General features: G+C 62.2%; 50 protein-coding genes and 1 rRNA gene (1 of these 51 running past the window's edge). 23 read left to right on the forward strand and 28 right to left on the reverse strand.

The annotated features are described in order from the left end of the window. A 16S ribosomal RNA gene (locus AC0Z42_RS20605) occupies positions 1-75 on the reverse strand; the annotation flags it as partial. A gap of 635 nt (positions 76-710) precedes the next feature. Here AC0Z42_RS20605 and AC0Z42_RS20610 point away from each other — a divergent pair. The 3 genes from AC0Z42_RS20610 (at position 711) to AC0Z42_RS20620 (ending at position 4,183) form a co-directional block, all read left to right on the forward strand. After that, complete coding sequence (locus tag AC0Z42_RS20610) at positions 711-2,033, forward strand: sensor histidine kinase (protein ID WP_485470056.1); 1,323 nt, start codon at positions 711-713, stop codon at positions 2,031-2,033. A gap of 71 nt (positions 2,034-2,104) precedes the next feature. Next, positions 2,105-2,863: a LytR/AlgR family response regulator transcription factor gene (locus tag AC0Z42_RS20615; RefSeq protein WP_065306774.1), complete on the forward strand. Its 759-nt coding sequence runs from the start codon at positions 2,105-2,107 to the stop codon at positions 2,861-2,863. A gap of 168 nt (positions 2,864-3,031) precedes the next feature. Continuing rightward, positions 3,032-4,183 carry a PAS domain-containing sensor histidine kinase gene (locus AC0Z42_RS20620; protein ID WP_485470057.1) on the forward strand — a complete coding sequence of 384 codons (1,152 nt, stop codon included), beginning with the start codon at positions 3,032-3,034 and terminating at the stop codon, positions 4,181-4,183. A gap of 50 nt (positions 4,184-4,233) precedes the next feature. On the opposite strand, the gene AC0Z42_RS20625 is transcribed toward AC0Z42_RS20620, so the two are convergent. The 3 genes from AC0Z42_RS20625 to AC0Z42_RS20635 all read right to left on the reverse strand — a co-directional run bounded on the left by AC0Z42_RS20625 (position 4,234) and on the right by AC0Z42_RS20635 (position 7,049). After that, entirely contained in the window at positions 4,234-5,226 is a 993-nt protein-coding gene (locus AC0Z42_RS20625) for a porin (RefSeq protein ID WP_485470058.1), read from the reverse strand. Positions 5,227-5,398: 172 nt separating this feature from the next. Beyond that, positions 5,399-6,049 (reverse strand): class I SAM-dependent methyltransferase, encoded by a 651-nt coding sequence (locus AC0Z42_RS20630; RefSeq protein ID WP_485470059.1) that lies wholly within the window; start codon positions 6,047-6,049, stop codon positions 5,399-5,401. Positions 6,050-6,107: 58 nt separating this feature from the next. Beyond that, positions 6,108-7,049, reverse strand: coding sequence for a CysB family HTH-type transcriptional regulator (locus tag AC0Z42_RS20635; RefSeq protein WP_485470060.1), 942 nt, complete (start codon positions 7,047-7,049; stop codon positions 6,108-6,110). Between the two features lie 153 nt (positions 7,050-7,202). On the opposite strand from AC0Z42_RS20635, the gene AC0Z42_RS20640 reads away from it, so the two are divergent. The 8 genes from AC0Z42_RS20640 (at position 7,203) to AC0Z42_RS20675 (ending at position 14,767) form a co-directional block, all read left to right on the forward strand. Further along, complete coding sequence (locus AC0Z42_RS20640; protein ID WP_485470061.1) at positions 7,203-7,976, forward strand: sulfite exporter TauE/SafE family protein; 774 nt, start codon at positions 7,203-7,205, stop codon at positions 7,974-7,976. Between the two features lie 54 nt (positions 7,977-8,030). Then, positions 8,031-9,719: a nitrite/sulfite reductase gene (locus AC0Z42_RS20645; protein ID WP_485470062.1), complete on the forward strand. Its 1,689-nt coding sequence runs from the start codon at positions 8,031-8,033 to the stop codon at positions 9,717-9,719. Further along, positions 9,712-10,272 carry a DUF934 domain-containing protein gene (locus AC0Z42_RS20650; RefSeq protein WP_485470063.1) on the forward strand — a complete coding sequence of 187 codons (561 nt, stop codon included), beginning with the start codon at positions 9,712-9,714 and terminating at the stop codon, positions 10,270-10,272. Before AC0Z42_RS20645 ends, AC0Z42_RS20650 begins: the two co-directional genes overlap by 8 nt. Before the next feature lie 10 nt (positions 10,273-10,282). Continuing rightward, the gene (locus tag AC0Z42_RS20655) at positions 10,283-10,999 is read left to right on the forward strand and encodes a phosphoadenylyl-sulfate reductase (RefSeq protein ID WP_485470064.1); all 717 of its coding nucleotides are present in this window, start codon (positions 10,283-10,285) and stop codon (positions 10,997-10,999) included. 31 nt (positions 11,000-11,030) lie between these two features. After that, on the forward strand, positions 11,031-11,942 hold the full coding sequence (gene cysD / locus AC0Z42_RS20660) for a sulfate adenylyltransferase subunit CysD (protein ID WP_485470065.1): 912 nt from the start codon (positions 11,031-11,033) through the stop codon (positions 11,940-11,942). Next, a complete protein-coding gene (locus AC0Z42_RS20665) occupies positions 11,942-13,261 on the forward strand; it encodes a sulfate adenylyltransferase subunit 1 (protein ID WP_485470066.1) in 1,320 nt (439 codons plus the stop codon). Before cysD ends, AC0Z42_RS20665 begins: the two co-directional genes overlap by 1 nt. 12 nt (positions 13,262-13,273) lie before the next feature. Then, positions 13,274-14,044, forward strand: coding sequence for a uroporphyrinogen-III C-methyltransferase (gene cobA, locus AC0Z42_RS20670; protein ID WP_485470067.1), 771 nt, complete (start codon positions 13,274-13,276; stop codon positions 14,042-14,044). Between the two features lie 75 nt (positions 14,045-14,119). Further along, positions 14,120-14,767, forward strand: coding sequence for a hypothetical protein (locus AC0Z42_RS20675; RefSeq protein WP_485470068.1), 648 nt, complete (start codon positions 14,120-14,122; stop codon positions 14,765-14,767). Here the strand turns inward: AC0Z42_RS20675 and AC0Z42_RS20680 are convergent. The 4 genes from AC0Z42_RS20680 to lptF are packed head-to-tail and all read right to left on the reverse strand — an operon-like array spanning position 14,739 to position 18,434. Beyond that, positions 14,739-15,749 (reverse strand): Stealth CR1 domain-containing protein, encoded by a 1,011-nt coding sequence (locus tag AC0Z42_RS20680; protein WP_485470069.1) that lies wholly within the window; start codon positions 15,747-15,749, stop codon positions 14,739-14,741. The two genes, AC0Z42_RS20675 and AC0Z42_RS20680, sit on opposite strands and share 29 nt — an antisense overlap. Next, entirely contained in the window at positions 15,722-16,123 is a 402-nt protein-coding gene (locus tag AC0Z42_RS20685) for a sirohydrochlorin chelatase (protein ID WP_485470070.1), read from the reverse strand. Before AC0Z42_RS20685 ends, AC0Z42_RS20680 begins: the two co-directional genes overlap by 28 nt. After that, positions 16,123-17,292: an LPS export ABC transporter permease LptG gene (lptG, locus tag AC0Z42_RS20690; RefSeq protein WP_485470071.1), complete on the reverse strand. Its 1,170-nt coding sequence runs from the start codon at positions 17,290-17,292 to the stop codon at positions 16,123-16,125. Before lptG ends, AC0Z42_RS20685 begins: the two co-directional genes overlap by 1 nt. Continuing rightward, complete coding sequence (gene lptF / locus AC0Z42_RS20695; RefSeq protein ID WP_485470072.1) at positions 17,289-18,434, reverse strand: LPS export ABC transporter permease LptF; 1,146 nt, start codon at positions 18,432-18,434, stop codon at positions 17,289-17,291. Before lptF ends, lptG begins: the two co-directional genes overlap by 4 nt. Before the next feature lie 67 nt (positions 18,435-18,501). On the opposite strand from lptF, the gene AC0Z42_RS20700 reads away from it, so the two are divergent. Continuing rightward, entirely contained in the window at positions 18,502-19,998 is a 1,497-nt protein-coding gene (locus AC0Z42_RS20700; protein ID WP_485470073.1) for a leucyl aminopeptidase, read from the forward strand. Positions 19,999-20,070: 72 nt separating this feature from the next. Here AC0Z42_RS20700 and AC0Z42_RS20705 read toward each other — a convergent pair whose 3' ends face one another. Genes AC0Z42_RS20705 through AC0Z42_RS20720 form a run of 4 tightly spaced genes read right to left on the reverse strand, consistent with a single transcriptional unit; the run spans position 20,071 to position 21,697 of the window. Then, positions 20,071-20,598 (reverse strand): hypothetical protein, encoded by a 528-nt coding sequence (locus tag AC0Z42_RS20705; protein WP_485470074.1) that lies wholly within the window; start codon positions 20,596-20,598, stop codon positions 20,071-20,073. Positions 20,599-20,609: 11 nt separating this feature from the next. Continuing rightward, positions 20,610-21,080 (reverse strand): CreA family protein, encoded by a 471-nt coding sequence (locus AC0Z42_RS20710; protein ID WP_485470075.1) that lies wholly within the window; start codon positions 21,078-21,080, stop codon positions 20,610-20,612. A 46-nt stretch (positions 21,081-21,126) separates the two neighbouring features. After that, positions 21,127-21,315 carry a DUF1653 domain-containing protein gene (locus tag AC0Z42_RS20715; RefSeq protein WP_065306721.1) on the reverse strand — a complete coding sequence of 63 codons (189 nt, stop codon included), beginning with the start codon at positions 21,313-21,315 and terminating at the stop codon, positions 21,127-21,129. 10 nt (positions 21,316-21,325) lie between these two features. Continuing rightward, the gene (locus AC0Z42_RS20720; protein WP_308922468.1) at positions 21,326-21,697 is read right to left on the reverse strand and encodes a phiTE_015 family protein; all 372 of its coding nucleotides are present in this window, start codon (positions 21,695-21,697) and stop codon (positions 21,326-21,328) included. Between the two features lie 548 nt (positions 21,698-22,245). Here AC0Z42_RS20720 and xth point away from each other — a divergent pair. Beyond that, entirely contained in the window at positions 22,246-23,010 is a 765-nt protein-coding gene (gene xth / locus AC0Z42_RS20725; RefSeq protein ID WP_485470076.1) for an exodeoxyribonuclease III, read from the forward strand. Here xth and AC0Z42_RS20730 read toward each other — a convergent pair. Continuing rightward, entirely contained in the window at positions 23,007-26,285 is a 3,279-nt protein-coding gene (locus AC0Z42_RS20730) for a bifunctional diguanylate cyclase/phosphodiesterase (protein ID WP_485470077.1), read from the reverse strand. The two genes, xth and AC0Z42_RS20730, sit on opposite strands and share 4 nt — an antisense overlap. Before the next feature lie 198 nt (positions 26,286-26,483). On the opposite strand from AC0Z42_RS20730, the gene prpR reads away from it, so the two are divergent. The 5 genes from prpR to AC0Z42_RS20755 all read left to right on the forward strand — a co-directional run bounded on the left by prpR (position 26,484) and on the right by AC0Z42_RS20755 (position 31,792). Next, positions 26,484-28,118, forward strand: coding sequence for a propionate catabolism operon regulatory protein PrpR (prpR, locus tag AC0Z42_RS20735; RefSeq protein ID WP_485470078.1), 1,635 nt, complete (start codon positions 26,484-26,486; stop codon positions 28,116-28,118). Further along, on the forward strand, positions 28,115-29,044 hold the full coding sequence (locus AC0Z42_RS20740) for a phytanoyl-CoA dioxygenase family protein (RefSeq protein WP_485470079.1): 930 nt from the start codon (positions 28,115-28,117) through the stop codon (positions 29,042-29,044). Before prpR ends, AC0Z42_RS20740 begins: the two co-directional genes overlap by 4 nt. A gap of 106 nt (positions 29,045-29,150) precedes the next feature. Then, entirely contained in the window at positions 29,151-30,038 is an 888-nt protein-coding gene (locus tag AC0Z42_RS20745; RefSeq protein WP_485470080.1) for an alpha/beta fold hydrolase, read from the forward strand. Positions 30,039-30,059: 21 nt separating this feature from the next. After that, on the forward strand, positions 30,060-31,094 hold the full coding sequence (locus AC0Z42_RS20750) for a sensor histidine kinase (protein WP_485470081.1): 1,035 nt from the start codon (positions 30,060-30,062) through the stop codon (positions 31,092-31,094). Beyond that, the gene (locus tag AC0Z42_RS20755) at positions 31,091-31,792 is read left to right on the forward strand and encodes a LytR/AlgR family response regulator transcription factor (protein WP_485470082.1); all 702 of its coding nucleotides are present in this window, start codon (positions 31,091-31,093) and stop codon (positions 31,790-31,792) included. The genes AC0Z42_RS20750 and AC0Z42_RS20755 overlap by 4 nt, the downstream gene beginning before the upstream one ends. Here AC0Z42_RS20755 and AC0Z42_RS20760 read toward each other — a convergent pair whose 3' ends face one another. The 3 genes from AC0Z42_RS20760 to clpS form a co-directional block, all read right to left on the reverse strand. Continuing rightward, entirely contained in the window at positions 31,793-35,158 is a 3,366-nt protein-coding gene (locus tag AC0Z42_RS20760; protein ID WP_485470083.1) for a S41 family peptidase, read from the reverse strand. Between the two features lie 162 nt (positions 35,159-35,320). Further along, a complete protein-coding gene (gene clpA, locus AC0Z42_RS20765; protein WP_485470084.1) occupies positions 35,321-37,621 on the reverse strand; it encodes an ATP-dependent Clp protease ATP-binding subunit ClpA in 2,301 nt (766 codons plus the stop codon). Next, positions 37,618-37,920, reverse strand: a complete 303-nt coding sequence (gene clpS, locus AC0Z42_RS20770) for an ATP-dependent Clp protease adapter ClpS (RefSeq protein WP_308922478.1) — start codon at positions 37,918-37,920, stop codon at positions 37,618-37,620. The genes clpA and clpS overlap by 4 nt, the downstream gene beginning before the upstream one ends. 323 nt (positions 37,921-38,243) lie before the next feature. Between clpS and cspE the strand changes: the two genes are divergently transcribed. Then, positions 38,244-38,447, forward strand: coding sequence for a transcription antiterminator/RNA stability regulator CspE (cspE, locus tag AC0Z42_RS20775; protein WP_008446468.1), 204 nt, complete (start codon positions 38,244-38,246; stop codon positions 38,445-38,447). 66 nt (positions 38,448-38,513) lie between these two features. Here the strand turns inward: cspE and icd are convergent, their stop codons facing one another. Next, positions 38,514-39,767 (reverse strand): NADP-dependent isocitrate dehydrogenase, encoded by a 1,254-nt coding sequence (gene icd / locus AC0Z42_RS20780; RefSeq protein ID WP_485470085.1) that lies wholly within the window; start codon positions 39,765-39,767, stop codon positions 38,514-38,516. A 168-nt stretch (positions 39,768-39,935) separates the two neighbouring features. On the opposite strand from icd, the gene AC0Z42_RS20785 reads away from it, so the two are divergent. After that, positions 39,936-40,499: a pseudouridine synthase gene (locus AC0Z42_RS20785; protein ID WP_485470086.1), complete on the forward strand. Its 564-nt coding sequence runs from the start codon at positions 39,936-39,938 to the stop codon at positions 40,497-40,499. 65 nt (positions 40,500-40,564) lie between these two features. Continuing rightward, complete coding sequence (locus AC0Z42_RS20790) at positions 40,565-41,014, forward strand: DUF192 domain-containing protein (RefSeq protein ID WP_485470087.1); 450 nt, start codon at positions 40,565-40,567, stop codon at positions 41,012-41,014. Between the two features lie 100 nt (positions 41,015-41,114). Here AC0Z42_RS20790 and rpsT read toward each other — a convergent pair whose 3' ends face one another. Continuing rightward, positions 41,115-41,381 (reverse strand): 30S ribosomal protein S20, encoded by a 267-nt coding sequence (rpsT, locus tag AC0Z42_RS20795; RefSeq protein ID WP_010395935.1) that lies wholly within the window; start codon positions 41,379-41,381, stop codon positions 41,115-41,117. Positions 41,382-41,678: 297 nt separating this feature from the next. On the opposite strand from rpsT, the gene murJ reads away from it, so the two are divergent. Then, positions 41,679-43,226, forward strand: coding sequence for a murein biosynthesis integral membrane protein MurJ (gene murJ, locus AC0Z42_RS20800; protein WP_485470088.1), 1,548 nt, complete (start codon positions 41,679-41,681; stop codon positions 43,224-43,226). 137 nt (positions 43,227-43,363) lie between these two features. On the opposite strand, the gene AC0Z42_RS20805 is transcribed toward murJ, so the two are convergent. After that, a complete protein-coding gene (locus AC0Z42_RS20805) occupies positions 43,364-43,885 on the reverse strand; it encodes an FxDxF family PEP-CTERM protein (protein WP_485470089.1) in 522 nt (173 codons plus the stop codon). Between the two features lie 508 nt (positions 43,886-44,393). Here AC0Z42_RS20805 and AC0Z42_RS20810 point away from each other — a divergent pair. Next, positions 44,394-45,146 (forward strand): PEPxxWA-CTERM sorting domain-containing protein, encoded by a 753-nt coding sequence (locus tag AC0Z42_RS20810; protein WP_485470090.1) that lies wholly within the window; start codon positions 44,394-44,396, stop codon positions 45,144-45,146. A gap of 54 nt (positions 45,147-45,200) precedes the next feature. Here the strand turns inward: AC0Z42_RS20810 and AC0Z42_RS20815 are convergent, their stop codons facing one another. The 9 genes from AC0Z42_RS20815 to AC0Z42_RS20855 all read right to left on the reverse strand — a co-directional run. Next, positions 45,201-46,235: a TIGR03790 family protein gene (locus AC0Z42_RS20815; RefSeq protein WP_485470091.1), complete on the reverse strand. Its 1,035-nt coding sequence runs from the start codon at positions 46,233-46,235 to the stop codon at positions 45,201-45,203. An 89-nt stretch (positions 46,236-46,324) separates the two neighbouring features. Further along, positions 46,325-47,761 carry a mannose-1-phosphate guanylyltransferase/mannose-6-phosphate isomerase gene (locus AC0Z42_RS20820; protein WP_485470092.1) on the reverse strand — a complete coding sequence of 479 codons (1,437 nt, stop codon included), beginning with the start codon at positions 47,759-47,761 and terminating at the stop codon, positions 46,325-46,327. Positions 47,762-47,777: 16 nt separating this feature from the next. Beyond that, positions 47,778-49,025, reverse strand: a complete 1,248-nt coding sequence (locus AC0Z42_RS20825) for a glycosyltransferase family 4 protein (protein ID WP_485470093.1) — start codon at positions 49,023-49,025, stop codon at positions 47,778-47,780. Then, complete coding sequence (locus tag AC0Z42_RS20830) at positions 49,006-50,316, reverse strand: nucleotide sugar dehydrogenase (protein ID WP_485470094.1); 1,311 nt, start codon at positions 50,314-50,316, stop codon at positions 49,006-49,008. Before AC0Z42_RS20830 ends, AC0Z42_RS20825 begins: the two co-directional genes overlap by 20 nt. A 19-nt stretch (positions 50,317-50,335) precedes the next feature. Beyond that, on the reverse strand, positions 50,336-52,324 hold the full coding sequence (locus tag AC0Z42_RS20835) for a heparinase II/III family protein (protein WP_485470095.1): 1,989 nt from the start codon (positions 52,322-52,324) through the stop codon (positions 50,336-50,338). A 9-nt stretch (positions 52,325-52,333) separates the two neighbouring features. After that, positions 52,334-54,202, reverse strand: coding sequence for an asparagine synthase (glutamine-hydrolyzing) (gene asnB, locus AC0Z42_RS20840; RefSeq protein WP_485470096.1), 1,869 nt, complete (start codon positions 54,200-54,202; stop codon positions 52,334-52,336). 29 nt (positions 54,203-54,231) lie between these two features. After that, the gene (locus AC0Z42_RS20845) at positions 54,232-55,314 is read right to left on the reverse strand and encodes a glycosyltransferase family 4 protein (RefSeq protein ID WP_485470097.1); all 1,083 of its coding nucleotides are present in this window, start codon (positions 55,312-55,314) and stop codon (positions 54,232-54,234) included. Between the two features lie 57 nt (positions 55,315-55,371). Beyond that, positions 55,372-56,598: a glycosyltransferase gene (locus AC0Z42_RS20850; protein WP_485470098.1), complete on the reverse strand. Its 1,227-nt coding sequence runs from the start codon at positions 56,596-56,598 to the stop codon at positions 55,372-55,374. 193 nt (positions 56,599-56,791) lie between these two features. Further along, positions 56,792-57,671: the final stretch of a heparinase II/III domain-containing protein gene (locus tag AC0Z42_RS20855; RefSeq protein ID WP_485470099.1), read on the reverse strand. Its footprint extends 1,376 nt past the window's final position; 880 of the gene's 2,256 nt are visible here — the last part of the coding sequence; the start codon falls outside the window, past its right edge; the stop codon is at positions 56,792-56,794.

Genomic DNA, 57,671 nt, shown 5'->3' on the forward strand with positions numbered 1-57,671 from the left:
GTGCTGCCGTTCGACTTGCATGTGTAAGGCATGCCGCCAGCGTTCAATCTGAGCCAGGATCAAACTCTTCAGTTTAATCTCTGTTACTTTGCCCTTTTACAGGCATGGTCGAACCTTTTAATCGGTTCAAACCCCTCGCATTGCGAGGTGTTTGCTCACTCAAAAAACTGACAGGCTACTTCTTGCGAAGTATCCTATTTCATTATTTCTTGTGAACATTTGATATTTTAAGTTTTACGTCAATCCGAAAATCAACGCTGCACTTCATCAAATGCCCACACTTATCGACTGTTAATTGTTAAAGAACGGTATTCGGTGCCACTTTCGCGCTATCGACAAAGCGTTGTGTTTGTCAGCTGCGAAGAAGGAAGAGTATGAAGCATTTCGCTAAATCCGTCAACACCTTCTTTTCTGCTACATCGCCGTTTCCGGTGATCCTCAACTGCCGCATTTGACTGCGTCTCATTGGGGAGGCGAACTATAGCAAAGCCTGCCGATGTCTGCAACATCTATTTTCCTGGATCAACAATACCTGCTTACTGCCCACCCGGCATCCTGCTCACTTCAAGCGCCCTTTTGTGCAGCCTGTCGCAAGCGGCTGGTGCGGACGTCTTCCTTCAGGCACAGTGGCAACATCAGATTTTGACGCGCATCAGCATCAGTTACACTTGCCCACCGCGTCGATTAATTCCTTGCCAAGAAAGCGTCCCATGTTTCCGATTTCCAGCCTGCCCCAATTGCTGAAAACCCTGCTCGCCTGGCTGCAAAAGGCATTCGACGCCACCACCACCTGGGTCACCCAATTATCCTGGTGGAAGTTTTTCCTGTTCGCCGCCCTGGCCCTGATCGCCGGCTCGATCCTGCAAGATGAACTGTTTTCGTCGAATCCCGACGAGGAAGTGGTGATCAAGTCGCACAAGCGCGCCAGCAAGAATACGGGCGAGACGAATATCCTGATCGACGACACGGGCATCCATTTCAATCCACGCAGCAGCAAGAGCCGGCGCAGCACGGACAGCGCCGATGCCACGCCGGCGGACGCCAGCCCGAAGGACGCAACCCCGGACAGCAGCGACGCCACGCCCGAAGAGCCGGCACAAGCTGTTCCGCCGGTACCACCCGCTCCACCGGCGGCGCCAGCCAAGCCCAGCTATCCCGTGACCACCAATGCCTCCGGCGAAGAAGTACATATCGAGCTGCCGCCGCAGATCGGCGAGGAATTGTCGAACGCCATCGAGGAAGCAGTCGACGACGCGGCCGAACAAAAGGTGTCGCGCTATCACCAGCAAGCCTCGACCTGGTTCAAGAGTTTTGTATCCTTGCTGGTACTGGCGCTGTTTGCGATGAAAGCCCTGGTAGGCGGCAAGAAGCGCGCCGAAGCGGAAACAGTGACCGCCAATGAGGCGGCCGAACGCGCTTCCATGCAGCGCCAGCTCAGCGAAGCAAAGATGCAAATGATGCAGGCGCAGGTGGAACCACACTTCCTGTTCAATACGCTCGCTTCGGTCGAGCACCTGATCCAGGTCGATCCGCCGCGCGCGGCCAAGATGCAGCGCAGCCTGATCCAGTACCTGCGCGCCGTGCTGCCGCAAATGCGCGACAACGCCCTGATTACCAACCTCGGCCGTGAAGCGGACATGGTGCAAGCCTATTTGAACCTGCTGAAAATGCGCATGGAAGAGCGGCTGACGGTCGACTTCCAGATTCCCGACGGCCTGCGCAGCGCGGCGTTTCCGCCGATGATGCTGCAGTCGATGGTGGAAAACGCCATCAAGCACGGCCTGGAAGTGAAACCGGAAGGCGGCACCTTGCGCATCGTGGCGGAAGTCGCGCACAGCAAACTGCGCGTAATCGTCACCGATGACGGCCTGGGCTTTGGCGCCGTACCCAGCGATGGCACCGGGCTTGGCTTGCCGACCATCCGCGAACGGCTGAAACTACTGCATGGCGACCAGGGCAGCCTGACGATCACGCCAAATCAGCCGAGCGGCGTGTGCGCGGTGATCGAGGTGCCGTATCAGCTGTCGAAATAAGAACACTCTGTAGTTGATAAAAACGCTAATTCATTGAATAATCAATCTTCGCCAGTTCACACTTGATGACCATGCCTACCGCTATTATTGCCGACGACGAAAGATTGATGCGCGACCAGCTGCGCTTGCGACTGGGCCAGGCCTGGCCCGAACTGGAAATCATCGGCGAAGCCAAGAATGGCGACGAAGCGATCGAACTGGTAGACCAGCTGAAGCCGGACTTTACTTTTCTCGATATCCGCATGCCGGGCAAGACTGGCATGGAAGCGGCGCAAGTGATCGGCAACAAGAGCCGTATCGTGTTCGTCACCGCCTATGACAGCCACGCCGTCGAAGCGTTCGAGCGCGGCGCCGTCGATTATGTCCTGAAGCCGCCCGAGCACGAACGCCTGTTGATCACGGTCGAGCGCCTGAAGACGCACCTGAGCAAACCGGCGCTGGACGTCAACAGCAGCGTGACGGCCATGCTGTCGCAACTGGCCGAGAAAATCACGGCCAAGCCGACCTACCTGCAATGGATACAGGCCAGCATCGGCCAGGACTTGCGGATGATCCCCGTCGAGGAAATACTGTTTTTCCGTTCGGACGAGAAATATACCTGCGTGCAAACGGCCAAGTATGAAGCACTGATCCGCAAACCCGTGCGCGACCTGGCCGAAGAGCTCGATCCATCGCTGTTCTGGCAGATCCACCGCGCCACCCTAGTCAATGTCAACGCCATCGAAGGCGTAACGCGCGATATTCGCGGCCGCCATCTGGTACTGATCAAAGGCAAGACCGACAAGCTGGAAGTGAGCCGCAGCTTCTTGCATCTGTTCAAGCAAATGTAACTACGCGTGCCGGGTCCGGCCTGCCTGGCCTGCGCAGCCCGGCCCGGCCCGGCCCGGCGCTACTATGCGCCAGATCAAGTCTTCCGGCGTCAATCAGCCTACGCTGCATGAAGTCTTTCCCGCTCTTCCCCAGCCGCCTTTCGTCGATACCTTCGCAAGGAGCGCCCCATGCCCGGCCGTTTAAAAACAGGATGGTGGCGCATGCTGCCGCTGCGCCTGGCGGCGACGGTCAGCTCTCGTCTGCGGCGGCCTTTCAAGGCCAGGCACCTGCAACCGCCAACTGCGCCAGCGAGCGAAGCCATGCTGGCCATCGACAGCGCGCAAGTGATCGTGCATGCGAACGCCGCTGCCGCTGCCCTGTTCGGCAGCACGCCGGACGCCATGCGCGGCATGCCGCTGGGCCATTTCATCTTGCGCGACTTGCGCAGCCTGGACATTGAGATGCCTTTCCTTGATATCGGCCAGCAACTGCGCCTGACAGGCAGGCGCGCCACCGATGCGGCCCTGATGGGCCGGCGTCTGGACGGCGCCATGTTTCAGGTGGAAGGATCGCTGGCGGCGCATACCGACCACGATGGCGCCACCGATACCGTGCTGATACGCGACATCAGTGCGCGCAAACAAGTTCATGCGCAACTGGCCCGCTCGTTTTCACAGTTGCGTGAACTGTCGAACGCACTGCAAACCATACGCGAAGAAGAGCGCAAGCATATCGCTCGCGAGTTGCACGACGACCTGGGCCAGTTGCTGGCGACCCTGCGCCTCGACCTGACGCTGGTACGCCAGCATGCCGGCATCACTACGCCTTTGCCGGGTCTGCTGCACGAGATGGATGGCTTGCTGGTCACGGCCATAGGCTCGCTGCGCCGCATCGCCAGCAACCTGCGTCCGCGCTCGCTCGATGAAGGAGGTTTGTACTTTGCGCTGCAAAAATTGCGCCATGATTTTTTACTGCGCCACGCCGTGCACTTCGAACTGCTGGCCGACGAAGGCGAGCTGGTGCTCGACGACGAGCACAGCACGGCCATCTACCGCATCGTGCAGGAAGCGCTGACCAATATCGCACGCCATGCGCAAGCCAGCCATATCACGATTGCCCTGCACCGCATCGATTCCATGATGTCCATCACGATACAGGATGACGGCAAGGGCATTACCGACCGCGACCTGGAAAAGACCATGTCATTGGGACTGGTGGGCATGCGTGAACGGGTATGGGGCTTGAACGGCAGCATACAGATAGGGGCCGACAGCGAACTGGGCGGCACCCGCATCGACATCATGCTGCCCATGCATGCCGACAACAAAGTCCCATATTGAAAAAGGCGCTCCACGGAGCGCCTTGCGTCACACCACGATGCCGGTGCTGCTTAGAACTTGTGGGTCATGCCCAGCTGGACCATCGACTTGTCGCTGAACTGGTCGCGGCCGGCGTAGCCGTACACGGCGGTACGTTTCGACAGCGGGTAGTCGTAGCCCAGGCCGAAGGCCTTGGCGGTTTCCTTGCCGCTGACCAGGCTGCTGTCCTGCTTCTGCTTCACATAGCTGGCCTTGATTGCGCCGCCGCCGATGTCATATGCCAGGCCGATCAGGAAGCTCTTGAATTCGCCGTTGACAGCAACGTCGGTGTCGGCCTTCGAGTAGTCGAAAGTGATCTTGGCAGGACCGAATTTGTAGCCGCCGCCCACCACCCACAAGGTTGGCTCGGCAGCGGCGTTGGCCACAGCCTGCACTTTTTTCTGGTAGCCGGCGTGTGCGCTGGCTGGGCCCATGTCATAGGTGGCGACCAGGCTGTAACCCGAATCAGCGTCCTTGATTTCGCTGGCGACGACCTGCCCGCTGATGACGAAACCGCTGAAAGTCGGGCTGTTGTAAGTAACGGCATTGCTGACGCGCGAAGCACCCACCACCGAGCCGCCGGCGGCAGGGCCGTTTGGCGACTGGCCGCCGCGCATCACTGGCTCATTGATCTTGCCGATTACGCCATAGGTGTTGAATGGGTCGACGCGGGCCAGGGTGCCATCGAGCAAATCCTTGGTGCGGCCCAGGTACACGGTACCGAAGTTGCCGGTCAGGCCGACCCATGCCTGGCGGTCAAACAGGGTGTTGGCCGTGGCTTGCGCGCCGGTGTCGGCCTTGAATTCGCTCTCCAGATTGAAAATGGCTTTCAGGCCGTTGCCCAGCTCTTCCGTGCCCTTGAAGCCGATGCGCGAAGCCTGGTTTTCACGTTCCACGATCGACGAGCCGCTGGTCTTGGCCAGGCCCAGATCGACCACGCCGTAGACAACGACGTTCGATTGCGCCTGCGCCGTAGCGGCGGCGAAAGAGGCGATGATCAATGCTGCCAGAGTAATTTTTTTCACTTGAGATTCTCTACATTAGGTTGGACAAGATTTGTTGCTGCTCAGCTGCTGAACCGAATCATGCCAAGCAAATGCTTCAACAATATGACATCGACAATCTGTTGTTTTTTGGCACAATTTTCCTCAAGACGAAAAAAAACCGCCCGCAGGCGGTACGGTGGCGTGTTGCCGCCTACTTCAGGCGGCAGCTCAGCAGCCAGTAGTATTCAAGGCGTTTCATGCGAATCTCGCGCGCCGAATGGGCAAACTTCTTGCGCAGGTGGCTGTCCGATGGGAAGTTTTTCAGTACTTCATAGCGCTCGCCCGCGTCCGTCGTGCGGAACTGGTGGGTGTTGCCCTGCAGGTCGGTACGGGCAATGACGGTGCTGCTGCCGTCAACATAGGAATTGTCGATCAGCACCAGCAAAATATCCTTGCCCAGCTTGCTGCGCAACTGCTTCAGGTATTTGTCCTGGTCTTCGCGCTTGACGTGCGACCACCAGAAACCAGCAAACACGGCGGTAAATTTGTCGGCCAGATCGTCCGGCAGATTGAACGCGTCGAGCTTGGCGAAGCTCACGTTGTCGGGCAAGCCACGCGCCTGGGACAGCGCCAGCATTTCATCGTTGATGTCGGTCGCCAGCACCGACTCGGCCGTTTCGGCAACCACTTCGGTCCAGTAGCCGGTGCCGCAAGCCAGTTCCAGCACGGTGTGGCCTTCGAGCACGTCGGCGACCTTGTCGCGCAACACTTCCAGGTCTTCCTGGCGTTCGGGCTTGTCATAGACGCGCTCGTACTGCTGCGCGATGGTGGCGTAATATTGGGCAAGCTGATCGGTAATCATGTGTTTCTTCTCTTATAGTGTCTGGGCCGGACACCTCGCCCGGCCGGGTGCTGCATGGTCATAGTTCGTAGTGCTCTTTATCGCCGCTCATCGCCTGTTCGATCAATTTACGGTTCAGGGTCGGGGTCAGCAACTCGATAAAAGTGTAAATATAGCTGCGCAGATAGGCGCCCTGCTTGACCGCCACGCGCGACACATTCATGCCGAACAGGTGACCAACCGGGATAGCGCGCAAACCTTTGTCGCGCTCGGCGTCGAAGGCCATGCCCGCTATGATACCAATGCCCATGCCCAATTCGACATAAGTCTTGATCACGTCGGCGTCGATGGCTTCGAGCAGGATGTCCGGTTTCAGGCCGCGCAGCACGAAAGCATGGTCGATCTTGTTGCGTCCGGCAAATGCGCTGTCATAAGTAATCAAGGGGAAAGCGGCGATCTCTTCCAGCGTGACCGACTTCGATTTGAGCAGCGGATGGTCGGCCGGCACCACCACCACATGTTCCCACTGATAGCAAGGCAAGGTGATCAGGCCGTCGATGGCAGCGATCGATTCGGTGGCAATTGCCAGGTCGGCCTGGTCTCGCTGCACCATCTCGGCGATCTGGCGGGGGTTTCCTTGCAATAAAGATAACCTGACTTTCGGGAACTTGATCATGAAGGCCTGTACCACCTTGGGCAAGGTGTAGCGAGCCTGGGTATGCGTGGTGGCAATCGTGAAACTGCCGCTGTCCTGCGCCGCGTATTCCTTGCCGATGCGCTTCATGCTGTCGATTTCCTGCATCACCAGCTCGACCGACTCAAGCACCAGGCGGCCCGGCTCCGTCAGTCCGCGGATGCGCTTGCCGTGGCGCGTGAAGATATCGACGCCCAGCTCTTCTTCCAGCTCGATGATGGCTTTCGACACGCCCGGTTGCGAAGTGAACAAGGCCTTGGCCGCGTCCGTCAGATTATAGTTCTGCCGGACCGCTTCGCGCACGAAGCGCAGTTGATGGAGATTCATTGCTGGTTTTGCCTTAAGATGTGCCGCGCCTCCGCCCTACCGATGATTTTACATTCATGCTTATACACATATCGCATATAAGCAAATGCATACTTAGTAGTTTGGAATAAACACTAAGTTTATTACTATTGCGGGTACTTTGGGGGTGCAAGCATGACTTTGTCTTATATAGTCTCAGGATTTGCCGTAGGTTTGCTGGTCGGCATGACCGGGGTCGGTGGCGGCTCGCTGATGACTCCGCTGTTAACCTTGCTGTTTGGCGTCTCGCCCTCGGTGGCGGTCGGCACCGACCTGGCGTTTGCCTCGATTACCAAGAGCGCCGGCACCCTGACGCACCGCCTGCGCGGCACCGTGCGCTGGGATATCGTCAAGCGCCTGTGCATCGGTGCCCTGCCCGCCGCCGTGGTGGCGACCCTGGCCTTGAAGTCCTTTGGCACCCTGTCGCCGGAAATCGGCCAGATCATCCGCTACTCGATTGCCGGCTCGGTGCTGCTGACGGTGGTGGCGCTGATCTTCAAGGGCCGCATGCTGAACTGGATCAATGCCCATCCTGAAAAACAACTGCAAGGCAACAAGCTTGCCGCGGCGACCATTATTTCCGGCGCCGTGCTGGGCGTGCTGGTGACCGTCTCGTCGATCGGCGCCGGCGCCATCGGCGCGACCTTGCTGGTGATGTTGTATCCACGCATGAGCTCGGCCGAAGTGGCCGGCACCGATATCGCTTATGCCGTACCCTTGACGGCAATTGCCGCGCTGGGGCATTGGTGGCTCGGTTCCATCCACTGGGAACTGCTGATCTCGCTGCTGATCGGCTCCCTGCCTGGCATCACCCTTGGTTCCTGGGTAGCGCGCTCGGTTCCGGAAAAGTTTTTGCGCGTGCTGCTGGCCATGACCTTGACCACCGTGGCAGTGAAGCTAATCTACTAATTAAAATACAATCCCAGGCAATCTTCCAGTACCCCGGCTTATTTAGGACTCGATATGTACCATTACGATCAGTACGACCACCTTATCGTCAAAGAACGCATCGCGCAGTACCGCGATCAGGTTGCGCGCCGCATTGCCAATGAATTGACGGAAGAAGAATTCATTCCGCTGCGCCTGCAAAATGGCCTGTACATGCAGCGCCACGCCTACATGCTGCGCATCGCCGTGCCGTACGGCCTGCTGTCGTCGAAGCAGATGCGCATGTTTGCCCATATAGCGCGCAAGTACGACCGCGGCTATGGCCACTTCACCACGCGCCAGAACATCCAGTTCAACTGGGTCGAACTGGAACAGACGCCCGATATCCTGACCGACCTGGCGTCGGTGGAAATGCACGCGATCCAGACATCCGGTAACTGTATCCGAAATACAACGTCGGACCCGTACGCCGGCGTCGCAGCCGATGAAATCATCGATCCGCGCCCGTACGCGGAAGTGTTGCGCCAGTGGAGCACTTTCCACCCCGAGTTCATTGCCCTGCCGCGCAAATTCAAGGTTGCCATCAATGGCGCCCTTCAGGACCGCGCCGCGATTGCCGTGCATGACATTGGCCTGACGGCCGTGCGCAACGAAGCGGGCGAAGTGGGCTTCAAGGTGATGGCCGGCGGCGGCATGGGCCGCACGCCGATCCTGGGCAGCGTGGTGCGCGAATTCCTGCCATGGCAGCACCTGCTGACCTACACGCAGGCCATCATGCGCGTGTACAACCTGCACGGGCGCCGTGACAACAAATACAAGGCGCGCATCAAGATTTTGCTGAAAGCCATCGGCGTGGAAGAATTCACGCGCCAGGTGGAAGCAGAATGGGTCGACCTGAAGGATGGTCCGGAAACCTTGACGGTCGAGGAAATGCAGCGCGTGGCGGACTTTTTCAAGCCGCCCGCCTACCTCGAACTGGCGGATGTCGATTACGCCGGCGAGCACGTCGACAACAAGGCCTACGCCAACTGGCTGCAGCGCAATGTGAAGCCGCACCAGCGCCCAGGTTACGTGGCGGTGGTGCTGTCGCTGAAGAAAACCGGCGTGCCGCCGGGCGACGCGACGGCCGAGCAGATCGACTTCGTCGCGGATCTTGCCGACCGCTACAGCTTTGGCGAACTGCGCGTCACGCACGAGCAGAACCTGGTGCTGGCCGACGTCGAGCAGTCGAAACTGTTCAAACTGTGGCAGGAAGCCAAGGCGCATGGCTTGGCCACGCCGAATATCGGCCTGCTGACCGACATGATCTGCTGCCCGGGCGGCGACTTCTGCTCGCTGGCCAACGCCAAGTCGCTGCCGATCGCCGCCGCGATTGCCGAGCGTTTCGACAATATCGACTTCCAGCACGATATCGGCGAAATCGAACTCAATATTTCCGGCTGCATCAACGCCTGCGGCCACCATCACGTGGGCAGCATCGGCGTGCTCGGCGTCGACAAGGATGGCAGCGAATGGTATCAAGTGTCGATCGGCGGCGCGCAGGGCAACCATGCGGCCATCGGCAAGATCATCGGACCATCGTTCTCCGCCCTGCAAATGCCGGAAGTGATCGCCCGCCTGCTGCACGTGTATGTGCGCGAACGCCATGAAGGCGAGCGCTTTGTCGACACGGCACAGCGCCTGGGCTTGCCGCCGTTCAAGGAACATGTGTATGCAACGCCGATCACCGTCGGCAACCTGGTCGGAGAAGACGAATATGTTTGAAGTACGCGAAGAAATCATCAAGAATGCGGCCGTGGTGACCAATGACTGGGGCCTGCTGCGCCTGGACGAGGGCGACACGCCGGAAACGGTAGTCGTTCCTGAAGGCAAGGTCATCGTGCCGCTGCTGGTGTGGCAAGCACAGCGCGAAGCACTCACCGCGCGCCTGCCCGAGATCGGCGTCTGGCTGGCCGGCGACGAGCGTCCGGAAGAGCTGGCCGACGTCATCGAACAGTTGCAAGTGATCGCCATCGATTTTCCGAAATTTACCGATGGCCGTGGCTATTCGATCGCTTTCAACCTGCGCGCCCGCCTCGGTTACAAAGGCGAACTGCGCGCGATTGGCGACGTGCTGCGCGATCAGCTGTTCTCGATGCACCGGGTCGGTTTCGATGCCTATGCGACGCGCCCGGACCGCAGCATCCATGACGCGCTGAAAGGTTTGTCGGTGTTTTCCGAAACCTATCAGGCCTCGTGGGACCAGAAGTCGCCGCTGTTCCGCCGCCACCACCGCGAAGGCCAGAACCCCGACCTCGACAACGCGGCCGGCATCTGAGGGCAACGACATGAGCGACCTTTCCAATTTAGTCACCGCCACCGAGCAAACGCTGGCACGCATCGCGGCCGATTTTTCGCCGGCCGTGTTCGCGTCCAGCCTGGCAGCCGAAGACATGGTGCTGACCGACATGATCCTCAAAGCGAAGCTGCCGATCGGCATCTTTTCGCTGGAAACGGGCCGGCTGCACCAGGAAACCCTGGCCGTGCTGGGCAAGGTCAAGGACCGTTACGCGCATGACATCACCCTGTACCGTCCACAGCCCGAAGCCGTGGCGCAGTATGTGGAACAGAACGGCCTGAACGCCTTCTACAACAGCGTCGAGATGCGCCGCGAATGCTGCCGCATCCGCAAGGTCGAACCTTTGGGCCGCGCCCTGGCCGGCAACAAGGCGTGGGTCACGGGACAGCGTCGCGCCCAATCGACCACGCGCGCCGAACTGCATGTGCAGGAAGACGATGCGGCGCACGCCATGACGAAATTCAATCCGCTGGCCGACTGGTCGGAAGACGATGTATGGGCGTATATCCGCGCCAACGACGTGCCCTACAATGCGCTGCACGACCAGGGTTATCCGTCGATCGGCTGCGAACCGTGCACCCGCGCAGTACAGCCCGGCGAAGGTGTGCGGGCCGGCCGCTGGTGGTGGGAAAACCCCGATTCCAAGGAGTGCGGCCTGCATATGGTGGACGGCAAGTTGATCCGCATTAAATCCGTGGCAGCGTGAATATCCAAGACAGAACAAGAAAGCATCCAATATGAGCAATATTTTGAACCAGCGTCACCTCGACAGCCTTGAGTCGGAAGCCATCCACATCATGCGCGAAGTGGCGGCCGAATCGGCCAATCCTGCGCTGCTGTTTTCGGGCGGCAAGGATTCCGTCGTCCTGCTGCGCCTGGCGGAAAAAGCTTTCCGCCCTGGCAAATTCCCGTTTCCCCTGGTGCATATCGACACCGGCCACAACTTCCCGGAAGTCATTACCTTCCGCGACAAGAAAGTGGCCGAACTGGGCGAGCGCCTGATCGTCGGCTCGGTGGAGGATTCCATCAAGCGCGGCACGGTGCGCCTGCGCAACCCGGCCACCGACTCGCGCAACGCGGCGCAAGCCGTGACCCTGCTGGAAACCATTGCCGAACACAAGTTTGACGCCTGCATCGGCGGCGCCCGCCGCGATGAAGAAAAAGCCCGCGCCAAGGAACGCATCTTCTCGTTCCGCGACGAATTCGGCGCCTGGGACCCGAAAGCCCAGCGTCCGGAACTGTGGGACCTGTATAACACCCGCGTGCACCCCGGTGAAAACATGCGCGTGTTCCCGATCTCGAACTGGACCGAACTGGACGTGTGGCAATATATCGCCCGCGAAAAACTGGAACTGCCGCCGATCTACTTTGCGCACGAACGCCAGGTGATCCCGCGCAATGGCCTCTTGGTACCGCTGACCGACCTGACGCCGCCGCGCGAAGGCGAAACGGTGGAAACGCAAGTGGTGCGCTTCCGTACTGTCGGCGATATCTCGTGCACCTGCCCGGTCTCGTCCGATGCGGCCACGGTCGACGCCATCATCGCCGAAACGGCAATCACGCAAATCACGGAGCGCGGCGCCACCCGCATGGACGACCAGACCTCCGAAGCCTCGATGGAAAAACGCAAGAAAGCAGGGTATTTCTAATGAACGCAGCAGTCTTGAACACCATTAACAACGACAGCGTCGAGCGCGGCATGCTGCGCTTTATCACGGCCGGTTCCGTCGATGACGGCAAGAGCACCCTGATCGGCCGCCTGCTGTTCGACAGCAAGGGCATCTTCGCCGACCAGCTCGACGCGATGTCGCGCTCCAAGCACAAGCGCACCGTTGGCGACACGGTCGACCTGTCGCTGCTGACGGACGGCCTGGAAGCCGAGCGCGAGCAAGGCATCACGATCGACGTGGCCTACCGCTATTTCGCCACGCCGAAACGCAAGTTCATCATCGCCGACACGCCGGGCCACGAGCAGTACACGCGCAATATGGTCACTGGCGCCTCGACCGCCGACGCCGTCATCATTCTGATCGACGTGTCGAAAGTCAAACTCGGCGACGATGGCAGCGTGGAACTGCTGATTCAGACCAAGCGCCATTCGACGATTGCCCACCTGCTGCAGATCGAACATGTGGTGGTGGCCGTCAACAAGATGGACCTGGTCGATTACGACGAAACCGTCTACAACCGCATCGTTGCCGCCTACCGCGAGTTCGCCCAGTCGCTGGGCCTGAAGGACATCACGCCGATTCCATTGTCGGCTTTGAGCGGCGACAACGTCGTCGAGCGCGGCGACAAGCTGGGCTGGTACAGCGGCCCGACCCTGATCGAGCTGCTCGAGTCCCTGTCGGTCTACGACGAATCGCACGACGCGCCGTTCCGCTTCCCGGTGCAGCTGGTAGCACGCCACAACGGCCACGAAGCGAACGACTTCCGCGGCTACATGGGCCGCATCGAGGCGGGCAAGGTCAGCGTCGGCGATACGCTGGTGGTGCAGCCTTCGGGCCAGAGCGCCACCGTCAAGGATATCGTTACCCTCGACGGCTCGCTGCCGTCGGCGGTGGTCGGCCAGTCGGTCACCCTGCTGCTCAATGAATACCTCGATATTTCGCGCGGCGACCTGCTGGCGAGCAGCGACCGTCCTGCCGCCTTGCTCAAGCAGGTAACGGCGGACGTGTGCTGGCTGTCCGAGGACGCGCTGGACCTGCGCCGCAAGTACTGGATCAAGCATGGCACGAAACAGACCGCCGCCAAGGTCACTGCGGTCGATTCCATCCTCGACATCAATACCCAGCAGCGCCACCCGGCCGAGGGCCTGAAGCTGAACGATATCGCCCGCATCAGCCTGAACGTGCAGCAGGCGCTGGCGGCCGACGCGTATCTTGACATTCGCGCCACCGGCGCCTTTATCCTGATCGATGAAGTGACCCACCAGACCGTTGCAGCGGGAATGATCCGCATCAACTAAAGGAAGGCAAGCATGAACCACTCCACATCTCTGCCAGGCAAGGTCTACTTGATCGGTGCCGGTCCCGGCGCGCAAGACCTGATGACCTTGCGCGGCGCGCGCCTGCTGGCGCAAGCCGACGTGGTGCTGCACGATGCACTGGTCACGGCGGAGATGCTGGAACTGTGCCCGCAGGCGAAAAAAATCCTGGTCGGCAAACGCTGCGGCCAGTTGTCGACGGCGCAGGCCTTCATCAACAAGCAATTGGTCGACCATGCGCAGAAATATGCGGTGGTGGTGCGACTGAAAGGTGGCGACCCGATGCTGTTCGGCCGCGCCGACGAAGAATTGCGCGCGCTGGAAGAAGCTGGCATCGCAGTCGAAGTGGTGCCCGGCATTACCACCGCGCTGGCCGCCGCCGCCACCACCCGGCAACCACTCACCAAGCGCGGCGTATCGCGCAGCGTGGCTTTTTTTACGTCCAGCACGGCGCCCGGGGAATCCGGGCAGACGGCGGTGCCGGACTGCGACACCCTGGTGCAATACATGGGCGGGCGCGAAGCGATCGCCACCGCCGGGCGCCTGCTGGCGCAAGGACGCAGTGTCGACACGCCGGTGGTGGTGATTGAAAACTGCAGCCGGCCCGAGCAGCGCATCGCGCGCCTGAATCTGGCGCAACTGGCGCAGGGCCTGGGCGACAAGCAGGGCCCCGTGCTGGTGATGCTGGGCGAGGCGATGGCCATGCGCGTCAGCCAGGCACAGGACACGCCAGCCTTTACCGACTTTAAAGTCAGTAACTATTGATCTGAGGTAAAACATGGTAGGATGCTCACGCCGCAATACCGCGTCATCCCCGCACTCTCTACCCTGTCATCACTCATGAATTTTTCTTCCCTGCGCGCAGCGCTGCAGACACTCAGCAGCAGCAACGGCGGCCTGTTCGCCACGATTTTGCTGGTCACCGTGGGCCAGATCGGCCTGTGGCTGGTGTTTCCCGCCATTGACAATGAAAACCATCTGCTCGAATGCCTGCAGGCGCTGTGTCTGGCGCTCGCTTGCGCGGTACACGGGCAAAAAGCGTGGATTGAGCCGGACCGCGATTCGCTGCGTTTCCTGATCCATGCCGGCCTGTCGGCGCTGATGTTCGGCTTTTTGCTGCGCGAGCTGGAAATTCGAGAGATGGGCGAGTCGTATGCCTGGAACGTGCTGGAAAAAACCCTGCGCGTGCTGGAACTGCTGGTGCTGCTGCGCCTGCTGGTATTTTTCGTGCCGCGCGCGCGCGCCGTGTTTGCGAACGTGCGCGCCATCTTCGGCATGCGCGTGACCATCATCACCCTGATCGGCGGCCTGTTCATGGTGGCCGGCTGGCCATTCGACAAGAAGGTGATCCATGCGCTGCCGGAGATGTACTCGGAGCTGCTGGAAGAAGTGTTCGAGCTGGACGGCTATCTGCTGCTGTTCCTGGCGGCCATGGCCGATACCAGTGCGGCTGCCCGCATCAAGCTGCGTCTGCCAAAGGCGCGCTGAGGTTCAACTCAAAGCGCGACGGCTGCGGCAGCAACAGCTGCAGCACCGCCGCCACCCGCGCCAGGCGCGGGTCATCGTCTTGCGCCTCGTCGCAGGTATCGTTAATGCAGAAAAACGGCAAGCTGCCGAATTGCGCGCGCAGCTGCGCCAGCAGTACGGGTGCATCCGCGTCGCCGCTGGCGATATGCAGCGGGTCGAGCACTTCGCTGCGCGCCAGGCCCTGCGTTACCATCCAGCGCGGCACCAGGTCGGGCAGCAGCGCCGGCGCGCGCCAGGAGCGGAACACGGTAGCGCGCACCTGCGCGAACAGTTCGGGGGCCTGCCGTTCCAGCGCCTGCATGGCGCTTTTCAGCATCGGGCGCGGCGCGTGCGCAAACAGGCGCGGCTCGTGGCGATAGTCGGGATTTCGCGCGCTCAGCCAGTCGCGCGACAGCACCGCGCAATTGACGGGTGCCGCCACATCGGCACGCAAGTGGGCTGGCAACTCGACCAGCGCCGCCTCCGTGCACACGCGCAGGCAGTCGCCAAACCAGTAGCCGGCGTCGAATCGCTGGCCCAGGAAGACATCGTCATTGAAATACAGGAAGCGCTCGGCCAGGCCAGGAATATGGTGCAGATACGATTCGATATGGGCCGAGTCGAATACCGGCAACGCGGTTGCCGGCATCAACTGGCGGTGGTCGATCACGCTCAGGCCGGCGCAGGCGCCCAGCCAGGCTGGCACCTGGCGGTCGGTCACCAGGTAAACATGTCCATGACCGGGAAAAAAGCGCTCGAGCGCGCGCAGGTTGTAGCGCAGCTCGCCGTTGTCGCGGTAACGCCCCGCCACATTGCCATGCAGGGCCAGCTGCCCAGGATGTTTTTGCGCCCACTGCGCATAGGCCGCGCGGTGGCGCGCGCGCCAGGCCGGGTCCTGCCCATCCACCCACAAGTAGACGATATCGACCGGCCCGGTCACGCCTGGCCGGGCGCGGCCACGCAATAGTCGGCAATCGCCGCCAGCACGCTGGCGTTTTCACCGACCGCTTCGACCACCTTCAGGCGCAGTTGCGGATGCGCCTGGCGCAATTCATCCACCAGCAGCGGCAGGTCGCGCAGCACATGGCCGCCCTGGCCCAGGAATACCGGCACCACGGTGGCGTCAAGTACCCCGCCGTCGGGCAGCGCCGCCAGCAAGCTGGCGATCAGTTCGGGCAAGCGCGGCGTCATCAGCTCAAGAAACGCCAGCTGCACCGAAACCTCGGGCATGCGCGCTTGCGTGATATCGCGCAGGCGCTCGAATGGTGCGGCCCAGGAAGCGGCGCGCGCGCCATGGGCGAACAGGATCAGCGCCTGCTGCGCAGGTAGATTCGTCATCAGTGTCGCTCCACCCACCACAGCATCCCCAGCGCCGCAAGCAGATACAGCACGCTGGGCGCCACCGCAGTGAGGAAGGCCGGCAAGTTGCCGAGCAGGCCCACATGCGAGAACAAGGTATTGACCAGCATGAAGCTCACGCCAATCATGATGCCGATGAAAATTTTCAGGCTGACGCCGCCACTGCGCGTATGCATGTAGGCGAACGGCAGCGCCAGTGCCATCAGCACGAAAATGGCCAGCGGATCGATCAGCTTTTTCCAGAAGGCGATGCGGAAGCGCTCGGTTTCCTGCTTGTTCTCGGCCAGGTGGCGCGTGTAGACGGCCAGTTCGCTGGCTGACATGCGCTCCGGGTCCGAGGCCGACACCGTCAGGATCTTCGGCGTCACTTCCGACACCATGTCCTTGGTGGTGCTTTTCACGGTGCGTACCAGGCTTGTTTCCTGGCCATAGTAATTCTGCAGCTTCGGCTCGTAACCGGGCTTGGTGGCGGCGCTGTTTGAAAACGAGGTCTCCGTCACGTCACTGAGGCGCCATACATTGTTGCCCTGGTAAACCGCGCTGGCGGCCACCGTCATGGTGCGCAGGCGCATGGTGGTGTCGAATTCGTACAGCTTGACGTTTTTCAGCTGGCCGTCAGGGCGCGCTTCGCCCACATTGAAAAAACGCGAGCCGGTGACGCTGCCCGTCAAACCTTCGCTCTTGATCATGTCCTTGGTCCACAGCCCGGAGCGGAACTCGCTCGACACCGAGGTGCCGCGCGAGGTCAGTTTCAAGCGCTCGGCCAGCGGCTCGGTATAGGGCGTGACGAATTCGCCGAACAAAAAGGTAATCACCACGAACACCACGCCGATGCGCAGCAAAAAGCCGGCCGCCATGGCGGTCGACATGCTCGAGGCGCGCATGATGGTAAATTCCGAGCTGGCCGCAAACTGCGCCATCGTGTAGATGGTGCCGATCAGCGCGGCGATCGGCATGACTTCATACACGTGGCCCGGCACCAGCACCAGTACATAGAAAAAAGCGTACTGGATGGTATAGCCATTGCGGCCGACCTTGGGCAGTTCGCCCGTCAGGTCGATGAACGCCTGCAGCGCCAGAAAGGCGAGCAGCACGAAGAACACCGCCTGGAATATCGAGACCGCAAAATAGCGCTGTAAGATCTTCATTTCGTGTCCGCTTTACTCTGTTTGCCGGCGCAGCGCGCGCGCTTGAAGGACGCCAGCAAAACCAGCGGATGATAGCGGTGATTCACATTCAGGCGCCAGGCGAACAGCGCCACCACGGCCAGCAGCGCCAGCAGGTGCAGCGGCCACCAGGCCATGCCAAAGCTCAGGCGGCCCTGCTTGACGCTCGCTTCAATGACCTTGGTCAGGTTGCTGTAGCTGAAAAAGATCAGCAGCGCCACGATCAGGTTGGCCGAACTGCCGGCGCGCGGATTGACGAAGCCCAACGGTATGGCCAGCAGGATCAGCAGCAGCGCGATCAGCGGCGCGCTGACCCGCCACATCAGTTCAGCCATGGTGAACTGGTTGTTGGCAGCGATCAGCGCCATGGTGCTCATGGCGCGCACGCCCAGGTCGGCGCCCAGTTCCTGCTGGCGGCTTTCGATGCGCATGATGTACTGCTCGAATTCCATGGTCTGGAAATCAGCCTGGGTCGGGATGCCCTGGTAGCGCCGCCCTTCCTTGAGCACCAGGAAGCGGCTGCCGGCGGCGTCGGTATTGATCACGCCTTCCTTGGCCACCACCACCACCGCGCTGCCCTTGGCGTCGACGGTGTTGACGAATACGTTCTGCACCACGTTTTTCTCGCCGCTGACGCCTTCGACAAAGAAGATGCGGTTGCTGCCGGCCGATTCGCGGAACTGGCCGGGCGTGACTTTCTGCAGGTCTTCGCGCTTTTCAAAGCGCGCCACATAGGCGTCGCTTTTCTGCTGCGCCCACGGCGTGGCGTACAGACTCAGGGCGGCAATCGCCAGCACCAGCGGCAGGCCAAAGCTGAGCACCGGCGCGATCCAGCGCGACAGGCTCAGGCCCGAGGCGAACCACACCACCATTTCGGATTCCTTGTAGCTGCGCGTGACGACCATCAGCACCGAGATGAAACCGGTCAGTATCAGGATGGTGGGCAGCTGCATCAGCGAGGAAAACAGCATCAGCGACATCACGTCGGCCGACGCGACCTTGCCGCCGGCGGCCTTGCCAAGGATACCGATAAGCATCCAGGTCAGCAGGATACTGAATAAAACAGTGAAGGTGGCCCCGGCGGCACTAGCCAATTCACGTCGAAGGGCACGTTGAAAGATCATTCGGAGTTTATAATTCGGGTCAGTTAGTTGAGTAACACGTTACTAGTAAATGAAAACGGAGAACCAAATGGACTTTAGCATAAAAGCATTCGATACCAAGAGCACCCTCGGCTCGGCCAAAAGCGGATGCATCGCGGTTGCGGTATTCGAAAACAAAAAACTGTCGCCAGCGGCACAAGCGCTGGACAGCAAGGGTGCCATTTCGGCTGCGCTGAAGTCCGGCGACATTACCGGCAAGCCTGGCAGCACCCTGCTGCTGCGCGCCGTGGACGGCGTCACCGCCGAGCGCGTGCTGCTGGTCGGCATGGGCAGCGACGATGCCATCAGCGAAAAAAGCTTTGCCACCGGCGTGCAAGCTGCCTTGAAGGCCTTCGGCACATTGGGCGCGGCGGACGCCATTATCGCATTACCGCTGGGTGATGTGAAAGAGCGCGATGTAAATTGGGCGATCCGCTGCGTGGTGCAGGCGGCGCATGACAGCCAATACCGCTGCGACTCGCAAAAAAGCAAGAAAGACCCGGCGCCGAGCGGCGTGCGCAAGGTCGTGCTGTCGGCGCCTGCCACGGCGGCCACGCGCGGCGCTCTGGCGCAAGCGGTGGCGATTGCCAACGGCTCGAACTTCACCCGCAACCTGGGCGACCTGCCGGCCAATATCGCCAACCCGACCTACCTGGCCAACACCGCCAAGCAGCTGGCCAAGGATTACAAGTTTGAAGTGGAAGTACTGGACCGCAAACAGCTCGAAGCGCTGAAAATGGGCAGCTTCCTGTCGGTCACCAACGGCAGCGAACAGCCGCCGAAATTCATCGTCCTGAAACACATGGGCGGCAAGGCCAAGGACGCACCGGTGGTACTGGTCGGCAAGGGCATCACCTTCGACACCGGCGGCATTTCGCTCAAGGCCGGTCCCGGCATGGATGAAATGAAGTACGACATGTGCGGCGCCGCCTCGGTGCTGGGCACCTTCCGCGCCATCGGCGAGATGAACCTGAAGCTGAACGTGATCGGCGTGATCGCCGCCTGCGAAAACATGCCATCGGGCCGCGCCACCAAGCCGGGCGACATCGTCACCTCGATGAACGGCCTGACGATCGAAGTTCTCAACACCGACGCCGAAGGCCGCCTGGTGCTGTGCGATGCACTGACCTACGCCGAGCGCTTCAAGCCGGCCGTGGTGGTCGATATCGCCACCCTGACGGGCGCCTGCGTGATCGCGCTGGGCCACCACAACACGGGCCTGTTCACGCGTTCGGACGCCGCCCACGACCAGCTGGCCAACGAGCTGCTGACCGCCGGCAAGCAAGCCTCCGACACCGCATGGCGCATGCCGATCGAAGAAGCGTACAACGAGCAGCTGAAATCGAACTTCGCTGACCTGGGCAATATCGGCTCGCCTGGCGGCGGCGCCGTCACCGCTGCCGCGTTCCTGGAAAACTTCACCAGGAAGTACACCTGGGCCCACCTCGATATCGCCGGCACGGCCTGGAAATCGGGCGCGGCAAAAGGCGCGACCGGCCGTCCGGTGCCACTGCTCAGCACTTTCCTGCTGAACCGCGTCCAATAAACGCTGCATGAAAATCAAAAGCCGCCACGGTCAATCGACCCTGGCGGCTTTTTTCATGCCTGTCGCGTTTGTTTAATACACGACGGGATCTGGGATCGGCGAAGGCGCAGGCTTGGGTGCAGGTGCGGCAGCCGGCTGCGCGGCGGGCGGCGTGGCCATCACCGGTGCAGCCACGGCTGCCGGTGCTGGCCGCGCAATACGCGCCGGGTCCTGCATGATGACGGTCAGGGTCGACGGATAGTCATAGGCGGCGCCGGTGTCGCGGTCGACGAAATAGCCCACGCCGAGGGTAAAGATGACGTTGCTCCAGGCGCTGCCGCCATTGACGCTGGCGTCAAATTGATTGTCCATCACCACGGCCGGCGAGCCGCTCTTCTTGCAGTCGACCTTGAGCGGCTCGCGGCTCTTGCGGATCATGATGCGCCCCGGCGTGGTGACGAACCACTTGCCCATGTCGTTGCTGAGAATGCAGCCGGCGCCCGCCAGCTGGCGGTTGTCGAAGATGGTTTGCACCAGCACCATCTGCTCGGTCGAACCGGTCATGGTGGCGCAGCCGGCCAGGCCGGAGAGCAGCATCATGGCAGCGAGAGAGCGGCGCATGGCGAATCCTGTTAACGCAAGGGAATCGGCAAGTTGGCGGGCACCGGCACGGCGGTCACGCTGTTTTTCGGACTGCCGTCGATCAGGCGGTCGGAATACACCAGGTAGATCAGCGCATTGCGCTTGGGATCGACCATGCGCACCACGCGCACATGCTTGAAGAAGATCGAGGCGCGCTCGCTGAACACTTCTTCCTGGCGCGGCAGCTTGCCGTTGAATTGCAGCGCGCCCACCTGGCGGCAAGCCACCGAGGCGTCGGCCTTGTCTTCGGCCAGGCCGACGGCGCCCTTGATGCCGCCCGTCTTGGCGCGCGACAAATAGCAGGAAACGCCGGTCACGCGCGGATCGTCATAGGCTTCGACGACGATCTTGTGATCGGGGCCGATCAACTTGAAAACGGTGTCGACCGAGCCGACGGTTTCAGCCTGCGCCGAAGCGCAGGCCAGGCCCAGCAGCGTGGCCGAGGCCAGCAATCTGTACATGAAGGTTTCCTGGGCACGCGCTGGCGCGGCCATCAGTGATCAGAGATCAATTAATCGGAGCAAAACGCTGCACCATGACGCCCTCGACCTCGATCAGCTGAAAGAACACGTCTTTCGGCCGGGTCCAGATCGAGCCGTCGGCGGCGCGGTAGACGATCATCGGGGTCAGGTCCGATTCCAGCGTGGCTTCGCACACCAGTTCATAGATCCCGCCCTTGTAGTGCCGGTAACGCATCGCCGTCTCCTCAGGCCGTCGAATCTTCGCTCTTGTCGCCGGCCAGCACTTTCTGCTTCTGTTTCAGGCCCTGGATGACTTTCAGGATGCCTTCCATGCCGGCGGCGCCGTCGGCGCTGCTGAAAGCGTCGAGCACCTCATTGAGCACCTTGTTGCGCACGGCCGCCTCGTCGGACGACATTTCCAGTGCACGCTGCGCTTTCGCGGCCTTTTCGGCTGCGCTCACGCGTGGCTTGGGCGTCGTCTTGCCATGAGTCAAGGCAGCCTGCCAGATCACCCAGCGCCGCTGGGTTTCGAAAATCAGATATTCGTCCGGTTTGTCTTCTCGTCGCCGAACAATGTGGCCGTCACGCTGCGCCCACGCTTCAAATGCAGTTCGCATTTTCTTCCTTTGCAAATGCTACGCGCAAGTCTCACTATTAAAACTGCAACATTTCCAGATGGTACCATTTCTTAATGAAAAAAAACAATGTCACCGAAACGTGCTGCAGTTATAGAGCAAGACCGGCGGCGCCGGAAACGGAACTTGCGATCCGCTACAGGCGCAATGGTCTGTAATTCAGAATCACACACGGTGAATTCCGATTATTTCATCTCACGGTTGCCACAGCCTGCATGACAAGGCTGTCACAATAAGCCATTTTAGTAGTGTTCAGCGCGTTTTAGCGAGAAACTTTACACCTTTATCGTGTTTGGCTGCCCTTAAATAACATCAACACAATCAAATTTGGCAAATCAACCATGTGGCTTGATCAATCATACACAAAAACCGAATATGCATGCGCCACGATTGGCTAAAACTATAGTCTTTTTTGAACCTTATCTTCCCACAGGGCAAATAAACCACACCCGCCAGCTGGCCACCGTGGCACACCGGATGACGGCATGCGGTAAGATGCGCCGCTATCGCCCTCTTAAGGAACTTCTGCCATGAAATTAGCCACCTGGAACGTCAACTCGCTGAAAGTGCGCCTGCCACAAGTGCTGCAGTGGCTGGCCGACAATCCGGTCGACATCTTGTGTTTGCAAGAAACCAAGCTGACGGATGACAAATTCCCTGCCGCCGAGATCGCGGCGGCCGGCTACCAGGTGGTGTTCAGCGGCCAGAAAACCTATAACGGCGTGGCCATCCTGTCGAAGCTGCCGATCGAGGATGTGGTGAAAAACAATCCCCGCTATGAAGACCCGCAGCAGCGCATCCTGGCCGCCACCATCGGTGGCGTGCGCGTGGTGTGCGCCTATGTGCCGAACGGCCAGAGCGTCGATTCGGACAAATATGAATACAAGCTGGGCTGGCTTGCCGCCCTGCATGACTGGCTGGCCGAAGAAGCGGCGCTGCATCCGCAACTGGCGGTGGTGGGCGACTACAATATCGCGCCGGACGACCGCGACGTGCATGACCCGGTGGCCTGGGCCGGCCAGGTGCTGGTATCAAGCAAGGAGCGCGATGCCCTGCAGCGCCTGTTCGACCTCGGCCTGGTCGATTCCTTCCGCCTGTTCGAGCAGGCCGACAAGTCGTTCAGCTGGTGGGATTACCGCCAGCTGGGCTTCCGCCTGAACAAGGGCCTGCGCATCGACCATATCCTGCTGTCGCCCGCGCTGGCAGGGCGCTGCAGCGCCTGCGTGATCGACCGCGTGCCCCGCAAGTGGGAACAGCCGTCCGATCATGCGCCGGTGGTGGCCACCATCGACTAGTCTGCCCGCCGCGCCAGCAACATCTGCGCATTCGCGGCCGGCATCGGCGCCGAAAACAGATAGCCCTGGGCGTAGCGGCAGCCCTTGCCTTGCAGCAGGGCGAACTGCTGCTCCGTCTCCACCCCTTCGGCCACGGTCGACAATTGCAGGCTGTCGGCCAGCGCAATGATGGCCGAGACGATGGCGCGGTCTTCCGCGCTGGTCTCCAGATCCTTGATGAAGGCGCGGTCGATCTTGATCTTCTTGACCGGAAAGCGCTTCAGGTAGGCCAGGCTGGAATAGCCGGTGCCAAAGTCGTCGATCGACAGGCGCAGTCCCATGGCGTTGATCTGGCGCAGGATCTCCAGGGTCTGCTCGCCCTGCTGCATCAGCGCTGTCTCGGTGATTTCAAACTCCAGCAAACCGGGCGCGATGCCGCTTTCCTCGACGATGGCGCCAATCGACGCCACCAGGCCGGCATGCATGAACTGGCGCGGCGACAGATTGACCGCCAGCGGCACCGGCTGCAAGCCCTGGCGCAGCCAGGCCACGCTCTGCTCGCAGGCCTTGCGCATGACCCAGGCGCCGACCGGCACGATCATGCCGTTTTCTTCCAGGATCGGGATGAAGCGGTCCGGCATCACCAGGCCATGGCCTGGCCGGCGCCAGCGCAGCAGCACTTCCATGCCGTGCAGGGTGCGCGTGGCGATATCGATCACCGGCTGGTAATACAGCTCGAACTGGTCCTGCGCCAGCGCCGTGCGCAAGCTGCTTTCCAGGTCGAAGTGGATCGCCGCCGCCTGGTTCATCTTCTGCGTGAAGAACTGGTAGTTGTTGCGGCCATTGGCTTTGGCGTGATACATGGCCGCGTCGGCATGGCGCATCAGCGCGTCGACATCGGCGCCGTCTTCCGGATACAGGCAGATGCCGATCGACGGCGTGATGTGCAGCACATGGCCTTCGAGCGGAAACGCCGGCGTCAGCGACTCGATGATCTTGGCGGCCACCGTGGCCGCTTCTTCGGCGCCGCGGATGCCCGGCACCAGCACCACGAATTCATCGCCGCCCAGGCGCGCCACCGTGTCGCTGGCGCGCACCGACCGGCACAGCCGCGCCGCCACTTCCTTGAGCAGGATGTCGCCCGTCATGTGGCCCAGTGAATCGTTGATGTTCTTGAAGCGGTCCAGGTCGATGAACATCACGGCCAGCTTGCGGCTGGAGCGCTGCGAGGCCAGCATGGCGCGCTCGAGGCGGTCGGCCAGCAGCGCACGGTTCGGCAGGCCGGTCAGGCTGTCGTGGTAAGCCATGTGGTGCACGCGCGCCTCGGCCTGGCGCCGCTCGGCGATCTCGCCTTGCAGCAGGGCGTTGGCGCCAGCCAGTTCGGCCGTGCGTTCCTGCACCCGCAGTTCCAGCTCGTCGCGCGCGCGCAGCACCGCTTCGGCCGCTTCGCGGCGCGCCGTCACGTCGTCGACCAGCCACACCGAACGGCCATGCGCATGCGCCAGGTCGAACGGCCGTCCGGACAGGCGCGCCCAGAAGCGGCTGCCGTCCTTGCGCACCAGCTGGTACTCCGACATGTGCACGCGGCCGGCCTCGAAGTCGCGCGCCGTCTCGCGCCGCGCTGCCTTCCACGACGCCAGGTCCGGATACAGCGCCTGCACCGACAGGCCGTTGACCTGGCCGGGACCATAGCCGAACAGCTCTTCCATCTTGCTGTTGGCATGCAGGTTGTAGCCGTTCTCGATCACTGAAATGCCCAGCACGGCGCTGTCGAGGATGGCCTGGTTTTCCAGCAGCGCATTGCGCAGGGATTCTTCGGCGCGCTTCGCTTCCGTGCGGTCTTCGATGATCCAGATGGTGCCGGCGGCCGCATCATCGGGATTGACGACATAGGCGATCAGCTGGCCCCACAAGGTGCTGCCGTCCTTGCGCTGCATTTCCACTTCGGTCTGGAACGGCTTGCCCACCGACAGGAAGGGGAAGGCGGCCGCGCCCAGCCTGTCATAGGCGTCCTGCGACAGGTACAGCGCGCGCCCCGGCAAGCCCAGCGCCTCGTCGCCCCGGTAGCCGAACATTTCGGCAAAGCCCAGGTTGTAGCGCGTGACCACGCGGTTCTTGGTAAACAGGATGCTGACCGAGGCATTGGTCATGATGGCCGCCACCTCCATCTGCGTCTGGCGGCTGGCGCTGACGTCTTCCAGGATCCAGATCGTGCCCTGCTCGCTGCGCTCCTGGTCGACCGCCTTGGCGCGGATGCGGCCCCAGAACAGGCTGCCGTCGCGGCGCCGGAACTGCGTCTCTTCCTGCTCGTACGGCAGGCCCTGGCCCAGCAACGGTGCGGCCAGCGCGCCAAATTCGGCGTAGGCTTCGGGCGACGGAAACAGGCTGGCGGCGGGCATGCCCGTCATCTCCTGCTGTGCATAGCCGAACATCTCGGCAAAGCGCGGATTGCAGCGCAGGACGTGGCGCGAACGCGAAAACAGGATGCCGACCGAGGCGTTGTCGAGGATGGCCTGCTGTTCCACCATGGCGCGGCGCAGCTGGTCTTCATCGCGCCGGTGGTCACTGATGTCCTCGACGATCCACACCGTGCCGTCCTGCGTATTGAGCGGATCGACGGCGCGCCCGTGCAGCCGGCTCCAGAACACGCTGCCATCGAGACGGCGCAGTTCCAGTTCCGTGCTGAACGAGCGGCCGATCGACAGCAGCGGGCTGGCCTCGCGGCCCAGCGCTTCATAGGCTTCCTGCGAGCGGTACAGCGCCGCGCCGGCCATGCCGGTCAGCTGGTGGCGCGCATAGCCAAGCATTTCGGCGGCGCGGATATTGCACTCCTCGATCACCCCGTCGCGTGAAAACAGGATGCCGACGGCGGCGCTTTCCAGGATCGCCTGCTGCTCCAGCAGCGACTTGCGCAGCGCCTGGCCGTCGCGCTGCTGCACGCTGATGTCGGCAAATACCAGGGTCGCGCCAGCCAGTGCGGCGCCGTCGGCCGGCAGCAAAGGCCTGGCCCAGACCTGTACCGCGATATGCGCATCGACGCCCTGCAGGCAGCTGTCCCAGTGGCGCTCGCGCCCGGCGGGTCCCAGCGCGGCGCGCAGCATGCTGGTGCTCGACGCGCGATATGCGTCGCTGAAACAGTCGGCCAGCAGCCGCCCCGACACATCCATGCCCAGCATGTGCGCCAGCGCGTCATTGGCGGCCACCACCATGCCGCAGGCGTCGCAGGCGCAGGCGGGCAAGGCAATCAGCTGCAAGGCGCCGGCAATGAAATCGGGGCTGGTCGGAACGCGGTTCATGGACACCACAAGGTTAAAGGAAAGGCAAAAGTGTGCATTCAAGCAACAAGATGCTGACAGATCATAAACCAGTTTCAGCGGTTTTTTTCATCTGTCGCCAGAGCGGCGAGTGTACGCGGTGGCGCGTGCACGCGATACAACAGACCACTTGCCTGTTTCACCATCTGGCGCGCAGGCAAATGCTTTACAATCGGCCCCATGCGCCGCCCTTCCCTGCCCATGATCGATCACCGCGACAAGCCCGTCATCTGGACCGTTTCTGTCTCGCGCCTGTTCGACCTGTTCCGCGACATCACCCTCGAATACGACGACCTGGCCACCATCGAACCGATCAACCTGGGTTTTGACGACGCCGTGCGCCATATCCGCGAACGCATGGCCGTTGAGCGCTGCGACGCCGTGATCGCGGCCGGCTCGAACGGCGCCTACCTGAAAGGCCGGCTGTCGGTGCCGGTAATTATCGCCAAGGCCAGCGGCTACGACGTGATGCAGGCGCTGGCGCGCGCGCGGCGCATCTCGCCGCAGATCGGCGTCGTCACTTACCAGGATACGATGCCGGAACTGGCCGAATTCGCGTCCACCTTCGGCTTTCGCATTGCCCAGCGCAGCTATGCCACCGAAGAAGATGCACGCGCGCAGATCAATGAACTCAAGGCGGCCGGCGTGAAAGCCATCGTCGGCGCCGGCCTGGTGACCGACCTGGCCGAAGAGGCGGGGCTGGCGGCGGTGTTCGTGTATTCGGCCACCGCAATCAGGCGCGCTTTCGACGACGCGCTGGAACTGGCGCGCCTGACCCAGCTTGAAGCGAACCGCGGCAAGCGCGCGCCGGCCGGCGAGGTGCAGCGCGCGCGCCACGGCCTGCACGACCTGCGCGGCGAGTCCGACGCGATGGAGGCGCTGCGCCAGTCGGTGGTCCTGTTCGGCAAATCGCCGGCGACGGTGCTAATCCAGGGCGACACGGGCACCGGCAAGGAGCTGGTGGCGCAGGCGATCCACCGCGAAAGCCCGCGCAGCCTGGGTGCCAACCGGCCGTTTGTCGCCATCAATTGCGGCGCCATCGCCGAATCCCTGCTCGAATCGGAACTGTTCGGCCACGAGGACGGCGCATTTACAGGCGCGCGCCGGGGCGGCCACGCGGGCCTGTTCGAGGCGGCCAACCACGGCACCCTGTTCCTGGACGAGATCGGCGAAATGCCCTTGCCGTTGCAAACGCGCCTGCTGCGCGTGCTCGAAGAACGCGAAGTGATGCGCGTCGGCGGCACGCGGCCGATTCCGATCCATGTACGCATCATCAGCGCCACCCATTGCGACCTGGAGCTACGTATCCGCGAAGGACGCTTCCGGGCCGACCTGTTCTATCGGCTGGCCGTGCTGCGCCTGCAGTTGCCGGCGCTGCGCGAGCGCAGCGAAGACATCGCCGGCCTGATGGAGTGGTCGCTGAAAAACGCGCTGGCCGCGCTGGCCGCGCGCCCGCAGCCGAACCTGCATGCCGAGCTGCTGGCCTGTGCGCCGCTGCTGCGCCGCTACGGCTGGCCCGGCAATGTGCGCGAACTGCGCAACCTGACCGAACGCCTGGCCCTGTTCCTGGCGGCCGAACCGCTGCAGGCGCTGACGCCGGCGTTCATGCTGGCGGTGGCGCCGGAATTGGGTGGCGACGCGGGCGGTGGCGACAGCGCGCCGCCGCCCCCCTCCTCCTTGCCAGCGGCCAGCCTGCCCGCGCGCGAGGAAAGCGCGGCCGAGGTACTGGCCCGCTTCGGCGGCCGGCGCGACGCCGCCGCGCAACACCTGGGCATCAGCCGCACCACCTTGTGGCGCCGGCTGCGCCAGCCATGATGGATGACCTGCCATTGCTGCGCAGCCTGTGGCAGCGTAGCGCCGCACCGGCCGCAGGCAAGAGCGAGGCTGCCACGCCAGCGCAGCATCAGCAGGAAATCAGGGCGCTGTACGCGCGCGGCATCTTCATGGACGACGCCCTGCAGTTCCTGTTCCACCAGCGGCCCTCGCTGGACGCCTTTTTGGCCTGGATCACGGCGCGCACGCGTGCACGGCCGGCCCACGCGTTTGACAGCGTCGACGATGTGCTGTCTGCAGATGCGCTGCAATTCTGGGAGCAAAACGGCTACGTGGTGCTGCGCGGCGCGGTACCCAAGGCCGAATGCGAGGCGGCGCAGGCGGCGATCTGGACCTACCTGGACGCCAGTCCGGACGAGCCTGCTTCCTGGTACCGGGCGCATCCAGGCAAGGTGGGCTTCATGCTGCAGTTTTCCGACCATCCGGCGCTGGAAACCATCCGCCACCAGCCGCGCATCCGGCGCGCCTGCCAGCAACTGTATCGCAGCGAAGCGATTTATCCGACCATCGACAAGGTCAGCTTCAATCCGCCGCAGCTGCCCGACACCTGTTTCACGGGCAGCCCGCTGCACTGGGATACCAGCCTGGCCCTGCCGATACCGTTCAAGCTGCAAGGCCTGCTGTACCTGGGCGACTGCGCCGCCAGCCATGGCGCTTTTCACTGCGTGCCGGGCTTTCAGCACCGCATCGGCGACTGGCTGGCGACGGTGCCGGCCGGCCAGAATCCGCGCGAGTGGGCAGTGCAGCAGCTGCAGCCGGTAGCGGTGCCAGGCCAGGCCGGCGACTTCATCATCTGGCACCAGGCCCTGCCCCATTGCGCCACGCCCAACCTTGGCGAGGTGCCGCGCATGGTGCAATACCTGACTTACCATGCCGACGACTGTGCAGACCAGGAGCAGTGGATCTGAGGGCAGCGCCGTTCATCCCGGGGTATCACCACTCATCACCTGACAGTAGCCAAGCGCAGCGCACTTCGCCAAGATCGGCTTGTCGATCACCCACACGGAGCTTGCCATGACCCTCTTTCCGCTACGCCGCTGCGGCGCTTTTTTCGCCACCCTGGCGATTGCCACCGCCGTTCACGCCGCCCCTGCCGCCTCCCACCCGGCCTTCCAGGTCGAGGTCACCGGCAAGGGCGCGCCCGTGATCCTGATCCCCGGCCTGGCGTCATCGGGCGAGGTCTGGCAAGGCACGGTGGCGCGCCTGTGCGGGCCAGGCCAGCAACGCCAGTGCCATGTCTTGAGCCTGGCCGGCTTTGCCGGCGTGGCGCCGGTTGCCGGCGACCTGCTGGCGCAAGCAGAGACACAACTGGCCGACTATATCCGCGACCATCAACTGGGCCAGCCGGCCATCATCGGCCACAGCCTGGGCGGCTTCCTGGCCCTGAAACTGGCGATCGACCATCCGCAACAAGCGGGCAAGCTGCTGATCGTCGACTCGCTGCCGGCGCTCGGCGCGGTGCAGCTGCCGAGCATCACGCCGGAGCAACTGCAAGGCATGGCGGCGCAGATGCGCAGCGCCATGCGCGCCCAGGATGGCGCCACGTTTGCGGCCAACCAGCAGCGTAGTGTCGCCAGCATGGCCGGCAAGCCGGAAGACGTGGCCCGCATCACGGGCTGGGGCATGCGCTCGGACAAGAACACGGTGATCGATACGATGGCCAGCCTTATCGGCACCGACCTGCGCCAGGATGTCGCCAGCATCAAGTCTCCAACCCTGGTGCTCGGTACCTGGATCGCCTACAAGGATTATGCGCCGCGCGCCGCCACCGAAGCGATATTTGGCAGCCAGTACCGGCAGCTGCCGGGCGTGCAGATCGTCATGGCCGAGACAGCGCGCCACTTCATCATGTACGATGATCCCGACTGGCTGCATGGCCAGATCGAACAATTCCTGAAATAAAAACGCGATCTTCACACCGCCATGAACCAGAAGCCGCCCCTGCTCGCCCGCTTGAACTGGTACTGGATCTTCCAGCTCACGGGCTGGAATATCGCCGCCCTGCTGGCGCTGCTGAGCCTGAGCTTTGCGCCCGTCAGCTGGGCCGTCATCGGCGTATCCTGGTGGAGCGCGGCCAGTGGCCTGCTGCTGTCGATTTTGTGGCGGCGCGTGCTGCGCCAGCGCGGCTGGATCAACGGCCGCTTCGCGTGGCAGGTCGTGCTGCCGTCCCTGCTGCTGCTGGCCCTGATGCAGTGCGTGCTGGCCGGATTGGCGTATGCCGTGCTGCAGCCGTTCGGTCCCGTCACCAGCCTGAACTGGCTGCCGTCGGCGCTGGTCTCGTGGTTCGGCATCTTCCTGGTCTGGACGGTGCTGTATTCGCTGATACAGTCGCTGCGCCGCGCCAGCCGCTTCGAGGCCGAAGCGCTGCGCCTGCAAGTGCTGGCCAAGGACGCCGAACTGCGCGCGCTGCAGGCGCAGGTCAATCCGCACTTCTTTTTCAACAGCCTCAACAGCGTGCGCGCGCTGGTGTTTGAAAACCAGGAAGCGGCCGCCAGCATGGTCGACCAGCTGGCCGCGCTGATGCGCTACACGCTGCAATCGAACCGGCACGACACCGTGCCGCTGGCCGACGAATGGCAGGCGGTGCAAGCCTACCTGGCGGTCGAAGCGATCCGCTTCGAGGAGCGGCTGCGCGTGAGCCTGGGAATCGACGCGGGACTGGAAGCCATACGCATCCCGCCGATGGCGCTGCAGACGCTGGTGGAAAACGCCGTCAAGCATGGCGTGGAGCCGAGCCTGGATGGCAGCGCGATCAGCATCACTGCCAGGCGCCACAATGGCTTTGTGCGCATTGCCGTCAGCAATACGGGAACGCTGCGTGCGCAGTCAGTCTCGACCCGGGTGGGACTGGCCAACGCACGCCAGCGCGTGGCGCTGGCGTTGGGCGCTGCGGCCACGCTGTCGCTCGATGAACGCGATGGCGCCGTGCATGCCGTGCTGATGTTGCCGCAGCCATGACCGGCTTGCGCGTACTGCTGGTTGACGACGAACGCCTGGCGCGCGCCGAATTGCGCCGCCTGTTGAAAATGCACCCTGAAGTGGACATCGTCGGCGAGGCGGCCAGCGCGGCCGAGGCGATGGCGCAGATCGCGCTGCTTGCGCCGGACTTGCTGCTGCTCGACGTGCAGATGCCGGGCGGTTCGGGCTTTGATTTGCTGGCCGCGCTGGACACGGCGCCCGAAGTGATCTTCTGTACCGCCTACGACCAGTACGCGCTGCAGGCGTTTGAAGTGAGCGCACTCGACTACCTGCAAAAGCCGGTGCAGGCGCATCGCCTGGCAACGGCCTTGCGGCGCGCCGGCGCGCGCGTGCAGGCCGCGCCGACGGCGCCAGGAAAAATCTTCATCAAGGACGGCGAGCGCTGCTGGTTCGTGGCGCTGGCCGACATCGCCCTGTTCGAATCGGAAGGCAATTACGCGCGCGTGCATTTCGGCGCCGGACAGCCCCTGATGCTGCGCTCGCTGAACCAGCTTGAAGAGCGGCTGGACCCGGCGCAGTTCTTTCGCGCTAACCGGCGCCAGCTGGTCAACCTGGCGCATGTGGCGGCGGTGGCGCCGGCCGCTGCCGATGGCCTGCAACTGCTGCTGGCCGACGGCACGCGGGTGGAGGTGTCGCGCCGCCGCGCGCAGCAGTTCCGCGCCGACGCCAGCCTGTAATCAACGTTTCAGCGCAGGTATAGGCTGGGCCTGGAACTGGCGCAGCGGCTGTTCCTTGAGCTTTTTGGCCAGCAGCGCCAAAGCCACTTCCAGCTGGCGGTCGCCGCCATTGAAGGTGGCGTGCGGCGGGTTTTCCACCTCGACGTCGGGCACCACGCCCACGCCCTCGATCAGCCACTGCCCGTCGGCGCCGAACTGGCCGTTTTCGGCCACGCGCGCCATGCCGTTGTCCAGCAGGCGGGTACTGTCGCTGAGCCAGACGCCGGCACCAGCCGTGCGCTTGCCCACCAGCGGCGCAAGCTTCAGTGCCTTGATGCCGGCGGCAAAGGTCTCGCCATCGGAATAGGTCAGCTCGTCGACCAGCACCACCAGGTGGCCACGGAAAGTGTTCTGCATGTTCGACGACGGCTGCACGCCGGGCGGCGCCCAGAAGGCCCAGGCCTTGCGCAGCAGCTTTTCAATGATCCAGCTGTCGATATTGCCGCCGTTATTGCGGCGCACGTCGATGATCAGGCCGTCGCGGTTGATATTGGCATAAAAATCGCGCGCGAACGAGGCGATATCGCGCGCGCCCATGGCGCGCAGGTGCAGGTAGCCGATGCGTCCCTGCGAGCTGGCCGCTACCTGTTCGGCGCGGCTCAGTTCCCAGTCGCCGTAGCGCAGCGCCGTCTGTTTCGCCATGTCGACCGGCGTGACGATCACGGCGCGCGGCGGCGCACTGCCGCGCCTGACCTGCAGCAGCACCTGCTTGCCGGCCTGGTTCAGCAGCAAGTCGCTGATATCGCGCGCACCGAGGGCGTCCTTGCCATTGACGGCCGTGATCACGTCGCCCTCCTTCACGTCGACTTCGGGGCGCGACAAGGGCGCGCGTTCGGCCGGCAGTTCCGGCTCGCTGCGGTAGATATGTTCGACCACATAGCCATCCTTCGCGCGCGCCAGCACCGCACCGAGGCCGGCCGGCGTGCCCTCCTGTTCCGTGCGGCGCAATTCGCCGGGGCGGATCTGCGAATGCAGGGCGCCCACTTCGGCCACCATCATGCCCAGCAGGTCATTGAGTTCGGCGCGGTCGGTCACGCGCTCGACCAGCGGCGCATATTTGCTGCGCGCGGCGTTCCAGTCGACGCCGCGCATCTTCGCGTCATACAAAAAATCGCGGTGCAAACGCCAGGCGTCGTTGAACATCTGCTTCCATTCCAGGCGCGGATTCGAGACAAAAGTCCAGTCGTCGATTTTCACCTTGGCTTTCGCCAGGTCGGTCGGCAGCTTGGCCCCCGCCTCGATCACCAGCATCTCGCCGGGACCGGGACCGGTGGCCGGCGCGGCCGCAATGGTGCGGTAGTACAGATGCTTTTTATCGAACGCCAGATCGAATTCGCGCACATTGGCCACCAATAGCTCGGGCTTGGAGCCGGTATTGCCAATCGCCAAAGTCTTCAGGCTGGCCTTGTCGCCGGCGCCGTCACGCTCCAGAAAGTACAGGCGCTTGTCGTCGAGCGCCAGCGCCGTGTAGTTGCCGGCGGCCAGCGGCACTTCATACAGGCGCTCGGCCAGGCCTTTCGTGACAATCGACGGCAAAGTGGCTGGCGGTTTCTTCAGGGCAGCCTTGCCGCTGCCGGTTTTTTCCAGCGCTTTTTCGGCCGCCAGTTCGGCCGCCTTTTCAGCATCCGTCTCGGCCGGCTTCACACCTGGGCGGCTCAGCTCGTCGTCGGGCTGGAATGGAAAACGGTTGCCCGGCTGCAGCGCCAGCGCATACACGCCGACCCGCTTGTCGAACACGGGGCCCATGTTGCGGTCGCCCCAGGGCGAGCCATTGGCCAGCTGGAAATTGCGCGCCGACAAAAAATACAGCCAGCGACCATCGGGCGAAAACATCGGCGAGCCCGAGGTATAGCGGTCGCTGGTAACGAAGTGCAATTCCTTGCTGGCCAGGTTGTACAGGCCGATCTGTTCGCGCTGCTCGTTGCTGGCCACGCGCACCAGCGTCAGGTTGCGGCTGTCGGGCGACCATTGCACCTCGTCGTGCTTGTCGACGCCGGCCTTGCCCGCATCGTCGATCAGCTCGTTGGCTTTTGTCGCCAGGTTGAGCAGCCAGAAGCGGCCTTTCTTGTCGCTGTGCGCCAGATAGCGCCCGTCCGGCGACGGGTACAGTTTCCAGCGATGGCTGTCGCCTTGGGTGGTCAAACGCTCGCCGGGACCGGAACCGTCGGCCGCATAGCGCCAGATCTCGTTTTCGCCGCTGGTGTCGACTATCGCGTAGACGAATTTTTCATCGCTGCTGAACACCGCATCGCGCGCGCGGGCGCCTTCGGGAATCGCGATATCGACCCGGCGCTGGCTGCCGGTGCCGGCGATGCTGACCCGTCCCCGCGCGGTGAGGATAATGCGCTCGTCCTTGCCAGACAGCTGCACGCTGGACAGAGTGTCGAGCGGCGAGCGTACCTGGCGCGCGCGCTGCTGGTCGAAATCGGACACCAGGCTGATCGGCAGTGGCGGCGAGTCCGTGCCCGTCGCCAGATCCAGCAGCTGCAGGTCGGCGCCCAGCTGGTACACGATCTTGCCGTCGCCCAGGGAAGCATTGCGCACATCCCACTGCGTATGGCTGGTGATCGCGCGGCGGTCGCTACCGTCGGGCAGCATGCTCCACAGATTGTCGCTGCCGCTTTCATCGCTGATGTAATACACGCGGCCCTGCCACCACATCGGGCGTTTGTTGTTGCCGGCGCGAACTGAAGAGTCGCCATGCAGAGGCACCGCTTCGCTCTTGCCATCGAGGTCATAGCGCCACAGCTGAGCGTGCGCGCCACCGCGGTAGTTGCGCACATTGTCATTCGTCATGGCCAGGCCGAAGCGCGTGAAGAACAGGGTCTTGCCGGCATCGTCGAGCACGGCGTCATTGGCGTCGGCCACCGGGAACACGCGCCGCGTGAGCTTGACTGGATCGATGGCGGCGACGATGCGCCGCGAAGCGGGACCATCGGTGTTTTGCGTGCTGATCAGCACTTCGCCCTGCGCCGTCCAGCCCAGCACCAGCACGCCGCCATTGTCATACGAAATGCGGCGCGGCAAGCCTCCCGCCAGCGGCATCACATAAGCGTCCTGCGCCCCTTCATACGAAGCGGAAAACGCCAGCCACTGGCCATCGCGCGAGATCGCCGCATTGGTTTCATAGCCGGGATGGGTGGTCAGGCGCTGGGCGGGACCGCCCTGCACGCTGCTTTTCCACAGATCGCCTTCGGCGGTAAAGACGACGGTATCGCCACGCACGGCAGGAAAGCGGAAATAACTGGTGGCAGCGGCGGGAGCAGTGGCGCTGCCCAGCAGGCCAGCCGACAACAGCAGCAGGGTGAGGCGATGGGAAATTTTCATGTAGGCATCCAGATAGCGGTCAGGTGGCATGGACATCATGTCGATACCGGACAGCAATTCTGGCACAAAGTGCCCCGAAGAAAACCTGCTTTATTACCCCTATGAACGTAAAAAAACCCGCGCCACTTGCGTGGGCGGGTTTTTTGAAGAAGCAGAGAAGTCTTATTCCACTTCCACCGTTTCAGGTGCGGCCGTCGGCGCCGCGTCAGGCGGTTCCGGGAATTCCAGCAAGACCTGGTCCTTGTCGTCGAGATCGACCGTGACTTTGCCGCCGGACACCAGGCGGCCGAACAGCAGTTCGTCGGCCAGTGCCTTGCGGATCATGTCCTGGATCAACCTTGACATCGGACGCGCGCCCATCAGCGGATCGAAACCTTTCTTGCCGAGGAAGGCACGCAGCTTCTCGGTAAACACGGCTTCGACTTTTTTCTCGTGCAACTGTTCTTCCAGTTGCATCAGGAACTTGTCGACCACGCGCAGGATGATTTCCTGGTCCAGCGCGCGGAAGCTGATGGTTGCATCGATACGGTTGCGGAACTCCGGCGTAAACATGCGCTTGATGTCGGCCATCTCGTCGCCTGCCTGCTTGGAGTTGGTGAAGCCGATCGAGGCCTTCTGCAAACTCTCCGCACCCGCATTGGTGGTCATGATGATGATCACGTTACGGAAATCGGCCTTGCGGCCATTGTTGTCCGTCAGGGTGCCATGGTCCATCACTTGCAGCAGGATATTGAAAATGTCCGGATGGGCTTTTTCAATTTCATCGAGCAGCAGCACCGCATGCGGCTTCTTGGTAATCGCTTCGGTCAGCAGGCCACCCTGGTCGAAACCAACGTAACCTGGTGGCGCGCCGATCAGGCGGCTCACCGCATGGCGCTCCATGTATTCCGACATGTCGAAACGGATCAGCTCGATACCGAGGATAAACGCCAGTTGCTTGGCCACCTCGGTCTTGCCGACGCCGGTCGGACCGGAAAACAGGAACGAGCCGATCGGCTTGTCCGTCTTGCCGAGGCCAGCGCGCGCCATCTTGATGGCCGAGGCCAGCGCTTCGATGGCCGGGTCTTGCCCGAACACCACGTTGCGCAGGTCGCGGTCGATGGTTTGCAGCTTGCTGCGGTCGTCCTGGTTGACCGTTTGCGGCGGAATGCGGGCGATCTTGGCAATGATGTCCTCGATCTCGCTCTTGCCGATGGTCTTTTTCTGCTTCGACTTCGGCAAGATGCGCTGCGCCGCGCCCGCTTCATCGATGACGTCGATCGCCTTGTCGGGCAGATGACGGTCGTTGATGAAGCGTGCTGCCAGTTCGGCCGCCGTCGACAGCGCCGACTGCGAGTATTTCACGCCATGATGCTCTTCGAAGCGTGACTTCAGGCCGCGCAAGATCTGCACGGTCTGTTCGACGGTCGGCTCGTTGACGTCCACTTTCTGGAAGCGGCGCGACAGTGCATGGTCTTTTTCGAACACGCCACGGAATTCCGTGTAGGTGGTCGCGCCGATGCATTTCAACTGGCCATTGGCCAGTGCCGGTTTCAGCAGGTTGGACGCGTCCAGCGTGCCGCCCGACGCCGAGCCCGCACCGATGATGGTGTGGATCTCGTCGATGAACAGGATGCCGTTCGGATTGTCCTTGAGCTGCTTCAGCACGGCTTTCAGGCGCTGCTCGAAGTCACCGCGGTATTTGGTACCGGCCAGCAAGGCGCCCATGTCGAGCGAATACACGACGGCGTTTTGCAGGATTTCGGGCACATCGCTTTGCGTGATGCGGTAGGCCAGGCCTTCGGCAATCGCCGTCTTGCCCACGCCAGCCTCGCCCACCAGCAGCGGGTTGTTCTTGCGGCGGCGGCACAGGATCTGGATCACGCGATCGACTTCGTCCTCGCGCCCGATCAGCGGGTCGATCTTGCCTTCGGCAGCGGCCTTGTTCAGGTTTTGCGTGAACTGGTCGAGCGGGCTTTCCTTCGGTTGCCCTTCGGCCGGCGCCTCTTCCACGCCTTCCGACGCTTTCGCGCTTTCGGTCGACTGGTCCTTGCGTACGCCGTGGGAAATGAAATTGACCACGTCCAGGCGGGTCACGCCCTGCTGGTGCAGGTAATAGACCGCATGCGAATCCTTTTCGCCGAAGATCGCCACCAGCACATTGGCGCCGGTCACTTCCTTCTTGCCATTCGATGCCGACTGAACGTGCATGATGGCGCGCTGGATCACGCGCTGGAAACCAAGCGTCGGCTGGGTATCGACCTCGCCCGTGCCAGGCACGGTCGGCGTGTTATCGCCGATGAAGTTGGTGAGGGTCTTGCGCAGGTCGTCAATATTGACCGCGCAAGCCCGCAACACCTCGGCCGCAGAGGGATTATCCAGCAGTGCCAGCAGCAGATGCTCCACCGTGATGAATTCATGCCGTGCCTGCCGAGCTTCGACAAACGCCATGTGCAAACTTACTTCCAATTCCTGCGCAATCATACTTCCTCCATCACGCACTGCAGGGGATGCCCCGCCTTGCGCGCATGCGTTAAAACGAACTCCACTTTGGTACAGGCTATATCTTTAGAGAACACGCCGCACACTCCTTTGCCGTAGCGGTGAACACTGAGCATGATTTGCGTCGCCGTTTCACGGTCCTTGTTGAAATACTCCTGAATGATGGCCACCACGAATTCCATCGGGGTATAGTCGTCATTGAGCAAGGCTACCTGATAGAGCGGCGGCGGCTTGAGGGCTTGCCGCTCCAGCAGGGCTTCTGTGTCGTGCTTGGTTGCCATACGCTTATTCTAATGCTTTCACAGTGGTTGTCATGCGCAATATCTGCGCGTTTCCAATTGTTTTCAATCTTACGCGTTTTCTCACTACAGCGCAGATGGCGTCCCTGTCGCCAAAATCAAGAGTTGCTTTTTTGGTGCCCGTGAAGAAATTGGCAAGATTGGTGGAAAAGCGCTTGACTTCAATATTTATTCCGCCAACAATGCGGTATCGACTGTTGCAGTAATATGTACAGCTTGATAAGAAGTGAGACGTCGAGGAGGGGGCAGGAAGCTTCTTGCTTTTATGGCTCGTGTGATTTGTTTTAATTTTGAAAGTTCTTTTTATGGCAACAGGTACAGTTAAGTGGTTCAATGATTCCAAAGGTTTTGGCTTCATCACTCCAGATGACGGCGGCGAAGATTTGTTTGCTCATTTCTCCGCAATCAACATGAACGGTTTCAAGACCCTCAAAGAAGGTCAAAAAGTTCAATTCGAAGTCACGCAAGGCCCTAAAGGCAAGCAAGCTTCCAACATCCAGTCCGCCTAAGCTTCTTTCGGCCCTCAGATGTGAAAAACCCCGTTTTCGAACGGGGTTTTTTTTCGTCTTACCTGTTTACATCTGCTCGACCATCACCTCGCCAAAGCCCGAGCACGACACTTGCGTCGCGTCTTCCATCAGGCGCGCGAAATCATAGGTCACGCGCTTGAGGGCGATCGACTTTTGCATCGCCGCAATGATCAGGTCCGCCGCTTCGACCCAGCCCATGTGGCGCAACATCATTTCGGCCGACAAGATCAGGGAACCGGGGTTCACATAGTCCTTGCCTGCATATTTCGGCGCCGTGCCGTGGGTTGCTTCGAACATCGCGACCGAATCGGACAGATTGCCGCCCGGCGCGATGCCGATGCCGCCCACCTGCGCCGCCAGCGCGTCGGAGATATAGTCGCCATTGAGGTTCAGGGTGGCAATCACGCTGTATTCCACCGGACGCATGAGGATCTGTTGCAGGAACGCGTCGGCGATCGAATCCTTGACCGTGATGTCGCGCCCCGTGCGCGGATTCTTGAACTTGCACCACGGGCCGCCATCGATCAGTTCGGCGCCAAATTCCTTTTGCGCCAGCGCATAGGCCCAGTCGCGGAAACCGCCTTCCGTGTATTTCATGATGTTACCTTTGTGAACGATCGTCACGGAAGGCTTGTCATTGTCGATCGCATATTGCAGCGCCTTGCGTACCAGGCGCTCGGTGCCTTCGACCGACACCGGCTTGATGCCGATGCCCGAGGTCTCGGGAAAGCGGATTTTCGTCACTTTCATTTCCCTGACCAGGAAATCGATCAGCTTCTTCGCCTCATCGGTGCCCTGCGCATATTCGATGCCGGCGTAGATATCTTCCGAATTTTCGCGGAAAATCACCATATCGGTTTTTTCCGGCGCTTTCAATGGCGACGGCACGCCCTTGAAATAGCGCACCGGACGCAGGCAGACATACAGGTCGAGCTGCTGGCGCAGCGCCACGTTGAGCGAACGCATGCCGCCACCGACCGGCGTTGTCAACGGCCCCTTGATCGACACCACATACTGTTTCAGCACGTCCAGCGTTTCCGGCGGCAGCCAGCTGTCGGCGCCATACACCCGGGTGGCTTTTTCACCAGCAAAAATTTCCATCCAGCTGATCTTGCGCGCGCCGCCATAGGCCTTGGCCACTGCCGCGTCGACCACCTTGATCATCACCGGCGTGATATCGCTGCCGGTGCCATCGCCTTCGATAAAGGGAATGATGGGCTGGTCGGGCACGTTCAGCGAAAAATCGGCATTGACGGTGATTTTTTGTCCGTCAGCAGGTACTGTAATATGTTGGTACATCAAAATCTCCGAAGGGGATTGCTTCACAAAACGAGTCAGGGGCAGAGAAAGGCATCAAAAGGTCTTCTATAAGATATAAGACGGCCGCGTTTCTCATTATGCACCACTATAGTACACGGCGCCACGCTTCACCGGCGGCGCCCTTCCCTTTTGCATCAAGATAACACCATGCCACTAATACTTTTCAACAAACCTTTCCAGGTCCTGTGCCAGTTTTCGCCGCAGGATGGCCGCGCCACGCTGGCCGACCATCTTGATATCCCCGGCATCTATCCGGCCGGCCGACTCGACGCCGACAGCGAAGGCCTGCTGCTGCTGACCGATGACGGCCGGCTGCAGCACGATATCAGCCACCCCGACCGCAAGGAAGCCAAGACCTATCTGGTGCAGGTTGACGGCGTGCCCGATGCGGCCAGCCTGGCGCGCCTGCAGGCGCCGCTGGACCTGGGCGACTTTATCACCAGGCCGTGCCAGGCGGTGCAGATTGCCGAGCCCGACTGGCTGTGGCCACGCCATCCGCCGATCCGCACCCGCGCCGGCCAGCCCACCTCGTGGCTGGCAATTACCCTGAAAGAAGGAAAAAACCGGCAAGTGCGGCGCATGACGGCGGCCGTCGGCCTGCCGACCCTGCGCCTGGTGCGCAGCAGCATCGGGCCATTCTCGCTGGCCAGCCACCCTTTGATGCCAGGCGAATGGTGCGAAGTAGCCAGTGACGCGCTGAACAAGCGATGACGCCGGCTTGACGGCTGGCGCGCCAGCATGGCTTAATCGCCGCTTCCACCGCTACCGTCTTGCACATGAAAAATTTTTTGCTTTGCAGCAGCCTGGCCTTTGCGATGGCGGCGACGGCTCCGGCAGGGGCGCAAAATCCGCCGTTGAAGACCATGCAACTGCTGGCAGGCACGCACGTCATTACGGCCGAGGTGGCCGCCACGGAAAACCAGCGCGAACTGGGCCTGATGTACCGCGACAGCCTGCCCGTCAATGGCGGCATGCTGTTCGTGTTCGGCGCACCGGCTACGCTATGCATGTGGATGCGCGATACGGAGCTGCCGCTGTCGGTGGCATTTCTCGATGCTTCCGGCAAGATCATCAATATCGAAGACATGCAGCCGAACACGCTCGATAGCCATTGTTCGGCACGACATACGCCGGCGCGCTATGCGCTGGAGATGAAGCTGGGCTGGTTTCGGCTGCGCAATATCAAGCCGGGCATGTTGATCGGCAATCTTCCACAGGCAAAATAAACCGCATCAGTAGCCGATGAAACGCGAAAAAACCCGCCAGAACAAGTCTGCGGGTTTTTGCTTTTCATCCAGCGCCAGCGAACTGGCGCGCGGGCGAATATTAAGCGGACAGTGCTTTCAAAGCAGCTGCCAGGCGGCTCTTGTGACGAGCTGCCTTGTTTTTGTGGATGATCTTCTTGTCAGCGATACGGTCGATGGTCGACACGGAAGCCTGGAAGATTGCAGCAGCAGCTGCCTTGTCGCCGCCCTGGATCGCTTTGCGAGCAGCTTTGATAGCTGTGCGCAAGGTCGAACGCTGGGACGAATTGTGTGCGTTTTGCTTAACTGCTTGACGAGCGCGTTTGCGCGCTTGTGCGGTATTTGCCATGGAATTTCCTAAAACAGGGTCAAAGTGCGTTTGCAAACATTAGTGTTTGCCAACCGGTGCGTTCTGTGCGTCTGCCGAACCATGTGTGCCAAACCAGTGCCTGTCAAACATTAGTGTCTGCGTAACAGAATTCTGTACAGCCTTCGATTATAACGATATTTTCCGGCGAGGGCAATTCAAAAAAGCCAGTATCGGCATCGACAAGGCGAAAAACGGCACAGTCCCAGGGCTGGCGGTCGTGATTATTACTACATGTTAACCGTTTGCGCAGGCTGCGCCCAGCTATAATCTGCCCCCATGAACTTGCTCAGAACCCTCGCCGCCATTTCCAGCATGACCATGCTGTCCCGAGTCACCGGATTACTGCGCGAAAGCCTGTTCGCGCGCGCCTTTGGCGCCGGCGCCTACACCGACGCCTTCATCGTTGCCTTCCGCATTCCCAACCTGCTGCGCCGCCTGTTTGCCGAAGGCGCCTTCTCGCAAGCGTTCGTGCCGATCTTGTCGGAGTATAAAAACCAGCATGGCCAAGACGCCAGCAAGCAGCTGGCCGACCATGTCGCCACCACCCTGGTCTGGGCCACTTTGCTGGTATCGGTCATCGGCATTCTGGGCGCGCCGTGGTTCGTGTATGTAATCGCCACCGGCCTGAACAAGGACCCCGGCGCCTTTGACGCGGCCGTCTGGATGACGCGCTTGATGTTCCCTTATATCAGTTGCATGTCGTTCGTGGCGCTGGCCGGCGGCATTTTGAACACCTGGCGCGAATTCAAGATTCCCGCGTTCACGCCGGTGCTGCTGAACCTGTCCTTTATCGCCGCCTCACTATTCCTGGCACCCCACCTGGCGCAGCCGATCTACGCGATGGCCATTGCCGTGTTCGTCGGCGGCCTGCTGCAGGTGGCAATCCAGGTACCGGCTCTGATCAGGATCGGCATGCTGCCGCGCCTGTCGATCAACCCGGCCATCGGCCTGTCCGACGGCGGCGTGCGGCGCGTGCTGAAAAAGATGGGGCCGGCCGTGTTTGCCGTATCGGCCGCGCAGATCAGCCTGATGATCAACACCAGCATCGCCTCGCGCCTGGCCGAAGGCAGCATTTCCTGGCTGTCCTACGCGGACCGCCTGATGGAGTTTCCAACCGCCATGCTGGGCGTGGCGCTGGGCACCATCTTGCTGCCCAGCCTGTCGAAAGCCAATGTCGACGGCGACAAGGCGGAATACTCGTCCCTGCTGGACTGGGGCCTGCGCCTGACCTTTTTGCTGGCCTTGCCGGCGGCAGTCGGCATGGCGACTCTGGCCACGCCGCTGATCGCCACCCTCTTCCACTACGGAAAATTCTCCGCCGAATCGGTGGCCATGTCGACCGAGCCGCTGGTGGCCTACAGCCTGGGGCTGTTGGGCATCATCCTGGTGAAAACCCTGGCGCCGGCGTTTTATGCGCGCCAGGATATCCGCACGCCCGTCAAGATCGCCATCGGCGTGCTGATCGCCACGCAGCTGATGAACTGGCTGTTCGTGCCGTATCTGGCCGTTGCCGGCCTGGCCCTGTCGATCGGACTGGGCGCCTGCCTGAACGCCACGTTTCTTTACTGGGGCTTGCGCCGCCGCGGCATCTATACGCCGAAACCGGGCTGGCTGAAATTCTTCCTGCGCCTGCTGCCGGCCCTGGCCGTGATGGGCGGCGTGGCCGCGTATGGCGCGACCCGCATCGACTGGATTGCCATGCAAGCTCATCCATTGTTGCGGGCCGGCACCCTGGGCCTGTTGATCTGCCTGTGCGGCGCGGCCTATTTCGGCACCTTGCTGCTGGCCGGCTTCCGCTTCAGCGATTTCAAGCGCACCGCATGAGCAAATGACCAGAGCGTTGTTGCCAGCGTCTCGCCGTGCTGGCGCACTGCCTTCGCCCTGGCGCCTGGCCCTGAACATTTGCTTGTGCAGACGAAAAAAAACCCGCCTCGGCGGGTTTTCGTTTTGCACTGCGATTATCAGCCAGATTTCTTCACGCGGCGGCGTGCCACGGCGCCCACCAGTGCCAGGCCAGCGAGCATCATGGCGTAGGTTTCCGGCTCCGGTACCGGCAGCGCTGCCACGGTCGCAAGATATTGCGAACGATCAACAGCGGTAGTGCCGGAAATGTCCACGCGATAGTTGCCGGCTGCCAAAGGAGCCGCCCAGCTCAGGCTCTGGCTCGACACCGAAGAGGTGCTGAGGGCCAGATCGCCGTAGAAGGTGTTGCTGCCCACGCCAAACAGCGAGCCTGCAAAATTGGTGATAGCGCCTTCCGCGACCGAAAACGTTTGCAGCGCGCCGAACGACGTCGACGAAGGCGTCAGCAGCTGGAAGAACCAGCTGTCGCTGATGGCCGTACCGGCACTGGCAAACTTGTCCGATTTGTCGGACAAGGTATCCGAACCGGTTGGATCCAGAATGCCCAGCAGATGATCGGTTGCAGAGGCGCTGAACGATGCCGCCGCCAGGATACCAGCAGCAATCAATTTCAATTTCATGGTTATCTCTCTTTCAAATGATTTCATGGCTGCTGTGCGCTGGCCACCCAAAGTACATGAAGTACTGATAATTATGGTAGCATAATTGCACTACATACATTATAAATATTTTATTTAAAATTACTAATAGGAAATTATTTTCCGTAAGAAATAGTTCCCTGCTTTGTGTAGTTTCCAAGCGCCAATATCAGCGCAAGTGCCAAGTGGCGCCGCAATCGTGGCGCCGTGGCAAATGGCATTGTGTGATTGCAACAGAACGCAGTTTTGTGGCCGCAAGGCCAAAGCAAGCTCGACACTGAACAGAAAAATATGATATATTTCCTACAAATAAGTTTAATTCCTGATAATGCTTGAACAGGACGCAGTACACACAGGTTCAGGCCTCACCCATGCCCGGCCTTGAAAAGCACGCTCTTCCCCGCACACAACGGTCACAGGGATGGGTGGCTGCCATATGCGCGACCAGCGTCAACAGCAACGCGGCGCACCTGTTTTTGAAAGAACTATCATGTCCAAATCGATTTTCATTCCGATGACCGCGCGTCCTTTGCTGCTGGCTGCTGCCATCATGGCCTTCGCCGGCAGCGCCCATGCGCAAACACAGGTCCAGCCGCGCGACAATCAGAAAAGTTGCCAGGCCAGCACGAACAGCGCGAACGGCAATGCCAAGGATGCCAACCTCGACGGCACCTACAGCGCCTGCAGCCTGGCCGATGGCTTTATCAGTGGCAGCACGCGCGCCAATGACGGCAAGAAGCCGACGCCGGAATTTACCGGTGTGGTCTCGGACCAGGAATTGCGCAAGTTCGATTCCGGCGACGGCACGCATCGGCTGGCGATCAATGCCCTGTCAGGCAATGATGCAGTCATACCTGGCGGCAAGATACTGTCCACCGATGACAACCAGTTTCGCTTTCGCACCCGTGATTTCGTGGCAGCCGAGGAAGTGTACCCACTCGACGAGACCCCGGCCTACGGTGCGGCGGGCCGTGCGCTGAACCGCAGCCGCAGCGGCAGCGCCGACAACCAGGCGCCACTGATGACGGCGGCGTTGCTCAGTGAAAACCTGCCCACCACTGGCGACTCGAGCGGCGTGGGCGGTGGCGGCGCGGCCGGCGGCCTCAATACCGGCGGCGGCGGTCTGATTACCACAACGCCGGAAGTGCCGGCCGTGCCGGAACCTGAAACCTGGGCCATGCTGCTGGCCGGCCTGGGCCTGGTGGCCCTGGCAGGACGGCGCAAGCTGGCTGCAACAGCGTAAGCACAGCAAAAAGGCCCGCAAGGGCCTTTTTTTCATCTGGAACCATCCACGCTGTCAGCGCCGGAAGCGCGCATACGGCGCCGCCAGCGGATCACCGATAAACAGGCCTTGCGCCGGCCACGCCACGCTGCCCCAGTAGGCTTCGAGTGCGGTGCTGCCCGACAGGTAGCGGCGCAGCAGCACGCTGGGCTGGGGAAACTTCTGCCAGTAGCTGCACGGTTCGCTGACGGTGCCGTAGCTCGCCGTCGCCCCCGCTTCCAGCCAGCGCTGGCTGCTCATCTGCACGTTGCCTTGCAAGTCGCCGCCAAACGAAGTCAGGTGATCGGCCAGCGCACCGGGCAGGAAACGCAGGGTGTCGAGCTTGGCCACCCTGGCCATGCCCGTCTGGTAGACCATGATGTCTTGCGCGCCTTCCAGGCTGTCCGCCTTCAGGTGCTTGATGGCCAGTTTGCGCGCCGCCAGCATGCCAGGCGGCGGAAACAGCGGCGCGCGGCTGTTGCGCGCGGCGTCCGAGGTCGTCAGGTAATAAGCGCTGGCGGCCGGCGGCGAAAAGCCGCTGACGGCGCCGCGGTCGGCCACCGCCTTGGCTTCCTCCACGAAATCGACAGGCAGCAGCATCGCCAGGCGCAAGCCCAGCTGGGTATATGGCTGGGCCACATTGCTGTTGAAATAGGGGCTGGCTTTGCCGGCGTCGCAGGTCTTGCTGCACTGCCCCGCATCGTAGCCCAGGGTAAATGCCGAGGTGATGGAATTGCACTCGACGGCATACGGCGCGCTCCATACCATCAGCACGGCCTGGATACCGGGTTTCAGCTGCGCGTCGATACGCTCCTTGAGCTGGGAAAACTGATCCATGCTCAGCTTGCGCGGCCGGTTCGGAATAGTGACGTGGGCAACATTGGCGGCCGGAATGCCATGTACCTGCCGGTAGTATTCGCCCACTTCGACGCTGTTCGGCTCGGCGTCATTGATGATGATGGCCAGCTGCGACGGCTGCAGGCCGGCGGCCGCGGGCGGCGCATCGGCACTGGCCTTGCCGCACAGGGTAGCGGCGGCCGTCGCCAGTATCAGACTAAGAAAGGTACGCAATGAGTGGTCGCCGGTAGGGTGGGAAATCGCAGGCAGCCTGGGCTGCCCTTCCTCCGATGATTATAGCGCCCTTCGCGCGCTGGCAGGCCTTATGCGCGGTGGTAGACATCTTCCAGCCGCACGATATCGTCCTCGCCCAGATAGCTGCCCGACTGCACTTCGATCAGGTGCAGCGGCAGCTTGCCCGGGTTTTCCAGACGGTGCGTCATGCCGATCGGAATATAGGTCGATTCGTTTTCCGTCAGCAACGTCACCTTCTCGCCACAGGTCACGCGGGCCGTGCCACTGACCACTACCCAGTGCTCGGCCCGGTGATGGTGCATCTGCAGCGACAGCTTGCCGCCCGGATTGACGGTAATGCGCTTGACCTGGAAGCGTTGGCCCAGGTCGATGCCTTCGTAGCTGCCCCACGGGCGGTACACCTTGCGGTGCTGCACGTGTTCGCTGCGGCCCTGCTGCTTCAGATGGTCGACCACCTGCTTGACCCGCTGCACCTGGTCCTTGTGGGCCACCAGAACGGCGTCATCGGTTTCCACCACGACCAGGTCGCTCACGCCCAGCACGGCCACCAGGCGGCGCTCGGCGCGCACCAGGCAGTTGCTGACGCCATCGAGATACACGTCGCCGCGCACCACGTTGCCGCTGGCGTCGCCCTGCTGCACTTGCCACAGGGCCGTCCAGGAGCCGACATCGCTCCAGCCGATGCTGGCCGGCAGCACCACCGCATGCGCCGTGCGTTCCATCACGGCATAGTCGATCGAATCGGACGGGCTGCTGGTGAACGCCTTTTCATCAAGGCGGCAGAAATCGAGGTCCCGGTAGCCGTCGCGCACGGCCGCCACGCAGGCGTCCAGCATGGCCGGCTGGAATTGGCCCAGTTCGCTCAAATAGCGCTCGGCGCGGAACAAGAACATGCCGCTGTTCCAAAAGTAATTTCCGGCCGCCAGGAAACCCCGCGCCGTCGCCAGGTCCGGCTTTTCGACGAAACGCTCGACCCGGCAAGCACCCTGCCCCGGTTCGGTACCCACCGTCGCGCCGGCGCGGATATAGCCATAGCCGGTTTCCGGTGCGGTGGGCACGATGCCGAAGGTCGCCAGCGCGCCATCGGCCGCCAGCGCGGCTGCGGCAATGATGGCCTGGTGGAAAGCCGCCACGTCGGTGATCACATGGTCGGCCGGCAAGACCAGCATCAAGGCCTCGGGGTCGATCGCCAGCAGGTACTGCGCCGCCACCGCCACCGCCGGCGCCGTATTGCGGCCCACCGGTTCGAGCAGGATGCCCAACGGTTCGAGCTTGATTTCACGCAGCTGCTCGGCCACCATGAAGCGGTGCTCATTGCCACACACCACCAGCGGCGGCATCACCTGGCAAACCCCGCCCGGCAGGCTGTGCGCACGCAGCGCGGTTTCCTGCAGCATGGTCAGCTCGCCCACCAGCGGCAGCAGTTGCTTGGGCAGCACGGCGCGCGACAGCGGCCACAAACGGGTGCCGGAACCGCCCGACAATATCACTGGATAAATCTTCATGGCTGTTTTCCCGATCTTATTTGCTGGTTTGCAGCGCCGGCGCGGCACCGGGAAACAGGCGCGCATAGGCGGCCAGCAATTTCGGCGCCTCGTACTCCCATTCCAGCTCGTTGATCACGCGGTGGCGGCCAAATGCGCCCATCTGTTCGCGCCGCGCCGGGTCGTCGAGCAGCTCGACGATCTTGCGCGCCATGTCGACCGGATCGTTCTTCAACGCATACAGCGACGCCTGCTGCGCCGACACCTTGCCTTCGACCAGGTCGAACTGCACGATCGGTTTGCCCAGCGCCATGTATTCCATGATCTTGTTCATGGTCGACTTGTCGTTCATGTCGTTGGCCACGTCCGGGTTCACGCACACGTCTGAGGTGTTGAGCATTTCCAGCAATTGCTGGTCCGGCACGCGCCCCGTGAAGGTCACGTAGTCGGCAATGCCCATCTCCTGCGCCATCTGTTTCATTTGTTCCAGCGAGGTGCCGCCGCCGACCAGGCCGAACTGCACGTCCTGGCGCCCCAGGGTCTGCACGATATATCGGGCCGCCTGCAGCAGCAGATCGATGCCTTCCTGGGCACCCATCACGCCCACATAACCGACCAGGAAAGCACGGCCTTTTTTCAGTTCAGGCACCGGCGGCAGCACGCGCAGGCGGTCCAGCTTGGGGCCGCTGCGCACCACATACACGTCTTCGGCTTTCATGCCGCCGCGTTCGATGGCGATCTTCTTGTACGACTCGTTGGTGGCGATCGACACATCGGCGCTCTGGAACGACCAGCGCTCGAACAGCACCATCAGCTTGTAGAAAAAGTCGCGCCGGCCGAACTTGGCCTCGTACAGTTCCGGGTTGATGTCGTGATGGTCGAACAGAAAGCGCTTGCCCATCGTCAGCTTGAAAAAGCCGCCGATCAAAAACAGCAAATCGGGCGGATTGCAGGCGTGGATCACATCGAAGCCGCGCGCGAAATGCACCTTCCACGCCAGGCGGAAGGTGTGGAACAGCGCCAGCGAGTATTCCACCAGGTAGCCCTTGGCGCCTTCGGCTTCCAGCGGCAGGTTGTAGCGGTAGATATGGATGCCGTCGATCGCTTCGTAGCGCGATTCATAGCCCTTGCCGGTCGGGCAGATGATCGACACCTCATAACCGTTCGCATGCAGCGTGGTCGCCTCCTGCCACACGCGCCGGTCGAATGGCGACGGCAGGTTTTCCACCAGGATCAATACCCTGCGGGGCTTGCCGCCCGCGGCATTACCAGCAGATGCCGTCATATTGCTCTCCACTTTGTTCCTTGCTGATGCGTACCAGGTCGACGATATGCTGGTGCGGCTTGAGGCTGGCCGGCACGGTCTTGAATTCGGCCGCGCCGTTGCCGATGACGATGGTGTCGGCAAAGTCCAGCACGTCCTGCATTGAGGTGACCATCAATTTGGAGATGTGCGGGATGTGGTTCAGGATGTAATCCTGGTTGGCGCCCGTCAGCGCGGCCAGGTTGACGTTCTTGTCGTACAGTTTCAGCTCGTAGCCCTTGCCGAGCAGGTATTCGATCACGTCGACCAGCGGCGACTCGCGCAGGTCATCGGTGCCGGCCTTGAACGAGAAGCCCAGAATACCCACCTTGCGCGCGCCCTTGTCGGCGATCATCTTGATGCCTTTTTCCACCTGCTTCTGGTTCGACGGCAGGATCGAGTTGAGCAGCGGCAAATCCAGGTCCAGCGTGCGCGCCTTGTAGGTCAGCGCGCGCACGTCTTTCGGCAGGCACGAGCCGCCGAAGGCAAAGCCCGGCTTCATGTAGTACGGTGACAGGTTCAATTTTGTATCCTGGCAGAAGATGTCCATCACCTTGTGGCCGTCGATGCCGACCGCCTTGCAGATATTGCCGATCTCGTTGGCGAACGCCACTTTCACGGCGTGCCAGGTGTTGTCGGTGTACTTGACCATCTCGGCCGTTTCCACATCGGTGCGCACCAGCGGCGCATCCATCTTTTCATACAGCTGCACCAAGAGGGCGCCGGCTTTTTCATCGGACTCGCCGATCACGGTCTTCGGCGGATTGTAGTAGTCGTAAACAGCCGTGCCTTCGCGCAGGAATTCGGGATTGTTGCAGACGCCGAAATCGACCCCGGCCACCTTGCCCGAGGCCGCTTCCAGGGTCGGGATCACCAGCGAGCGCATCGAGCCGGGCAGCATCGTGCTGCGCGCAACAACCACGTGGAAGGTGTCTTTTTCGGCGATCGCCGCGCCGATTTCCTGGCACACCTTGCGCACATGGCTCAGGTCCAGGTTGCCGTTCAACTGCGATGGCGTGCCGACGCAGATCAGCGACATGTCGGAACCGAACACGGCGTCGCGCACATCCGCGGTGGCGCGCAGATGGCCGCTTTTCACGGTGGCAGCAATCATCTCGCCGATGTCTTTTTCAATGATCGGCGTGGTGCCCTGGTTGATCAGCTCGACCTTGGTCCTGTTCGGGTCGACGCCGATCACTTCATGGCCGTCGGTGGCCAGGCAACCGGCCGAGACAGCGCCCACGTAACCCAAACCAAATATGCTGATTTTCATTTTTTTCCTCGTCAATTCTTTATAGCTCAGTTGTCATCAAGTGTAATGTGGTGCGCAGCCTGGCCCCGCCTTCGAGCCGCGCGCGCCAGGCCAAGGTGGGCGCAGCCTGTTTTTCATCAAAACGATGCGAAATCCAGCCCAGCACGGGCTGTTCGCTGCCGCGCACCAGCGCCATCGTGGCGCCGGGCATGTCCGGCAAGTGCATGGCAATCTCGAAAGCGTCGCCACGGATATGCAGCACGCCGCCTTCGAGCGTGACCGCGCATTGCGGATCGATATGCCAGAACAGCTCGACCTCGTGCGTGCCCTTGCATTCCAGCACGTCATCGACCACGATGTGCGCGGCATCGGGCGCCACGCTGACTTCGCGCCGGTGCAACACGGGATCGGGCAAGGCCAGGTAACCGTCGTGGCTGGCGCTGCAGAACTGGCCTGCGGCATCGTCGCGCCAGGCCAGGCAGCTTGCCCTGGCCTTGCGCAGCCACAAGAAGTTGCCGCCCGATACGGACTGGTCCACGCCATCGATACGCAGCGTATTGTGTGCGCTGGTGCCACGAAAATAGTCGCGCCATTTTTTTTGCGTGTGATAGGCGTAGGTACCTGGATCGACCAGCACCGCCTGGCCCGCCACCGACAGGGTCAAGGCCAGCGCGTCGGCATGGCCGTGGGCGGCAATGCCCAGGTAGCCGAGCGGACCGGCGTCAAGCATCAAACGCACCTCGCTGGGCGTGTCAAAGCGCGCGCCCATCAGGTAGTAGCCGCCGTCGGGAAAGCTGCGCGGCAAGCTTGTCTGCGCCACGACCGGCAAGGCGTCAAAAACCTGCCGCCCTGCATCACCGAGCAGCCACGCGCTCTTGTCGTCAAAACGCCCCGCCTTCAGCTTGAAATCGCTGCGCGCGAACAGCGCCGCGCCGCTGGCCAGCAATGAGCGATAAACATTCGCGCCAGGTGACTTGTCCCAGTTGGCCAGCTGCGCGTCGTCGGCGTCGCCGATCATCGGCATGCCGCCCGCCACGTTCATCGCGGCGGCGACAAACTCCAGCATGTTCTCAAGGCGCTGCAGGAACGCGGGCGAACGTGGCCGGCGATTGGCGCGGCCGGCCAGCAGGCACAGCAGCATCTCGTCAGCCACCGTGTGCTGGTAGTAAATCGCCTGCTCGCGGTTGACGCCATCCGGGCCATTTTGCAGCAATGCCTGCTGTTCCAGTTCGCGCTCCGTCTGCGCCAGCCAGGCTGCGCTCTCGGGCCAGCACGGCCAGGTCAGCGCCGCCACGTGCAGCCCCGTCAGTTCGCCAAACAGATGGTTGTTGGCCGACGAGTGGCGCGAAAAATGGCCGGCAATAAAATGGCAATGCTGGTAGATGCTGGCCAGCCAGCGCTGCAGGAAAGCCTGGCCACCGGCGCCGTGGAACAGCGGGCTGTCGATGCCGCCGAGCAGCTGCCAGGCATGCGACCAGCTGACCAGGCGCAAGGCCAGTTCCAGCGCGCTGCTCCAGTTCGGCCCGAGCGGATACGGGCATTGCTGCCACCACGATTCCAGCAGGGTCTGCACGGCCCGGGCGTATTTCAGCTCGCCACAGAGGCGGTACGCCATCGCGAGATCACTGATCATCAGGTGGCGGTTCGGTTCCCACAAGCATTTGATATCGCCGACCACCGCTTCATCGCGGTAATTGAGGGTCTTGCCAAACGTGACCGGGGCCAGGGTCCCCGTCTTCGGGTCGCGGTTCCACTCGGGCGGAAAACCGAGTGCGGCATCGCGCAGCGCGAACACATCAAAGCGCCCGGTCAGGATGCGCTCGGCCGCCGCCAGGTGCGGTGCCGGGTCTGCCGGCAGTCCCAGCCAGGGCTGGCCAAAGTGCGCCAGCGAGGCCGGCGGCGGCACGTGCGCCAGGCCGATGCCGCGCGCCTGCAGGCGCTGCTGCACCGCGTCGCGCACGCGGTGCGCCACTTCCGGCGCGCCCATGGCGCGCAGGCGGTTCAGTTTCCAGGACAGATTAGCCAGCATGGTGTGCGTTCACAGGTACTGGCGATGCCAGACTTCCAGGGTCAGCAAACTCCACAGCAGCTTCTCGTGGTTTTGCCGCCCCTTCACGTGCTCGGCCAGCACCTGCCCGAGCGCCTGCGCATGGTAGTAGTGGCGCGTGCGCGACGAGGCGCCCGTCAGGTGCTCGTACAGATAATCTTTCATGGGCCCACGGAACCATTCGTTGACGGGTACGCGGAAACCCACTTTCGGCCGTTCCAGTATCGCCTGTGGCAGCAACTGCTTCATCGCCTCGCGCAAGATCCACTTGGTGGTGCGTCCGCGCACGCGGTAGTCGTCGGACAGGCTCGACACATAGGCGGCCAGCTCCTGGTCCATGAAGGGCATGCGCGCTTCGAGCGAGGCGGCCATGGTCATGCGGTCGCCGCGTTCCAGCAGATTGTCGGGCAGCCAGCTTTTCTGGTCGAAGCACAGGATGCGGCGCAGCGCGCTGTTGTCGCCGCCGCCACAGCCCAGACCGGCCTCTTGCGAGCGCTGCGGCGCCGGCATCGCCACCAGGCGCGCCCGCTCCTGGTCCGACATCATGCCGAACCAGCGCGGCATGCGTTCGTCGAACGCTTCCAGGCCCAGGTTGACGATGGCTGTCTTGGCGCGGCGAAAACGATACGGCAAGGCGCCGATGGCCGGCTCGATCAGGCCGCGCCGCAGCAGGCCCGGCAATTGCTGGTAGCTGCCCGCATAGCGCTCGTACACATGCTTGGGATAGCCGCCCAGGATTTCATCGGAGCCCTCGCCCGTCAGCACCATCTTGACCGTCTTGCGCGATTCCTTCGCCAGCAGGTAGATGGGAATATCGGACGGCTCGGCCACGGGGGCGTCGCGAAAGCGCACCAGGTCGGGCAGCAACTCGATCACCTGGTCGACCGACACTTCCAGTTCATGGTGGTCGGTGGAAAACTGGCGCGCGATATCGGCCGCATAGGCCAGCTCGCTGAAACCGCCCTCCTTGAAGCCGACCGAAAAAGTTTTCACAGGCACGCCGGCATGGCGCGACATCAGCGCCACCACCGCCGAGGAATCGATGCCGCCGGACAAGAACGCGCCGAACGGCACGTCGGCAATCATGCGGATGCGCACCGATTCGTCGAGCTTGTCGAGAAACGTGGCGACCGGGTCGGCCGGCACGCTGGCCACCACGCGCGGGCGGCTGTCGGGCGGCGTGTAGTACACGTGCTCGCGCAGCACGCCGTTTTCCCAGGTCGCGGTCGAGCCGGGTGCGAGTTTGCGGATGTCCCGGAACAAGGTGGCCGGACCGGGTACATAGCGGTAGGCGAAATAATCCCAGATCGCCTCCTCATTGGCCTGCGCCGCCACGCCGGGCAAGGCCAGCAGCGCCTTGATTTCCGAACCGAAGGCGAGCCGGCCTTCGTGCTGCCACAGGAACAGCGGCTTCTTGCCGAACGGGTCGCGCGCCATGAACAGACGATCAATGCGCGCATCCCAGATGGCAAATGCAAACATGCCGCGAAAGTGCCGCACGCAGTCCTCGCCCCACTGCACATAGGCGTGGACGATGGTTTCGGTATCGGAGGCGGTGCGGAAGCGGTGGCCCAGCGCGATCAGTTCCTCGCGCAACGGCTGGTAATTGTAGATCTCGCCATTGAAGATGATCTGCACGTCGCCCGTCTCGTTGCCCAGCGGCTGGTGGCCGGTGGCGATATCGATGATCGACAGGCGCCGGTGCAGCAAGCCCACCTGCCAGGCGCCGTCGGCGGTAGCGGCCTGCAGCACGCCGGTGTCATCGGGGCCGCGGTGCGCAATCGCCTGGCCCATGGCATCAAGCACGGCACGCTGGCCGGCATCGGACGAAGGAAAGATCAAACCGGCAATACCGCACATAAAGGCTCGCTTCTTGAAAAATGGACCGCTCAGGACGCCAGCAAGGCGCGGTAGACACGGCGGAAATCCTGCGCCAGACGCTCGACCGCATAGTGACTATCGATGCGCTCGCGACAGGCCTGTCCCATGCGCTGCAGCAGCGCACGGTCGCCGTCGAGACGCACGATGGCGTCTGCCAGCGCCTGCGCGTCGCGTGGCGGCACGAACAGGCCGTGCACGCCGTCCTGCACCACGTCCGGAATCGCGCCGACCGGACAGATCAGCACCGGCGTGCGCGCCGCCATGCTTTCCAGCAGAGCATACGGCAATCCCTCGTGGTGCGTGGGAAAACCGAACACGTCCGCGCCGCGCCACAAGGCGTCCTTGGCGGCGCCAAACACGGGCCCCAGGAAAGTCACCTGGCCTTCCAGTTGCAAGGCCGCCACACGCGCGCGCAAAGCCGCTTGCGCCGGGCCGCTGCCGGCCAGCGCCAGGGTGGCCGTGCTGCCTGCTGCGCGCGCCAGCGCCAGCGCTTCAAGCAGTTCGAACAGCCCCTTGCTGGCGGCCAGGCGTCCCACATACACCAGCGCCAATGGCAGCTGCGGCGCGAGCGGCTTGTCGCCGGCGTCCAGGCCCGCGTCGATCGCGTTCGGTATCACCTCGAGCGGCAAGCTGGCATCGAAACTGCGATAGCCGCGCAACTCGCATTGCGCCAGCAGCACCACCGCATCGGGCAGGCGCAGCACGCGGCGCAACAGGCCCGTCAGCAGCGGCTTGCCGCCAAAAAAAACCTGCGGCAAGGCGCCGCCGTGCACCTGGTACAGCACCTGCTTGCCCATCGCCTTGGCCACCAGCAGGTAAGCCAGGTCGCGCCAGTAGCTTTTCAATTCCATCGACGTATTGATATGCACGATCTGCGGCCGGTGCACGCGCAACGCCTGCAGGAACTGGAACGGACTCCAGGCAAAGCGCAGCAGCTTGCGCAGGCCGGACTCGCGGCGGCCTTCGCTGCCGACCTGAAAATGCACCAGCTGGAAGTCGCGCGCCAGCGAACAATGGAACAATTGATTCAAATGGGTCGTCACGCCGCTGACGGCATCGAGCGCGGGTCCCAGCAGCATTACAGTAGTCATATTTGCATTATATGTTATAGATTTGCAATTGTGCGCGCGGCGTCGATTATTTAGCGCTCACACTGCAACAGCGGGCGCAACAGTTCCTGCCAGGCCGTGATAACGCGCCGCCAGCTCGGCTGCCAGCACGCGGTAGCTGCGCTGCGCGTCGATATAGGCGGCGCCTCCTTGCGCACGCGCGCGCGCGGCCGGCACGTCGCGCAAGATGTCGACCATTGCATCGGCCATCGCGGCCGGCTCGCTGCTTGTGAGCCAGCCGCAATCGCTGCCGCACAGCACTTGCACCTGGTCCGGGCTGTCGTTGCCCACGGCCGGCATGCGCAGCGCCAGGTATTCGAGCAGCTTGGTCGGCGAACTGACGTCATACAAGGCGCCACGCGGAATATACGACAGGGCCGCATCGGCGCCGGCGAGCAGCGGCCAGGCCTGGCTGGAAGGCAACCAGCCAGTCACCTGCACCGCGCCAGCCAGGCCGGCGCGCTGCGCATATGCGAGCAGGTCGTCGACATCGGACGGCGTATCGGACGCGCCGATCAGCAGCAAGCAGGCATCGGGGATGCTGCGGCGCACGATCAGCAAGGCGTCCAGCAGGCGTTCGAGCTGGCGCGACTGGTCCAGCGTGCCCAGGTAGGCCAGCAGCGGCAGGTTTTCCCAGCCAGGCGGGCGCACCGGATCGATGGCCTGCTGCGCCAGCACTTCCATGTCCACCCCCATCGGCACGGCAGTCAGGCGCGGCAATCCCACGCCGCGCTTTGCCATCATCTGCAGCATGGCCTCGCTTTGCACGAAGACATGGTCGGCGCGCGGCAGCAGCACACGGTACAGCAGCCACTGTTCGACCAGCCCCTTGCACAGCACCAGGCGTCCGCGCAAGGTGGCGCGCTGCGCCAGGCCGGCGCGCGCGCGTTCGATGCGCCCTTCGCTGATCAGGTACGAGACCCAGTAATAGAAAGGAATGCCCCTCAGGCGGGCGACGGCCAGCGCCAGCAAGCCGGTCGGCACCATGTCACGCACCTGGATCGCATTGCAATCGGTACGCCGCGCGCCCAGCAAGGCACGCCAGCAGGCCACTTGAAAAACCAGTTCGCGCAGCAAGCGGCTGGCCCGGTAGCGCGGGCTGCGCACCGAGCGAAAACCCTGCTCCTGCGGCGCCTGCTGCGAGGGCATGCCGACAATATCGCATTCGACGCCATGGCGCGGCAGGTATTTTCCGAACAGCACCGCCACATCGGGGCGAAACGTGGGCAGGCTTTCCGGCACCAGCTGCAATATCTTCAGGGTCATGGGCGAAACGGCTCGACTGGTTGGGCGGTGAAAAGAGTCAAGGCCGAAGCTGCAGCCTGCAGGCGGCAGCATATCATGCCCTTACGAAATAATTAATTGCCTTACATGAATAGCATCGTCTTAGCGGCACGCCAGATCCGAAAAAAAAAGCAATACCAGGGAGTATTGCTTTTTTCGGACTGAGGTGCCGCTATTACTTTGGCAGTGGCAATGTCAACGTTTGCGTGCCCACCGTCACCTTGCGCAGGCCGCCAGTGGTGTCGAGCTTGACCGCCGTACCCTTGCAGCCGACATCGAGCACGGTCAGGAACTCACCGCTGGTCGCCGCTGCCGTCTTGACGAACACGCCGTGGTCTTCATAGGCGCCGCTTTGTGGCGGCGGCCCCACGCGGCGCTCGAAACGCTGCGCCGTGGTAGCCAGCGGCACCAGGCAAACCTTGCGGCCCTGGTTGGTGATCGACATATTGCCAGCCGCATCGGCAACGATCGGTGCATAGCCGTGGAAGTTCCACTCGAACACGCGCGGCGTGGCCGATGCATACTGATCCAGGATCACCGCCGTGTCGGTACCGCGCACATACCAGATCTTGCGCGTGGCCGATTTCAGCAGGCCGGCATAGGCCAGCGTCGCGTCGCCCTCCACGTAATCGACGGCCGGCGTGGTGGAAAACGCATTGATGCGGCCATTGCGCGACAGCGGCTCTTCATAGCCCTCGACCACCTGGCCGATGCCGCCGTCAAACGTCAGCGCATTGTGCGACTTCGACTGGCGGTACCAGGAGTTCCACAGCGGCGAATCGTACCAGTCATACCAGCCGGTTTCCGTCAGCAGCGGCACGCCACCGCTGAACAGCACAAAACCGTTCTGGTCGCCGTGGCTGTGGTTGAACGAGCCGTACGGGCTGGCCTTGAAATACAGCGAGGTGCGGTTGCTGTCGGCCAGGTTGCTGTGCATGGCGGTCCAGCCGATGCTCGGATAGTAGGCGGCGTTGGCCGGCGGCGTGGCAGCGGCCGTGACTGTATTGACGGGCATCGGATACGGCGCTTGCAAGGTGGCGAGCACGTCGTCCGGA

The organism is Janthinobacterium sp. 1L-D-8-B-C4, from assembly GCF_057291295.1.

Coding starts and splice junctions, on each gene's coding strand:
- AC0Z42_RS20640 (WP_485470061.1), top strand. CDS start 7,203: ATGACTTTGTCTTATATAGTCTCAGGATTTGCCGTAGGTTTGCTGGTC.
- AC0Z42_RS20805 (WP_485470089.1), bottom strand. CDS start 43,885: ATGAAATTGAAATTGATTGCTGCTGGTATCCTGGCGGCGGCATCGTTC.
- AC0Z42_RS20740 (WP_485470079.1), top strand. CDS start 28,115: ATGATGGATGACCTGCCATTGCTGCGCAGCCTGTGGCAGCGTAGCGCC.
- AC0Z42_RS20665 (WP_485470066.1), top strand. CDS start 11,942: ATGAACGCAGCAGTCTTGAACACCATTAACAACGACAGCGTCGAGCGC.
- AC0Z42_RS20675 (WP_485470068.1), top strand. CDS start 14,120: ATGAATTTTTCTTCCCTGCGCGCAGCGCTGCAGACACTCAGCAGCAGC.
- AC0Z42_RS20750 (WP_485470081.1), top strand. CDS start 30,060: ATGAACCAGAAGCCGCCCCTGCTCGCCCGCTTGAACTGGTACTGGATC.
- AC0Z42_RS20825 (WP_485470093.1), bottom strand. CDS start 49,025: ATGACGGCATCTGCTGGTAATGCCGCGGGCGGCAAGCCCCGCAGGGTA.
- lptG (WP_485470071.1), bottom strand. CDS start 17,292: ATGAAGATCTTACAGCGCTATTTTGCGGTCTCGATATTCCAGGCGGTG.
- AC0Z42_RS20745 (WP_485470080.1), top strand. CDS start 29,151: ATGACCCTCTTTCCGCTACGCCGCTGCGGCGCTTTTTTCGCCACCCTG.
- AC0Z42_RS20850 (WP_485470098.1), bottom strand. CDS start 56,598: ATGACCCTGAAGATATTGCAGCTGGTGCCGGAAAGCCTGCCCACGTTT.
- AC0Z42_RS20620 (WP_485470057.1), top strand. CDS start 3,032: ATGCCCGGCCGTTTAAAAACAGGATGGTGGCGCATGCTGCCGCTGCGC.
- AC0Z42_RS20720 (WP_308922468.1), bottom strand. CDS start 21,697: ATGCGAACTGCATTTGAAGCGTGGGCGCAGCGTGACGGCCACATTGTT.
- AC0Z42_RS20645 (WP_485470062.1), top strand. CDS start 8,031: ATGTACCATTACGATCAGTACGACCACCTTATCGTCAAAGAACGCATC.
- lptF (WP_485470072.1), bottom strand. CDS start 18,434: ATGATCTTTCAACGTGCCCTTCGACGTGAATTGGCTAGTGCCGCCGGG.
- AC0Z42_RS20845 (WP_485470097.1), bottom strand. CDS start 55,314: ATGACTACTGTAATGCTGCTGGGACCCGCGCTCGATGCCGTCAGCGGC.
- AC0Z42_RS20810 (WP_485470090.1), top strand. CDS start 44,394: ATGTCCAAATCGATTTTCATTCCGATGACCGCGCGTCCTTTGCTGCTG.
- AC0Z42_RS20710 (WP_485470075.1), bottom strand. CDS start 21,080: ATGTACAGATTGCTGGCCTCGGCCACGCTGCTGGGCCTGGCCTGCGCT.
- AC0Z42_RS20700 (WP_485470073.1), top strand. CDS start 18,502: ATGGACTTTAGCATAAAAGCATTCGATACCAAGAGCACCCTCGGCTCG.
- murJ (WP_485470088.1), top strand. CDS start 41,679: ATGAACTTGCTCAGAACCCTCGCCGCCATTTCCAGCATGACCATGCTG.
- xth (WP_485470076.1), top strand. CDS start 22,246: ATGAAATTAGCCACCTGGAACGTCAACTCGCTGAAAGTGCGCCTGCCA.
- AC0Z42_RS20835 (WP_485470095.1), bottom strand. CDS start 52,324: ATGCTGGCTAATCTGTCCTGGAAACTGAACCGCCTGCGCGCCATGGGC.
- cysD (WP_485470065.1), top strand. CDS start 11,031: ATGAGCAATATTTTGAACCAGCGTCACCTCGACAGCCTTGAGTCGGAA.
- AC0Z42_RS20760 (WP_485470083.1), bottom strand. CDS start 35,158: ATGAAAATTTCCCATCGCCTCACCCTGCTGCTGTTGTCGGCTGGCCTG.
- AC0Z42_RS20705 (WP_485470074.1), bottom strand. CDS start 20,598: ATGCGCCGCTCTCTCGCTGCCATGATGCTGCTCTCCGGCCTGGCCGGC.
- AC0Z42_RS20755 (WP_485470082.1), top strand. CDS start 31,091: ATGACCGGCTTGCGCGTACTGCTGGTTGACGACGAACGCCTGGCGCGC.
- clpA (WP_485470084.1), bottom strand. CDS start 37,621: ATGATTGCGCAGGAATTGGAAGTAAGTTTGCACATGGCGTTTGTCGAA.
- AC0Z42_RS20730 (WP_485470077.1), bottom strand. CDS start 26,285: ATGAACCGCGTTCCGACCAGCCCCGATTTCATTGCCGGCGCCTTGCAG.
- AC0Z42_RS20785 (WP_485470086.1), top strand. CDS start 39,936: ATGCCACTAATACTTTTCAACAAACCTTTCCAGGTCCTGTGCCAGTTT.
- cspE (WP_008446468.1), top strand. CDS start 38,244: ATGGCAACAGGTACAGTTAAGTGGTTCAATGATTCCAAAGGTTTTGGC.
- AC0Z42_RS20820 (WP_485470092.1), bottom strand. CDS start 47,761: ATGAAGATTTATCCAGTGATATTGTCGGGCGGTTCCGGCACCCGTTTG.
- AC0Z42_RS20615 (WP_065306774.1), top strand. CDS start 2,105: ATGCCTACCGCTATTATTGCCGACGACGAAAGATTGATGCGCGACCAG.
- AC0Z42_RS20610 (WP_485470056.1), top strand. CDS start 711: ATGTTTCCGATTTCCAGCCTGCCCCAATTGCTGAAAACCCTGCTCGCC.
- AC0Z42_RS20650 (WP_485470063.1), top strand. CDS start 9,712: ATGTTTGAAGTACGCGAAGAAATCATCAAGAATGCGGCCGTGGTGACC.
- AC0Z42_RS20715 (WP_065306721.1), bottom strand. CDS start 21,315: ATGCGTTACCGGCACTACAAGGGCGGGATCTATGAACTGGTGTGCGAA.
- AC0Z42_RS20830 (WP_485470094.1), bottom strand. CDS start 50,316: ATGAAAATCAGCATATTTGGTTTGGGTTACGTGGGCGCTGTCTCGGCC.
- AC0Z42_RS20655 (WP_485470064.1), top strand. CDS start 10,283: ATGAGCGACCTTTCCAATTTAGTCACCGCCACCGAGCAAACGCTGGCA.
- cobA (WP_485470067.1), top strand. CDS start 13,274: ATGAACCACTCCACATCTCTGCCAGGCAAGGTCTACTTGATCGGTGCC.
- AC0Z42_RS20630 (WP_485470059.1), bottom strand. CDS start 6,049: ATGATTACCGATCAGCTTGCCCAATATTACGCCACCATCGCGCAGCAG.
- prpR (WP_485470078.1), top strand. CDS start 26,484: ATGCGCCGCCCTTCCCTGCCCATGATCGATCACCGCGACAAGCCCGTC.
- AC0Z42_RS20635 (WP_485470060.1), bottom strand. CDS start 7,049: ATGAATCTCCATCAACTGCGCTTCGTGCGCGAAGCGGTCCGGCAGAAC.
- icd (WP_485470085.1), bottom strand. CDS start 39,767: ATGTACCAACATATTACAGTACCTGCTGACGGACAAAAAATCACCGTC.
- AC0Z42_RS20685 (WP_485470070.1), bottom strand. CDS start 16,123: ATGACGAATCTACCTGCGCAGCAGGCGCTGATCCTGTTCGCCCATGGC.
- clpS (WP_308922478.1), bottom strand. CDS start 37,920: ATGGCAACCAAGCACGACACAGAAGCCCTGCTGGAGCGGCAAGCCCTC.
- asnB (WP_485470096.1), bottom strand. CDS start 54,202: ATGTGCGGTATTGCCGGTTTGATCTTTCCTTCGTCCGATGCCGGCCAG.
- AC0Z42_RS20790 (WP_485470087.1), top strand. CDS start 40,565: ATGAAAAATTTTTTGCTTTGCAGCAGCCTGGCCTTTGCGATGGCGGCG.
- rpsT (WP_010395935.1), bottom strand. CDS start 41,381: ATGGCAAATACCGCACAAGCGCGCAAACGCGCTCGTCAAGCAGTTAAG.